The organism is Pseudomonas sp. P7758 (genome assembly GCF_013386485.1).
Lineage (GTDB): Bacteria > Pseudomonadota > Gammaproteobacteria > Pseudomonadales > Pseudomonadaceae > Aquipseudomonas.
This window is the reverse complement of the sequence record NZ_JACARS010000037.1, coordinates 1-56,401: the sequence shown is the minus strand read 5'-3', so window position 1 is coordinate 56,401 and position 56,401 is coordinate 1. Positions and strand designations below refer to the sequence as shown.

Here is a 56,401-nt window from a genome sequence, read left to right as displayed (position 1 = left end):
GCGCAGGATTTCCACGCGCTTGACGATTTCCGGGTCGACGTAGTTGCGGCGGGTCTTGGCGTAGGGGCCGTTGAAGAAGTTGTCCGGCACCTCGACGCCGTCCACCTGGGTCAGGATACGGTCGCCGTCGATCCCGCGAATGTTGTAGCCAGCATTGCCGGAGCGGGTGCCGGCACCGCCCACCGAAACACCTGGCTCATAACGCACCAGTTCACGGATGGTGTTGACGTTCTGGCGGTCCAGTTCTTCGCGGTCGTGCACGGTCACGGTGCTGGGCACGCTGTCCACGGCCTGTTCCTGGCGGGTGGCACTGATGGTCATCTGTTGCAGGGTGATGGCGCCGACGGCGACGCGTTTTTCCAGCACGATGTTGTTGTTGCCCAGTTTGCGATAACCCAGGTTGGTCCCCACCAACAGCCGGTCCAGGGCTTTATCCGCCGGCAATGAGCCGCGCACGCCAGGGGACGACACACCCTGGCCCAGTTCTGCCGGCAGGCCGACTTGCCAGCCGGTCACCGCGGTGAAGGCGTTCAGCGCCGAGACCAGGGATTGCTGCTCGATGCTGAAGCTGTAATTGCCCTGGCTGCGGCTGGCAGGCTCGGCGGCGGTGGCAGCCATGACGGGCGCACCGGCCAACAGGATTGCGGCCGTCAGCAGCGACAAGCCCTGGCGGCGAACGGGCGAAGAGGACCGGCGGTTGAAACGAGACGACATCGAGAGCGCTCCGGAAGGTACGAATCTTATAGTTGCGCACTGAATCAAATAGGAATCAGTTGCATTGGCTATAACGAGACGTATCGTCGCTGGCTATCGAGTAAAAATAATTCTCATTTAGTTCAGGATCACCAGCGCCGGGTATTCCGAGAGCTTGGCCGAGGTGATGTGGGCCAGGGAGCGCACCACGTCGAGCGGCTGGTCGAGCCGGTAATTGCCGGTGACGGCCACGCTGGCGAGCCTGTCGTTGTTGTTGACGATCCAGCCGGGGTAGTAGCGACGCAATTCGGCCAGCACTTCGCTCATCGGGCAGTTTTCGAAGATCAGCCGGCCGTCGACCCAGGCCAGGTCCTTGGTGGTGTCGAGCTTGGCCGGTTGGCCGAAGCCCTTGGGCCCGATGCGGATACTTTCACCGGCGCTCAGGCGCACCCGCGCGTCGTCAAACGTGTTGCTCAGGTCGACATCACCGCGCTGTACCTGAACCTGGGCTTCACCGTTCAAGTAGCGCACCGCGAAAGAGGTGTCCCTCACGCTGGCGCGCACCGGGCCGGCGTCGATTTCCAGGGGCAGGCCACGGCTGGGCAGCACTTCGAAAAACGCCTCGCCCTGATACAGGCGGGCGATGCGCTGGTGGTCCTTGATGCTGCTGGAGAAGGCTGAATTGGTGTTGAGCAACACTTTCGAGCCATCGTCCAACTGCAGGCGCTGGCGCTCGCCCACCACGGTCAGATGGTCGGCCTGCAGGCGCATAGGCAGGTTGCTGAAGCTGAACAGGCCCAGCAGCAACACGGCGGCAGTGGCCAGGGGCTTCCAGTGCGGTTTGATACGGCGCCAGGCGCTGGGTTTGCGTGGAGCATTCAGGGCGACGGCAGCGCTGTGAACCGGCGCGCCGCCCCAGGCAGTCTGGGCCTTGATGAAGGCTTCGGCGTTTAACGGGTCGTTGGCGAGCCAGGCTTCAAATTCCGCCTGCTGCCCGGTTTGCGGGCACTGCAACGCGATCAGCCAGTCGAGGGCTTGGTCCATGGCCGCGTCTTGCAACACCTCATGAGCCAGCTCATGGGGGTGCCGTTTATTCGGTTCCGTCACGGTGTTCCTCGGGTCTTCGCCACGTTTTAATCAATAGTCCTACAGACTGTGCCGACAAAGCTTAAGGGCGATCCAGTCTTTCGGCCACACCTATGCAGATGGCCATGATCAGTTTCAGTTCCTTCTGCACGGTGCTCAGGGACACGTCGAGCTTGTCGGCGATCTCCTGATAGCTGCAACCGTGCAGGCGGCTGAGGATGAATATCTGCTGCTGGCGGGCGCTCAACTGGCCGAGGCTGACACTCAGGTGCTCGAGCAATTGCTCGGCCTGTGTCGCGTCTTCGGGGGTGCTGACGGGGGAGGCGACGCTTTGCAGGACGTCCAGCGGGACATCTTCCTGCAGGGTGCGGGCCTGAATCCTGCGGGCGCGCAGGTGGTCCAGCGCCAGGTTGCGCGCCGTCTGGTAGACAAAGGGTTCGAGGTGGTCGATCGGCCGTTCGCTCAGGGCCCGGGTAACGCGCAGGTAGGTTTCCTGCAACAGGTCCTCGGCGGTGCTGTGGTTATTCACCATCCGCTGCAAGGTGCGCAGCAAAATCACCCGTTGGGTGAGGAAGACTTGGTTGAAACGAGATTGGCTCACAGTGATACCAGACCGATTTGCAGCGAATGATAATGCTTATCATCAACGCAAATGGCAAGTGGCACTTTGGATTACTGTAGGAGCGAGCTTGCTCGCGAAGGGCGTCAACGATATCGCTGGCATCCTGAATAAACGCGGTGGTTTTGCGTTTTTCGCGAGCAAGCTCGCTCCTACAGGCCGAGCATTACTCGGCGTTGCACAGCGCCAGGCAGTTATCCAGCATGCGGTTCGAGAAGCCCCACTCGTTGTCGTACCAGGCCAGCACTTTCAGCAGTTTGCCGCTGACTTTGGTGTGATTGGCGTCGAAGATCGACGACAGCGGGTTATGGTTGAAGTCACTGGAAACCAGCGGCAGGGTGTTGTAGCCGAGGATTTTCGAGTGCTGGCTGGCTTCTTTCAGCAGCGCGTTGACCTGCTCGGCACTGGCTTCTTTTTTCAGTTGCACGGTGAGGTCCACCAGCGACACGTTGATCACCGGTACACGCACGGCCATGCCGGTCAGCTTGCCTGCCAGTTCCGGCAGCACCAGGCCCACGGCTTCGGCAGCGCCGGTCTTGCTCGGGATCATGTTCTGGGTGGCCGAGCGCGCGCGGTACGGGTCGGTGTGGTAGACGTCGGTCAGGTTCTGGTCGTTGGTGTAGGCGTGGATGGTGGTCATCAGGCCGCTTTCGATGCCCAGCTCGCGGTGCAGCACCTGGGCCACGGGCGCCAGGCAGTTGGTGGTGCAGGAAGCGTTGGAGATGATCTGGTGGGATTGACGCAAAATGTCATGGTTTACCCCGTACACCACGGTGGCATCGGCGCCCTTGGCCGGGGCCGAGATGATTACCTTGCGCGCGCCGGCGGTAATATGGGCGGCGGCCTTGTCACGGTCGGTGAACAGACCGGTGCATTCGAACACCACGTCCACCTTGTGGGCAGCCCACGGCAGGTCGGCCGGGTTGCGAATGGCACTCACGGCAATCCGGTCACCATTCACGGTCAGGCTTTCCTGATCATGAGCGACCTCTGCGTCGAAAGTACCGTGGACGGTGTCGTATTTAAGCAGGTGGGCATTGATCGAGCTGTCGCCGAGATCGTTGATGGCGACGATCTGCAAATCCTGACGGTAGCCTTGGGTATAAAGTGCGCGCAGGACATTACGGCCAATACGGCCAAAACCATTGATAGCGATACGTAGAGTCATTGGAAGGTGCCTGTCGTCGATTTGTTGTAAGAATTACAAGATTATTCGCATAAAAATAGAAAACAAGCCTTTTTAGTGGCAATATTTTGTTCAATCTACAACGAGTGACCTGAATCAACTGGTCCGATTGGTCAAGCAACACCCTGCCAACCTCTTCGCGGCGGGCTTTTGACCAGCATAGACACTCAGGTCGCCACATCCGTTAGCCTGGAGTTCTATACATGCATCCCCGCGTACTTGAGGTCACCGAACGGCTTATCGCCCGCAGCCGTGCAACCCGTGAGGCATACCTTGCGCTCATTCGCGGCGCTGCCAGCGACGGCCCGATGCGCGGCAAGCTGCAATGCGCCAACTTTGCCCACGGCGTGGCCGGGTGTGGCACCGAAGACAAAAACAGCCTGCGCATGATGAACGCCGCCAACGTGGCAATTGTTTCGTCATATAACGACATGCTGTCGGCCCACCAGCCATACGAACATTTCCCCGAGCAAATCAAAAAGGCCCTGCGTGAAGTCGGTTCTGTTGGCCAGTTCGCCGGCGGTACCCCCGCCATGTGCGACGGCGTGACCCAGGGCGAACCAGGCATGGAGCTCAGCCTGCTGAGCCGCGAAGTGATCGCCATGTCCACGGCGGTAGCGCTGTCCCATAACATGTTCGACGCCGCGCTGATGCTGGGTATCTGCGACAAGATCGTCCCCGGCCTGATGATGGGCGCCCTGCGCTACGGCCACCTGCCGATGATCTTCGTACCGGGCGGCCCGATGCCGTCGGGGATCTCCAACAAACAGAAAGCCGACGTGCGCCAGCGCTACGCCGAAGGCAAGGCCACCCGCGAAGAGCTGCTGGAATCGGAGATGAAGTCCTACCACAGCCCGGGCACCTGCACCTTCTACGGCACCGCCAACACCAACCAGTTGCTGATGGAAGTCATGGGCCTGCACCTGCCGGGCGCCTCGTTCGTCAACCCGTACACGCCGCTGCGTGACGCCCTGACCCGCGAAGCCGCGCACCAGGTCACGCGCCTGACCAAGGCCAACGGCAGCTTCACGCCGATCGGCGAGATCGTCGACGAGAAATCCATCGTCAACTCCATCATCGCCCTCAACGCCACGGGTGGGTCCACCAACCACACCCTGCACATGCCGGCCATCGCCATGTCGGCGGGCATCATCCTGACCTGGGATGACATGGCCGACCTCTCCGAAGTGGTGCCGACCCTGTCCCACGTGTATCCAAACGGCAAGGCCGACATCAACCACTTCCAGGCGGCGGGAGGCATGTCGTTCCTGATCCGCGAACTGCTGGAAGCCGGCCTGCTGCACAACGACGTCAACACCGTGGCCGGTCATGGCCTGAGCCGCTACACCCAGGAACCGTTCCTGGTGGACGGCGAGCTGGTATGGCGTGAAGGCCCGATCGAAAGCCTCGACGAAACCATCCTGCGTCCCGTGGCCCGTGCGTTTTCTCCGGAAGGCGGCCTGCGGGTAATGGAAGGCAACCTCGGCCGGGGTGTGATGAAGGTTTCCGCCGTGGCCCTCGAACATCAAATCGTCGAAGCCCCGGCCGTGGTGTTCCAGGACCAGCAAGACCTGGCCGACGCGTTCAAGGCCGGTGAGTTGGAAAAAGACTTTGTTGCGGTGATGCGTTTCCAGGGCCCGCGCTCCAACGGCATGCCGGAATTGCACAAGATGACCCCGTTCCTCGGCGTGTTGCAGGATCGTGGCTTCAAAGTGGCGTTGGTAACAGACGGGCGCATGTCCGGCGCCTCGGGTAAGATTCCCGCCGCGATTCACGTCAACCCCGAAGCCCAGAGCGGCGGGCCACTGGCACGTGTGCGCGATGGCGATATCATTCGCGTGGATGGCGTCAAAGGCACCTTGGAGCTTAAGGTGGACGCCGAAGAATTTGCCGCGCGCGCGCCTGCCACGGGCCTTCTGGGCAATAACGTGGGGGCCGGTCGCGAGTTGTTTGCGTTTATGCGTTTGGCTGCAAGCTCCGCAGAGCAGGGCGCCAGCGCCTTTACCTCTGCCTTGGAGACACTTAAGTGAAGCTAGCGCTGGTCGGTGATATCGGTGGTACCAACGCCCGTTTTGCGTTGTGGCGGGATCAGGAGCTGCATTCGATCCGCGTCCATGCGACGGCGGATCATGCCAGCCCGGAAGAGGCGATCCAGGTCTATCTGAAGGAAGAAGGCCTGGCCATCGGCTCGATTGGCGCGGTGTGCCTGTCGGTCGCGGGGCCGGTGAGTGGAGATGAATTTAAATTCACCAACAATCACTGGCGCCTGAGCAAGACTGCGTTCTGCAAGACCTTGCAGGTGGACGAGCTGCTGCTGGTGAATGATTTCTCGGCCATGGCCCTGGGCATGACCCGCCTGAAGCCCGACGAATTCCGCGTGGTGTGCGAAGGCACGCCGGAGCCGTTGCGCCCTGCGGTGGTGATCGGCCCGGGCACCGGCCTGGGCGTGGGCACCTTGCTCGACCTCGGCCATGGCCGTTGGGCGGCATTGCCGGGGGAGGGCGGCCATGTCGACCTGCCCGTGAGCAGCCCGCGTGAAGCCCAGCTGTGGCAGCACATCTACAATGAGATCGGCCATGTCAGCGCTGAAACTGCCTTGAGCGGTGGCGGTTTGCCCAGGTTGTACCGGGCGATCTGCGCGGTGGACGGTCACGAGGCGGTTCTGGAAACTCCCGAAGCCATCACTGCCGCTGGCCTGGCGGGTGACCCGATAGCCCTGGAAGTGCTGGACCAGTTCAGTATCTGGCTGGGCCGGGTTGCCGGTAACAACGTGCTGACCACCGGCGGTCGTGGTGGCGTGTACATCGTGGGTGGGGTGATCCCGCGCTTTGCCGATTTCTTTATCAAGAGTGGTTTTGCCAGGAGTTTTGGCGACAAGGGCTGCATGAGCGACTACTTCAAAGGCATTCCGGTGTGGCTGGTGACGGCACCGTATTCAGGGTTGACAGGTGCTGGTGTGGCGCTTGAGCAGGCATTTGCGTAGGCAGTGATGGCCTCTTCGCGAGCAAGCCCGCTCCCACATTCAATCCCATTCCAACTGGATGAATGAGGTCGAATGTGGGAGCGGGCTTGCTCGCGAAGGCGGCCTCAAGGGCAACAAATGACTTAAGCTTGGCCATAACAACAAGGAGGACCCCGTGAGCGTAATCAGTAAATCCATTCTCCTGGTCGACGACGACCAGGAAATCCGCGAGTTGCTGCAAACCTACCTCAGCCGCGCCGGTTTCCAGGTGCGTGGCGTGCCGGATGGCGCGGGGTTCCGCCAGGCGATGAACGAAGCCCCGTGCGACCTGGTGATCCTTGATGTGATGCTGCCGGACGAAGACGGTTTCAGCCTTTGCCGCTGGATCCGCCAGCACCCGCGCCAGGCCCAGGTGCCGATCATCATGCTCACCGCCAGTTCCGACGAAGCCGACCGCGTCATCGGCCTGGAGCTGGGTGCCGACGATTACATCGGCAAACCCTTCAGCCCCCGTGAGCTGCAGGCCCGTATCAAGGCCCTGTTGCGGCGTTGCCAGTTTGGCCAGGAGCGCAGCGGGGGCGAGGTGCTGGTGTTTGGCGAGTGGCGCCTGGACATGGTCAGCCACCGGCTGTTCCACGTCGACGGCGAGGAAGTGATTCTTTCCGGCGCCGATTTTGCCCTGCTCAAACTGTTCCTCGACCACCCCCAGCAAATCCTCGACCGCGACACCATCGGCAACGCCACCCGTGGCCGCGACCTGATGCCCCTGGACCGGATTGTCGACATGGCCGTCAGCCGTCTGCGCCAACGCCTGCGCGACACCGAAAAACCACCCCGGCTGATCCGCACCGTGCGCGGCAGTGGCTATCAATTGGCAGCCAGCGTGGTTGCCGGCAATGCCCACTGAGCGCCTGCGTGAACTGCGCCGGCGCATCCCGGTACCGCGTTCGCTGCTGGGGCGGATGTTACTGCTGACCCTGTTGGCGGTGCTGTTTGCCCAGGCGTTGTCCAGCGTGATCTGGGTCTCGCAATTGCGCGCTACCCAGCTTGAAGGCCTGGTAACCGCCGCCCGCAGCCTGGCGCATTCGATGACCGCCAGCGTCAGTTATTTCCGCTCGTTGCCGGTGGCCTTCCGGCCGTTGGTACTGGACCAGTTGCGCAGCATGGGCGGTACCCGGTTTGTGGTGACGCTCAACGACAAGCCCCTGGACATGGCGGTATTGCCGGAAACCCCGCGCAAGCATGCAGTGCTCGGTGCTGTCGAAGAAGTGTTGCGCCAGACCCTGGGCAGCGACGTGCATGTTTCGGTGGAGTTCGTCAGCGCCGAAGACCTGCGCATCTTCAACGCCGGCTTGAAACTCGACGAACTGCCGCGCTCCTGGGCGCATTACGCGTTGACCCTGGAACCGGTGAATCCGCCGGTGTTGGTCACCCAGATCCAGCTGGCCCAGGGCGAATGGCTCTACATTGCCTCCTTGCTGCCCGAACCCTACACCAGCCTCGAAGAACAAGGCCTGCCATACCAGCAGGTGTGGTTTATCGTGCTCACCAGCGGCTTCCTGCTGCTGTTTATCGGCCTGCTGGTGCACTGGCAAAGCCGTCCACTCAAGCGCCTGGCGAGGGCGGCGCGGGACATGTCCCTGGGCGCCGACGTGGAGCCGGTGGCCGAAGGCGGCGGCAGCGAAGTGGTGGAAGTAGGCCGCGCGTTCAATGCCATGCGCGAACGCATCAGCCGTTACCTGACCGAACGCAGCCAGCTGTTCAGCGCCATTTCCCACGACCTGCGCACACCCATCACACGCCTGCGGTTGCGGGTGGAATTGCTGGAAGACGAGAACCTGCAAACCAAGTTCGGCCGCGACCTGGATGAACTTGAGTTGCTGGTCAAAGGCGCGCTGCAGTGTGTGAAAGACACCGACATTCACGAAAACATCGAACCGGTGGACCTCAACCACGTACTCGACTGCCTGGTGGAGCCGTACCTGGCGCCCAACGGCAATGGGCGCGTGACCCAACATGGTCGGGCACTTACGACGTACCCGGGCAAGCCGCTGGCGCTCAAGCGCTGTATCGGCAACCTGATCGACAACGCCCTGAAGTACGGGCAGAACGCCCATTTGCATATTGAAGACGATGGCGCGGAATTCATCCTTCACGTCGACGACGAAGGCCCGGGCGTGCCGGAACAGCGCCTGGAGCAGGTCTTCGAACCGCACTTCCGCCTGGCCGGGCAGCAACAGGGTTACGGCCTGGGCCTGGGTATCGCCCGCAACATTGCCCACAGCCATGGCGGTGAAGTGAGTTTGCAGAATCTGCGGGAGGGCGGTTTGCGGGTGACCTTGCAACTGCCTCGTGGCCTGGATTGAACGCCACCAATACCGCAGCTGATTGAGTACTTGTGGCGAGGGAGCTTGCTCCCGTTGGGGCGCGAAGCGGCCCCAAAAGATGGGACTGCTGCGCATCCCAACGGGAGCAAGCTCCCTCGCCACATTATTAGTATCCGGCGTTATAACCGTGGTTAGACGCTCTGGCGCAACCTGGCCAGATCCCGCAACGGCGGCGCACCAAACAGCCGGCTGTATTCGCGGCTGAACTGCGATGGGCTCTCATAGCCCACCCGATACCCCGCCGCCGAGGCTTCCAGGCCCTCGGCGATCATCAACCGCCGAGCCTCCTGCAAACGCAGTTGCTTCTGGTACTGCAACGGGCTCATGGCGGTCATCGCCTTGAAGCGGTGGTGCAAGGTCGAGACGCTGAGGTTCACTTCCTTGGCCAGGTCATCAATGCGCAGGGGCTGTTCGTAGTTGCCGTTCAACCAGGTGATCGCCTGGCTCACCCGATGGCTCTGACTGTTGGCGACGGCAATTTCATACAGCCGATAGCCCTGTGGACCACGCAACAGGCGATAGAGAATTTCCCGATTGATCAGCGGCGCGAGCATTGCGATGTCTTTCGGTGTGTCGAGCAATCGGGTCAGGCGCAGCACGGCGTCCAGTAACTGGTTGTCCAGGCGGTCGACATACATCCCTCGGGAGGTCGGGCGCGGGGGCACGCCCATCGGCCCGGCTTCGGCAATCAGTGCGGTAATCTGTGCCGGGTCGATATTCACCCGAATCGACAGGTTGGGGTCTTCCGGCGTGGCATCAAGGATGCGCCCGGCCACCGGCATCGCTACCGAAAACACCAGGTAATTGAGCGGGTCATAGGCGAATACTTCATCCGCCAAACGCACTTCCTTGCGCCCCTGGGCGAGGATGCACAGCGCGGGCTCAACCAGCACCGGCGTGAATTCACGCGGGGAGTTATGACGGTTGAGATACAGCGACGTGATCGCCGTGCCGTAGGAACCATCCTCCCAGGTATGCCGGCGAACGATGCCGGCGAGTTCTGCGCGCTGCTTTTCCATATCGGCGTCGAGGGGGGTGGAGCGAAGTTCGGGCGACGACATGGGACATCCTCTGGTGCTTTGACGATGGGCACAGCTTAAAGGCGGCTTTGCAAAAAGCGGTACTTCGATTCTGCACAATCCTTGCCTGATCCTGCGAAAAATCGTGAATCAGGCAAGCCTAGGACTGTCATCCCCCTGAAATACGGCAGTCATGCCGGGAATAAACTTCGCAGGCCGATTGCTATATCTACGCATCTCGCAGGATTGTGCAATAAGCCAGCAGGAATTGACTAACCGCATCCACCCCCGCGCCCGTATCTTTGATCCTATGGCAACACGCCCTCACAGTGCTTGCCGAGCATCACTTCTCAACGGGAGAGTCGAACATGTCCACCCCCATTCCCGCGAGCCATATGGCCTTTATCCGTGCCCGTACCGGGTACAGCACCGAACTGGGTGCACGCTTGAGCAGTTTGATCGAACCGGGCCGCCAGGCTCAGGGTTGCCTGCAATTCTCGTTGCAGCACTCCCTGGCCGACCCGGATGTGTGGTTGGTGTCGGGCTTCTGGAGCAGCGAGCAGGCGATGAGTGCCTACTTCAGCTCGCCGGCGCTGATGGTCTTCACCGAGTTGTTGAATGACATGGTGGTTCGCAGCATGGACTTCCAGACCTTCACCGACGCCTCGGCGGCCAATGCCTATGGCGAGTACCTGCAACTGGCGGGCTAGTGCTTTAGAATGGCCGCCTTTCCCATTGGCCAGGACCTGCAACATGGCACGTAAAGAGTTTGCCCACCACGAAGCCGTTTCCGCCTTGGTGCGTGAAGAAGAGGGTGGCTATCGCGCCGCCATCGCCGTCAAGGCGCTGGATGGCATGGGCGCACCGCGCTTTCACAAGATCCTCGATGGACAGACGTTCAAGACTGCCTCCGACGCCGACGATGCCGCAGCGCTGCAACTGGAGCGCTTGGTCGATGTAGATGAAGACGGTCAGCTCTCTTGGGCAACTTCCGCCAACTAAAAACACCGCTGATCCAAATCTGGGAGCGGGCTTGTGTGGGAGCGGGCTTGTGTGGGAGCGGGCTTGCTCGCGAATGCGGTGGATCAGTTGGCATATGCATTGACTGATACGCCCCCTTCGCGAGCAAGCCCGCTCCCACATTTTTATCTCGTTCCAATTAGCGTTTCGCGGCGCCTGGGCGGTACATTTTGAACAGCGCTTCCGGCCCCAACTGAAAATAATCCGCCGGGCCACCTCCACGCAGGATCGGCTGGGCGGCAGCTGTGTCGTACACCCCGTCTTTCAATAGCCACTTGGCAATATGCACCGCGACCACCTCGCCGAGCACCAACCAGCTTGGCACCAGCTGTTTGTCGGCGCGCTGCAGTTGAATGATCTGCGTCACCTTGCACTCGAACGACACCGGGCTTTCGGCCACGCGAGGCACGGCGATCACCTTTGAAGCCACCGGCGTCAGGCCCGACAATTCAAACTCGTTGACCTCGGGTGATACCGGCGCGCAACTCTGGTTCATCTGCTCGGCCAGCGGGCGGGTGGCCAGGTTCCACACGAACTCACCGGTCTGTTCGATGTTGTTCAGGCTGTCTTTGCGCCCGACGCTGGAAAATCCAATGATCGGCGGAATGTAGTTAAACGCATTGAAGAAACTGTAGGGCGCCAGGTTCAGGCGGCCCTGGCTGTCGTGTGACGAAATCCAGCCAATCGGGCGCGGGCCGACAATCGCATTGAACGGGTCATGGGGCAGGCCGTGGCCGTTGGCGGGTTCGTAGAAATGAATATCGTCGGACATGGGCCGGGGTTCCTGCTGGTGGTTCGGGGAAGGGCATCATAGTGCACTCAGGTGGAGTGTTCGCCAATGAAAAAGGGGCTGTGTCATACACTGACACAGCCCCTTTTTTATCCTGGCAGAACCCTTAGTCCGTAGTAATCCGCGAATGCTTGCGGGTGTCCTTCATGGTCACATACACCAACAGCGACACCGCAATACACGCGGTGACGTACCAGTAGTAACCGGTTTCCATACCAATGCTCTTGAACCACAGCGCGATGTATTCAGCGGTGCCGCCGAAGATCGACACGGTCAGCGCATAGGGCAAGCCAACGCCCAGGGCGCGGATTTCGGTGGGGAACAATTCGGCCTTCACCACGGCGTTGATCGAGGTGTAGCCGCTGACGATGATCAGCGCCGCCATGATCAGGAAGAACGCGCCCCACCAGGTCTGGATGGTGTGCAGGGTGGTGAGGATCGGCACGGTGAACAGGGTGCCGAGGACGCCGAAGGCGATCAGGATCGGCCGGCGGCCAACCTTGTCCGACAGCCCGCCGATGATGGGTTGCAGGCACATGAACAGGAACAGCGTGGCCGCCGAAATGGTGGTGGAGTCGGAGATGCTCATGCCGACGGTGTTCACCAGGTATTTCTGCATGTAGGTGGTGTAGGTGTAGAACGCCAGGGTGCCGCCCATGGTCAGGCCGACTACGGTCATCAGTTCCTTGGGGTGGCGCATCAAGGTGCGCATTGCGCTTTCCTTGGCCTTTTCTTTCTTGGTGAACGACTCGGTTTCTTCCATGCCACGACGCAGGTACAGCGCCACTACCGCGCACAGGGCGCCGATGGCGAACGGGATACGCCAGCCCCAGTCGTACAGTTGTTCGGTGGTCAGCAATTGTTGCAGCACGATCAATACCGCCAGGGCGATGAGCTGGCCGGAGATCAGGGTCACGTACTGGAAGCTGGAGTAGAAGCCCCGACGTTCCTTGGTCGCCATCTCGCTGAGGTAAGTGGCGGAGGTGCCGTATTCACCGCCGACCGACAGGCCCTGCAGCAAACGGGCGAATACCAGCAGGATCGGCGCACCGATACCAATGGCTTCATAGCCCGGGCTCAGGGCAATCAGCAGCGAGCCGAAGCACATCAGGTATACCGAGGCCATCAAGGCCTTTTTACGCCCGACCTTGTCGGCGTACAGGCCCATCAGCCAGCCACCAATCGGGCGCATCAGGAAGCCCACGGCGAAGATCGCGGCGGTGTTCAAGAGCTGGGCGGTGGTGTCGCCTTTCGGGAAAAAGGTCTTGGCGAAATACAGGGAGAAAGCCGCATAGACGTACCAGTCGTACCACTCGACCATGTTGCCGACCGATCCGCTGAAGATCGACCTGATACGGCTGGAGGTGGTGCGTCCTTTTGCCGGCGCAGTCGCCGACCCCAGAGGCAGGGAGTTGGAGTTATCCATTTAAGGATCCTTCATCTAATTGTTTTTGTGGAGCGCGCGGAAGCGCAGCCTGGCTGGGCTATAGCAGGAGCTGTGCCAAGCCGATGAAGGCCCGGTCTAGAAGGGTTTGCGGAAATTTTTGAGCGGAAAATTGCTGATGAATCAAGGGGGATGAGCGGAAAACCGCCGACGAAGATCGCTCCCACGCTCTGCGTGGGCGCGCATCCTGTGACGTTCCGCGTCACGATTTTAAGGGCGGACGCGGAGCGTCCAGAGCTGCATTCCCACGCGGAGCGTGGGAACGATCGGGTTAGAGGAACGTATCCCGCGCCAGGCCATGGCGCTGCATTTTTTCATTGAAGGTGCGCCGTGGCAGCTGCAGCTCGGCCAGCACCGCCTTGATATCGCCTTTGTGCCGGGTCAGCGCGGCTTTCAGGCAATGGGCTTCAAATGCTTCCTGCTGCGCCGCCAACGATTGCCCGGCTTCGATGCCTTCCGGCTCCGGTTCACCCAGCCCCAGCACCTGGCGTTCAGCGGCATTGGCCAGCTCCCGCACATTCCCCGGCCAGTCATGGCTGAGCAGGCGCCCCAGCGCGGGTCCGCTCAGGGGCGCGAAGTTGCGGCCCAGGCGCTCGGCGGCGCTTTGTGCAAAGTGCTCGAATAGCAGGGGAATGTCTTCCCGGCGTTCACGCAGCGGCGGCAGGCGCAGTTGTGCGACGGTCAGGCGATAGGCCAAGTCCTCGCGAAAACGCCCGGCGCGAGCTTCGTCCAGCAGGTCGGGTTTGGTGGCGGCGATGATCCGCAAGTCCACCTTGATGCTTTGATTGGAACCGAGCCGTTCGAGTTTTTGCTCCTGCAACACCCGCAGCAATTTCACCTGCTGGGCCAGCGGCATGCTTTCGATCTCATCGAGAAACAGCGTGCCGCCATTGGCGTATTCCAGCTTGCCGATGCGCTTGCCCTGGGCGCCGGTAAACGCGCCACTTTCATGGCCGAACAGCTCGGCTTCAAACAGCTGCTCGGGAATCGCCGCGCAGTTCAGCGCCACAAACGGCTTCTTTGCCCGGGGGCCGAAATCATGCAGGCAACGGGCGACCAGTTCCTTGCCGCTGCCGGTTTCGCCGCGAATCAACACATTGACCGGCAAGCCGGCCAGGTCCAGGACTTGCCGGCGCAGGTTCTGCAAACCCCGGGACACCCCCAGCAGGCTCGATTCCAGTTGGGCCCGGTGATCGGCCTGCTGATGCAACCGGCGGTTTTCCAGCACCAGCCCGCGCTTGTCCAGCGCCCGGCGCAGGCTGCTGAGCAGGGCCTCGGGGCTGAAGGGTTTTTCGAGGAAGTCGTAGGCGCCGTCGCGCATGGCCTCGACGGCCATCGGCACATCGCCGTGGCCGGTGAGCAGAATCACCGGCAGGTCGGCGTCACGCCGCTGCACTTCAGCCAGCAACTCCAGGCCGCTGAGGCCGGGCATGCGCACGTCGCTCAGGATCACCCCGGGAAAGTCCCGGGGCAATTTCGCCAGGCATTCTTCGGCGCGGCTGAACAACTGCACCTCAAAGCCCGACAGGCTCAGCCATTGCTCGACGGCCGTGCGAATGCTGGCTTCGTCGTCGACCACAATCACCGCATTCAACATAGGTCTGGTGTCTCCAGCGCGATGGGCAAGGTCAGGGTAAAGATCGCCCCGTCACCTTGATTGCCGGCGCTCAGGCGCCCGCCAAGTTCGTGGACGATAGCGTACGACACGGCGAGCCCCAAGCCGAGCCCGTCGCCTACCGGCTTGGTGGTGAAGAACGGGTCGAACACGCTGTTGAGGTTTTCCTCGGCGATTCCGCCGCCGCTGTCGCTGACGGTCAGGTGCCATAGCTGCTGATCGGCGTGCAGACGGATCTCCAGGCGCTTGCGTGGCTTGTCGGCCATGGCGTCGAGGGCGTTGCGCAGCAGGTTGATCAGCACCTGTTCGAGGCGGATCGCGTCGCCGCGTACCCAGGCCGGGCGGGTCAGGTCCAGTACGGTGCCGATGGCTTCGTCCCGCAGGCGCGCATCGAGCAAGTGCAGGGATTGGTCCACCACCGTCGCCAGGTCGAGGCGTTCGCGCAGGCCGCTGGGGCTCTTGCGGGCGAAGGTCTTGAGGTGGCCGGTGAGCGCGGCCATGCGTGTGAGCATGTCGTCCAGCGGGGTCAGGGCCTGGTAGGCGTCGTCCACCCGGCCATGGTCCAGCAGCAGCCGCAGAGTCGCCAACTGCATGCGCTGGGCGGTCAATGGCTGGTTGATTTCGTGAGCGAGGGCGGCAGACATCTGCCCCAGCGCTGCCAGTTTGGCGGATTGCACCAGGCCATCCTGGGCAGTACGCAGGGCGCGGGTGCGTTCTTCCACCAGTTGTTCAAGTTCTTCGCGGCTGCGCTGGCGCAAGCGGGCGAGGCGCCAGCGCTGGGTCAGGAACAGCACCAGGAACACCAGCGCCAGCCATGAGCCGGCGGCGGCGAGGCCGGCGTTGCGTTGGTCTTCAAAGGCAAATTGTGGCTTGCGCAGCAGGTGCAAGGTCCAGCCTTCGGCCTTCAGCGGCAGGGATTCCCAAATGTAATTGGCCTTGCCGTCGGGGCCGTCGACGCGCATCAGGTGGCTGTTTTCGTCAAAGCGCTGCAAGGCTTCGGTGTCCAGCGGCAGCAATTGTTTCTTGTCGTATTGGCGGGTGGCCTTGAGTTCGGCGTGGTCGCTGTCCGACAACGGACGCAGCGCGCGGTAGCGCCAGCCCGGCTGATTGGCGATAAACACAATGCCCCGGGCATCGCTGACCAGCAGCAAGTCATTGCCCTGGGCCCACTCGCGCTCCAGTTCCGGGAACTCCAGCTTGACCACCATGGCACCGAGGAACTGTTCGTTCTCGCCGACCACCGCGCTGGAGAGGAAATACCCCGGAATCCCGGTGGTCACCCCCACCGCATAAAACCGCCCGGTGCCCTGGCTCAGGGTCTGGCTGAAGTACGGGCGAAACGCGTAGTTGTGCCCCACATAACTGCTGGGCAGGTTCCAGTTGCTGGCGGCCACGGCCAGGCCGTTGCGGTCCATCAGTTCCAGGGTGGAAGACTGGGCGGCACCGTTGATGCGCTCCAGCTTGCGGTTGAGCAAATCCTGGGTGGCGGTGTCCAGCGGGCCCTTCAGGGCGCTGATCATTTCCGAGTCCAGGGCCAGCACGGCGGGCAGGGCGCGGTAACGTTCGATCAGGGTGTGCAAGGAGTTGCCATAAAGCATGAGCTGCTGATTGGCGCGGGCGGCGTCATCCACCAGGGCCAGGCGTTCGGCGTGGCGGGTAGCCAGGGCGGCAGCCAGCATCGCACCGGCGATGATCAGCAGGGAGTAGAAGGTCAAACGCAAAGGCCGGGGAATCGCGATCATTCGAGGATGAACAGTGCAATTGGGGGCGAGCACCATAGCATGAGGCGCATGGCTGTTGTGGCGAGGGAGCTTGCTCCCGCTGGGGCGCGTAGCGGCCCCAAAAAAATGGGAGCGCTGCGCACTGGAGCGGAGCAAGCTCCCTCGCCACAGTGAGAGGTGCATGAAACAAAAAAAGGCGACCGTAGTGGTCGCCTTTTATCCTTGCAGGGGAAATGCTTACTGCACTTCTACCGCCAGGCTTTCACTGATCTTTTTCTGCCAGATGGCAGGACCGGTGATGTGTACCGACTCGCCCTTGCTATCAACGGCAACGGTGACCGGCATGTCTTTCACGTCGAACTCGTAGATCGCTTCCATGCCCAGCTCGGCGAACGCCACGACGCGGGATTTCTTGATGGCCTGGGCCACCAGGTAAGCCGCGCCGCCCACTGCCATCAGGTAAACCGCCTTGTGGTCCTTGATCGCTTCGATAGCGGTCGGGCCGCGCTCGGATTTGCCGATCATGCCCAACAGGCCGGTTTGCTCGAGGATCTGGCGGGTGAACTTGTCCATCCGCGTGGCGGTGGTCGGACCGGCAGGCCCCACCACTTCTTCGCGCACCGGATCAACCGGGCCGACGTAGTAGATGAAGCGACCCTTGAGGTCCACCGGCAGGGTTTCGCCCTTGTTCAGCATCTCGACCATGCGCTTGTGCGCGGCGTCGCGACCGGTGAGCATCTTGCCGTTGAGCAACACGGTTTCGCCCGGCTTCCAGCTCTGCACGTCTTCCGGGGTCAGGGTGTCGAGGTTGACGCGACGGGCCGACGGGCCGGCTTCCCAGACGATTTCCGGGTAGGCGTCCAGCGGTGGCGCTTCGAGCGATGCAGGGCCCGAGCCGTCGAGCACGAAGTGCGCGTGACGGGTGGCGGCGCAGTTGGGGATCATGCACACCGGCAGCGAGGCCGCGTGGGTCGGGTAGTCCATGATTTTCACGTCGAGCACGGTGGTCAGGCCACCCAGGCCCTGGGCGCCGATGCCCAGTTGGTTGACCTTCTCGAACAGCTCCAGGCGCATCTCTTCGATACGGTTGGACGGGCCGCGCTTCTTCAGCTCGTGGATGTCGATGGATTCCATCAACACTTCCTTGGCCATTACCGCGGCTTTCTCGGCGGTGCCGCCGATGCCGATGCCAAGCATGCCCGGTGGGCACCAGCCGGCGCCCATGGTCGGAACGGTCTTGAGCACCCAGTCGACGATCGAGTCGGACGGGTTGAGCATGGCCATTTTCGACTTGTTCTCGGAACCACCGCCCTTGGCGGCCACGTCCACTTCCACGGTGTTACCCGGGACGATGGAGTAGTGGATCACGGCAGGGGTGTTGTCCTTGGTGTTTTTACGCGCACCGGCCGGGTCGGCGAGGATCGAAGCCCGCAGGACGTTTTCCGGCAGGTTGTAGGCCTGGCGCACGCCTTGGTTGATCATGTCGTCCAGGCTCATGGTGGCGCCATCCCAGCGCACGTCCATGCCTACACGTACAAATACGGTGACAATCCCGGTGTCCTGGCAGATCGGGCGGTGGCCGGTGGCACACATGCGCGAGTTGATCAGGATCTGAGCCATGGAGTCACGGGCCGCTGGCGATTCTTCGCGCAGGTAGGCCTCGTGCATCGCCTGGATGAAGTCAACGGGATGGTAGTAGGAAATGAATTGCAGGGCGTCGGCAACGCTCTGAATCAGGTCGTCTTGCTTGATCACGGTCATGAGTCGCGCTCCTCTATAAGGGAACATTCAATAAAGGTGGCGTCAGTGTTGCATCGGTCGGCTGAAGCCACCTTTCCAAGGCACGCCAAAGTGGTGCAGGCGCGACGCTAAAAAGGCGCGGCAGTATAACCCGCCACGGTGGCCGATACACCCGACTATGGTCAAACTCTACGGGGCGTGATTCCCTGTAGACGCCTTTTTGATCCGAGACCCTTGATGCCTGAACTTCACGTCGGTGAACGCCACTGGTCGGTAGCCGCCGGCAGCAACCTGCTGGATGCCCTGAACCAGGCGGGCGTGGCCGTGCCTTATAGTTGCCGCGCCGGCAGCTGCCATGCCTGCCTGGTGCGTTGCCAGGGTGATATCCAGGACAACCAGCCGGATGCCCTGAGCCCGGCGCAGCGCCAGGATGGCTGGCGCCTGGCGTGCCAGTGCCAGGTCGCAGGTGACTTGCAGGTCGAAGCCTTCGACCCGCTGCGTGACGGGTTGCCGGCGACGGTGCTGAGCGTCGATTGGTTGACCCCGAGTGTACTGCGCTTGCGGCTGCAACCCGAACGCGGCTTGCGCTACCGGGCGGGGCAGCATCTGGTGTTGTGGGCCGGCAGCGTTGCGCGGCCTTATTCATTGGCCAGCCTGCCCCAGGAAGATCCGTTTCTCGAATTTCACATTGATTGCCGCCTGCCCGGCGAATTCAGCGACGCCGCCCGCCAATTCAAGGCCGGTGACAGCCTGCGCCTGGGCGAATTGCGGGGCGGCGCCTTGCAGTACGACCCCGACTGGCAATCGCGGCCGCTCTGGCTGCTGGCCTCGGGCACCGGACTCGGCCCGCTATGGGGCGTGTTGCGCGAGGCCTTGCGCCAGGATCACCAGGGCGCCATCCGGGTCATTCACCTGGCCCATGACGCGGGCGGTCACTACCTCGCCGGGCCATTGGCCCAGCTGGCTGGTGCGCATCCGAACGTGACCGTTGAGCTATGGACAGCGGCTGAGGTGACGCAGGCGTTGGCGCAACTGCGGCTTGTTTCCCGGCAAACTCTGGCTTTACTCTGCGGGCACCCGGCCAGTGTCGAGGCCTTTTCCAAGCGCCTGTTCCTGGCCGGACTGCCGCGCAATCAACTGCTGGCCGATGTGTTCCTGCCCCGTGGTTGAGCGCTGAATTTCCCAGCCGCGAGATTTGTCATGACCGATGCCATCCTGCAGCAACGCGAACGCGGGTTGCTGATTTTGCAGCTCAATCGCCCGGACAAGAAAAATGCCCTGACCCGCGCCATGTACAGCCAATTGGCCGAAACACTGGAGCAGGCGGATGCCGATACCAGCGTGAATGCCGTGCTGATCCAGGGCAGCAGCGAGTGCTTCACCGCCGGTAACGATATTGGCGACTTCCTCGAACAACCGCCGGCGGATCTCGACAGCCCGGTCTTCAATTTCATGCGCAGCTTGCTCAACTGCCGCAAGCCGGTGATTGCGGCGGTGGCGGGCGTGGCGGTGGGAATTGGCACGACGCTGCTGCTGCATTGTGACCTGGTGTATGTCAGCCGGGATGCACGGTTGCGCATGCCGTTCGTCAACCTGGGGCTGTGTCCGGAGTTTGGGTCCAGCTTGATCCTCCCGCGATTGCTGGGGCACGCCAAGGCGGCGGAGTTGCTGCTGCTGGGTGAAGGGTTTACCGGCGAACAGGCTGCCGCCTGGGGCATTGCCACCGAGGCATTGGGCAGCGGTGAATCGGCCCTGGCCAAGGCACGGGAAATTGCTGGACGGTTTGAGACCCTGGCGCCGGGCGCGGTGCAAGTCAGCAAGCATCTGATGAAAAGCGTTGATCGCGAGCAGTTGCGCAAGGTGATCGAGGAGGAGGGGGCGTTGTTTACCCAGAGGTTGAAGTCGCCGGAGGCGATTGCGGCGTTGTCGGGGTTTATCACTCGGAGATGAATGAGCGTTGACTGGTCGGCCGTCTTCGTGAGCAAGCCCGCTCCCACATTCGACCGTGTTTCTTCAGGATGTACGCGATCAAATGTGGGAGCGGGCTTGCTCGCGAATAGGCCAGTAAAGCCAACACACAAGCCAATTTGCAATGCAAAAAGCCCCGCCATTCACATGGCAGGGCTTTTGTTTTTCAGCGAGCGGTCACTCAGACCATTGGGTCGCCAACGTGCAGGATCTTCATGCCGTTGGTGCCGCCGATGGTGTGGTAGCTGTCGCCCTTGGTCAGGATGACCCAGTCGCCTTTCTCCACGACGCCGCGCTTGAGCAACTCGTCGATCGCGGCCTGGCTGACTTGCTCAGGCGGCAGCGATGCCGGGTCGAACGGTACGGTGTAGACGCCGCGGAACATGGCCGCACGGGCCTGGGTTTCGCGGTGCGGGGAGAACGCGTAGATCGGGATCGAGGAACGGATGCGCGACATGATCAACGGCGTGTAGCCACTTTCGGTCAGGGCGATGATCGCTTTCACACCCGGGAAGTGGTTGGCGGTGTACATGGCCGCCAGGGCGATGCTCTGGTCGCAGCTTTCGAAGACCTTGCCGATACGGTGGCTGGAGGTCTTGCTGGTCGGGTGCTTTTCAGCGCCGACGCAGATGCGTGCCATGGCCTGCACGGCTTCCAGCGGGTACGGGCCAGCCGCACTTTCAGCTGAAAGCATCACGGCGTCGGTGTAGTCGAGCACGGCGTTGGCCACGTCGGACACTTCGGCACGGGTTGGCATCGGGTTCTGGATCATCGACTCCATCATCTGGGTCGCAACGATCACCGCCTTGTTGTGGCGACGTGCGTGCAGGATGATTTTTTTCTGGATACCGATCAGCTCGGCGTCACCGATTTCCACACCCAGGTCGCCACGGGCAACCATCACGGCGTCGGAAGCCTTGATCAGGCCGTCGAGGGTTTCGTCATCGGCCACGGCTTCGGCGCGTTCGATCTTCGCCACCAGCCAAGCAGTGCCGCCGGCTTCGTCGCGCAGTTTACGGGCGTATTCCATGTCGGCGGCGTCGCGCGGGAAGGATACCGCGAGGTAGTCCACTTCCATTTCGGCGGCGAGCTTGATGTCGGCCTTGTCTTTTTCAGTCAGGGCCGGGGCAGTCAGGCCACCGCCACGACGGTTGATGCCTTTGTGGTCCGACAGCGGGCCGCCGATGATCACGGTGCAATTCAGTTCGGTCGGGGTGGCGGTGTCGACGCGCATTACCACACGGCCGTCGTCCAGCAGCAGTTCGTCGCCCACGCCGCAGTCTTTCACCAGATCCGGGTAGTCGATACCCACGACTTGCTGGTTGCCTTCGGTCAGGGGATGGCTGGTGGAGAAGGTGAACTGGTCACCGATCTTCAGCTCGATCCGCTTGTTGGCGAATTTGGCGATACGGATTTTCGGGCCTTGCAGGTCACCCAGCAACGCCACGAAGCGGCCATGCTTGGCGGCCAGGTCACGCACCAGCTTGGCGCGAGCCTTGTGCTCGTCCGGGGTGCCGTGGGAGAAGTTCAGACGGGCAACGTCCAGGCCAGCCAGAATCAGCTGTTCGAGGACTTCCGGCGAGTTACTGGCCGGGCCAAGGGTGGCGACGATTTTGGTACGACGGACGGACATGCACGGACTCCTGAGTTCAAGCGCTGGGGAAGGCTACTATGCTCTTTGGTTGTAGTCATTGTTCGTTTGCACTACTTATCGATGATTCGCTTGTTTTCACTCTGCATGAACAGATGAACAACCTTGAAGATTTTCGATGAAGGGTCGATACACTGCACAAGACAGGAGAACCCCCATGCGAATCGTGATCATTGCTGCCCTGGCCGTCAGTGTTGTCGGCTGCACCCGTTGGTCGATGGACCATCATTTGAACAATGCGTACCGCGCCTACGGTGTGGGCGATTGCCAGCGGGTCACCCTTGAGTTGTCCCAGGTCGACCGTGAAAGCCGTTCCCGGCGCTACGTGCAACCGGAAGTCTCGATGTTGCGCGGGCAGTGCCTGGAGCGCGAGAAGCTGTTTGTCGATGCGGCGCAAACCTATCAGTTCATCATCAGCCAGTACCCGGCGAGCGAGTACGCATTCCGTGCCCGTGCCCGTTTGGATACCCTGCAGCAACTGGGGCATTACCCCGGCGCGAGCGTTGCCCAGCCGCGGCCGGCGTCGTTGTGATGATATTTGTCATGCCATAGCTGGCTCGTTGCCAGTCTTGGGCTAATCTTTGAATGTCAGTTTGTATAAGTTTCTATTCAAACGGATGGCGTTCCCGGATTTGGCAGCTGTAAAAGTGGCAACCCGTTTGCGGTTGTCGCACCGATATCCGGGGAGAGCGGGCCTTCAGGCTCGTTTCGAATCACTGGAGCGGCCACATATATGGCCATTGGATGGCGACCTCATCATGTTTACTCACCGACGGATCGAGCGGCATCAGTTACCTTGCTTCCTTCAAGTGTTCAACCGCCTGACGGACAAGCCAATCGGCTATCTGGGCAATGTTTCCGAGCAGGGCCTGATGTTGATCAGCCAGTTACCCATGATGGTCGATGTGGAGTTCGAGCTGCGCTTGAAGATCCCCGGGCCTGAGGGTGAGGTGCAGGCGGTAGACCTCACGGCCACCTGCCTGTGGTGTCATGAGGATATAAACCCCCAGCATTACGATTCCGGGTTCAGCATATCCCAGGCCCCTGCCGAATATGGGGAGGTGATCAGCGCGCTGCTGGATTACTTCAGCTTTGATCCGTTGCAGGCCTCTGCCTAGGTGCTGCATCCGGCGTTCATAGCGCGCCGGCTTTTTTCCAGCCCAGGTAGCGGGTCACCAGGGCGGCACCCAGGTCCGAAGGCAGTGTGTCCAGTACCGACAGCCCGTGGGCGTTCAAGCGGTCGTGGAGTTCGTCCCGGGTATTGAGATAGTTGATCGTGCCGCAGTAGGCCAGGGCTTCGGGCAGGGTTTGCACGGGAGCCTGGCGTAACTGGTCAAGGACCTCCTCCCGCAGGCTTGCGACCATTACCCGGTGCTGGCGGCTGATGCGCTTTACGGCGCTGAGTAACTCTTCATCTTCCTCATCCCGCAAATTGGTCACTACGATCACCAGCGAGCGACGTTTCTGCCGGGCCAGCAGTTGGCTGGCGGCCGCCTGGTAATCGGCCGTACGCCGGGACGTGTCCAGGTCATACACCGCATTCAGCAACAGGTTGAGCTGGCCACTGCCCTTGACCGGCGCCAGGTAGCGCGGCTGGTCGCAGGCAAATGTGCACAGCCCTACGGCATCGCCCTGGCGCAAGGCTACATAACTGAGCAGCAGGCAGGCGTTGAGCGCGTGGTCGAAGTGCGACAGTTCGGCGTCCTGGCTGCGCATACGGCGGCCACAATCGAGCATGAACATGATCTGCTGGTCGCGCTCGTCCTGGTACTCCCTGGCAATGGGCGTGCGTTGCCGGGCGGTGGCTTTCCAGTCGATCTGGCGCAGGCTGTCACCTTCGCGAAACTCACGCAGCTGGTGAAACTCCAGGCCCAGCCCACGCCGTTGCCGCTGGCGTACGCCCAGCTGGTTGAGCCAGTTGTCCACCGCCAGCAACTGCGCGCCATACAGGCGTGCGAAGTCCGGGTAGACCCGGGTGGCGTCGCTGACGTCGATCAGGCGCCGGGCCGACCATAGCCCCAGGGCGCTGGGCAGATGCACTTCACAGCGGGTAAAGCTGAAATGCCCGCGCCTTTGGGGCCTTAGCCGATAACCCAGTTCACTGTGCTCGCCGGGCCGCAGTTCGATGGATTGCGGCAGGTCCTCCACCGCCAGGCCGTCAGGCACATGATCGAATACCTGGACCGCCAACGGCTGGGGATAATCGTGCTCCAGGGTTACCCGCACTTCCCCCCAGCGCCCCAGTGCCAGGCTGCCGGGCATCTGCCGTCGCACGCGCGGGGACGGCCGGCGGCGCAGGCGGCTGGCATCCAGCAGGGCCAGCAGCAACAGGGCCAGCAGCAGGCCCCACGTCACTGAGTGCAGGGCGTCTGGCACCTTGACCTGTAGCGCCACCAGTGCGCCGAGCAGGATACTCAGGCCCAGCAGTACACCGAGCCAGGTCAACAGCAGGCGGGTTGGTCTCATGGGCGTCTCATTGGCGTGGCGCCGGGACTTGGTCCAGCAATTGCCGGAGCACCTGGTCGACTTCCAACCCGTCGATATCCAGCTCCGGGGCAATACGCACCCGATGGCGCAACACTGCCAGGGCGCAGCCCTTGATGTCGTCCGGGGTCACGAACTCGCCCCCGCGCAGCAAGGCCCGCGCCCGTGCACCGCGAACCAGGGCGATGGAGGCCCGGGGCCCGGCGCCGATGGTCAGGCCCGGCCAACTGCGCGTAGTGCGGGCCAGGCGCACGGCGTAGTCGAGCACCTGCTCATCCAGCGCCAACTCGCTGGCAATCTGTTGCAACAGCAGCACGTCTTCGGCTTGCAGCACCGTGCGCAGCGGCTGTACGTCGAGCATGTCGGCTCGGGACGAGCGGGTGACTTCGCGCACCATGTCCAGTTCCTGCTGTGCCTCGGGATAGTCCATGCGCACCTTGAGCATGAAACGGTCCAGTTCGGCTTCGGGCAACGGGTAAGTACCTTCCTGCTCGATGGGGTTCTGGGTGGCCAGTACCATGAACGGCTGGCCGATGGGCAGCGCCTCGCCTTCAAGGGTTACCTGGCGTTCCTGCATGGCTTCCAGCAACGCTGCCTGGGTTTTCGCCGGGGCACGGTTGATCTCGTCAGCCAACAGCAGGTTGGTGAACAACGGTCCCTTGCGCAGCTTGAACTGTTCGGTATGCAGGTCGTATACGGCATGGCCGGTCACGTCGCTGGGCATCAGGTCCGGGGTGAACTGGATGCGCGCGAACTCGCCTCCAAAACAGCGTGCCAGCGCGCGTACCAGCAAGGTCTTGCCCAGGCCGGGAACCCCTTCAAGCAACACATGGCCGCCCGCGATCAACGCCGTGAGCACGTCATCGATCACCGGGTCCTGACCGATAACCGCCTTGCGCAGTTCGACGCGCAAGGCCTGGGCCAGTTGGCTGGCGCGCTGAATCGGGTCAGTGGCGGGAAATTCGCTCATAGGGCATTCCTGAGGGTTTGCAGGCAGGCCACCTGGCGGCTGAAATCGGCGCTGGAGAGCCGTTTCGTCGCAGGTGGGCCAAGGGCCTGGCTGATAACAAGGGAGGGTTGGCGGGTCAGGCGTTCAAGCACCCGCAATTGTTCGGCTGTATCGAGGTGTTCGAACCCGGGATGACGGCGCCGAGCGGTGCGCTGGATGTCGCGCTGCAAAGCTTGCAGCAAGCTGTCTTGCCCGCTGCGGCGCAACAGGAAGTCGGCACTGGCGTTCAAGTGTTCCTGCAATTGCCGCCGTGCCTTGGGCGCCGGTTGCCGGATCGGACCCTGGCGCAGGCTGGCGTGCCAGAGGCCCAGGGCGATCAGTGCGGCAAGTGCCACCAGTGCCTGGGGGAAGTAGCGCAACAACAGGCTGAACAGGTCCTCGACATCCGTGTTGAACAGCAGTGTGACCTGGGTGCCCTGGCTCAGGTACCAGAGCAGCCACGCGTTATCGTGCAGGCCGATGCCCGGGTTTTTCCACAGGTCGCTGTCGGTGACCACGGTCACACGCCCTTGCCCGAGGTTGACCTGCATCAGGTGCGTCGACCGGGCGCTGTTGGCCGAGAATTGTGCCAGGTGCCTGGGGTCGGTGAGGTTGAAGTCGGTGTCGAAGCTGAAATAGGCCGGCGCTGTTTCGTTGTCCACATAGAGTTTGGTCAGGTCCGGCGTTTTCTTTTTACGCGCGGGTGCCGGAGCGTCGAATTCTTCACTGAAGGATTGGTGTATCTGCACACGATCCAGCAACAGGTCGCCACTTTCACCGGTGTCCTCATCCCACAGCGCTTCGGCTACCAGCAGCAGATGGCCGCCAGCCCGGGTCCACTGCAGCAATTGATCAACCTGGGGCGGGCTCATGTTGCTGCGCTCGCCCAGCAACAGCAGGCTGTTGCCCTTGGGCGAAAGGCTGGCCAGCCGTTCGAGGCTGTTGGCATGTTCCACCACCAGGCCCTGCTGGCGCAGAAAGTGTTCAGCTGCCAGGTAGGGGTTGGCCAGGGCTTCGGGTGAAGGGCCGCGATCGACCACTTCCTGATAAGGAATCGCCTTGTGCCAGGCATAAAAACCGCCGGCTGCCAGCAAGCCCGCGACCAGCAGCCCGACCCACAGCAACGGCCGGTTCATTGCGCCGCTCCCGAACCGAACAGGGTTCGCCAATCGCTGCATAGCTGTTGTTGCGCCAAGGCAGGCGGCAGGCGATGGCCATAGGCAAGGTTTTGCCAGTAACGGGTCAGCTCACCGCTGAATGCCAGCAGCTGCGGTTGTTGCAGTTGGCGGATACGTTCCAGGACTTCACCTTCCGTGTCGGCACTTTTCAGCGGCAGGTTGAAGTCGTGCAGCAAGCGGCTGAGCAACCCACGGTAGAGCAGGCCGAGGGCTTCCCGGGGCTGTGTTGCCCACAGCTGTTCGGCGGCGTCTGCGATGTCTTCGGGCAAGGTGTCAGCCCCCAGTTCAAGGCCGAACAGCTGCGAAGGCACGGGTTTGGCAGCCTTGGGTTTGCGCGGGCTGCGGCGGCTGACAAAGGCATGCAGCCAGTCGCGGTAGCGCCAGATCACCAGTGCCAGGCCACCTGCCAGCAATCCCCAGAGCAGTACTTCAAGGCCCTTGGCGATGTGCTTGAACGAATCACTGTTGAGGTTTTTCAGCAATGCTTCCAGCCAGGCTGGCAGCTTGGCATCACCTGCCGCTTTGTTTTTGTCGGCTGCTTTATCCTCGCCGAAGCGGTAGCGAGTGAGCGTTTCCGGGTTCTTGAACGGTGGCTGCTCCAACAGCGTCTTGATCGAGTGACTGGCCGATTGTGTAGTCAGCGGCGTTTGGGGAACCGGTTCATCAGCCCATGCCGATGGGATCGGCGGAATCAGCGTCAGCCCGGCCACCAGCAACAGCAGCGACGCCACACCGCTCAGGCGCTGGCGCATTCGGCGGAACACCAGTTCCAGGTCCCAGGCTTCCAGCACCGTGCGGCGGTTCAGGTAAAGGCTGAAGCCACAGGCGACATAGATCGGCTCCCAGAACACCAGGATCAAGGCGTAGAACATGTTGGTCAGGTGCTCCAGCCAACGCCAGTCGTGGCCGGCGGTGAGCACCAGTTGCTGCCAATCCCAGTCGCGTTCGACCTCTTGCGGCAGGAAGAAATAGAACACGGCCATCAACCCGAACCACAGGGCGATTTCCAGGTGCACCCCGATCAGGGTCAGCCAGCGCGCGGCGCCTGCGTTGCGCTGCTGCAACACCCCGAGACGTTGTTGGCGCGCCTGGCCTTGCAGCCCTTCGAGCTGGACCACCGGCATCTCGAAGCTACGGCTGAGGCTGAAGCGCCGCCAGGTCAGGCTGGCCAGCAGTTGGCCCTTGAGCAGCCGCGGCGATTGGCGCAGCGCTTGTTTCAGGCTGGGTGTTTCGCCGAACAGGGCCTTGGACAGGATATACAGTGGCAGGCGGTCGAATGCCGGTTTCAACCACCAGAACAGCAACAGCGCGGTGGTGGGGTGATTCCACAGGAGCACGCTGAACAGGGCGAAGACCGGCAAGGTCACGATGGCCCAACTGCTCATCAACAGCAGCCGGTGTTCCCGGGCCAGCAGGATGCCGAGGTCCATGGCCTCCCAGGAGGTACGCGGGCGGATCACGACGCTGGCATCACTCAGGCGCATGGCGATTCCGTCCGGCAAACAGCAGGTAGGCCGCCATCAGCAACCACAGGGCGGTGCCGACCAGGTACTTGACCCACGGCGCCACGGCATTGGTGGACGACCAGTACGCCTCGATAAACGCGGCGATCAGCAGGAACACCATCACACCACAAATCATTTGCACACTTTTGCGCGCGGCCAGGCGCAGGGATTCGCCTCTGGTGAGGGGCCCCGGTGCAATCAGCGCCCAGCCCAGTTGCAGGCCAGCCGCGCCAGCCAGGGCAATTGCGCTGAGCTCGAAGGCGCCATGGCCGATGACAAATGACCAGAACGTTTGCCCGTAGCCGATTTGCGTCAGGTGCCCGGCAACGGCGCCAATGATCAGGCCATTGAAGAACAGGAAAAATACGCTGCCCAGGCCAAACAGCAACCCGGCGGCAAAGGTCTGGAAGGCGATACCGATGTTGTGCATCACGTAGTAGCCGAACATCATCCAGTCTTCGCTGGAAGCGCGTTCGGCTGCCCGGCCCAGGCGGCTGGCATCGGGGTTGTACATGGCCTGCATCTCGGCCACCTGCCGAGGGCTGACGATGCTGTAGATCAAGTCCGGAAACAGGTACACCAGCAAGGCAATGCCGAGCAGGCTGCCAAAGAACAGCAGGCCGGCAGCCAGCACAAATGGCCATTGCGCGCGAACCAGCCTGGGGAAATCGGCCAGCAGGAAGCTCAGCACGTTTGCCCCCATCCGGCTGCGATGACGATACAACTGTTGATGGCCGCGCAAGGCAAGCTGCTGCAACGGGTCCACCAGGTAGCTGCTGTAGCCGCGCTCCTGGGCCAGGGCCAGGTGCTGGCACAACCGCCGGTATTGATGAGGGAAGTCGACGAAGTCGGTGCCTTTGGCTTTGCCTTTCTCCAACTGCGTCAATTGCTCGGCAAAGGCTTGCCATTGTGGCTGATGGCGGCTTTCGAAAAGACTCTGTTTCATGCTGGCCCCAACAATCCGCGGGCCACACCGTTGAGTTCTGCTACGGCGCGGGCAGGGGAGACCTGCAGGGGCGTGGCCAGGATAGCGGCCAGTTCGTTGACCCGTTCGGCCGACAGCTCGCCCTGGCGTTCGGCGAAGCTGAGAATCGCCCGTTGTTCGTTCAGCTCAAGGGCGAACGGCAGGCGCAGCGCCGGGGCCTGGGGCACTTGCGGGCGGGAAAGCGGTTGTTCGCGGTAGATCACCAGGGTCCCGGCCGCCAGGTCGCCCAGGCGCTTGAAGTTGGGGTGTTGCAGGCAACTGATGGCGCCGAGGAAATAGCCGAAGGGCAGCATGTCGACAAAGCGCAGCAGGTTACGGATCAGCGAGGCGGACCAGCCGATGGGCGTGCCGTCGTCCTGTACCACCCGCAGGCCCATGACCTGTTTGCCGGGCGAGCAGCCCTGGTTGAGCACTTCGAAAAGCACCATGTACCACCAACTGACGAGGAACAGCAGTAGCGAACCCAGGCCAATGCCCAGGTTGCCGAGAAAGGCCAATGCGCTAAACAGGATGCCGAGAATCAGGCCGCGCAAACCCAGGTCGAAGGCAAAGGCCAGTGAGCGTACCAGCAGGCCGGCCGGGCGCAGGGGCAGGTCGATACCCTCCGGGGTCTCGATCTGGTAGCGGGTATCCAGTGGCGCAGGTGGCATCGCGGTCCTTGGCAGTGCGGCGCTGGCGCCTGGGCGGCAGCGGCGGGGTTGGAAAGACCGATGCTAGCAGTGTCGACGGTGGAAGCAACCACTCAACGATTTACTGAATATTTGTACAGGGAACACAGCGCTGGCCCCCGATGCCTGCAAGCGCCTAGACTTTGCCGGTCTTCAGCACAGGAATAGCCCGTGACCACCATTTTCTGGTACGACTATGAAACCACCGGCATCAATCCGCGTACCGACCGCCCGCTGCAGGTAGCCGGTATTCGCACCGACCTCGAGCTTAACGAGGTCGGGCCGCCGGTCAATCTCTACTGCCACCCCAGCGACGATATCCTGCCGCATCCGGCAGCGTGCGCGATCACTGGCATCACTCCCGGCGTGCTGGCGGAAAAAGGCCTGGCCGAAGCCGACTTCATGACCCGGGTGCACGCCGAGCTGGCCACCCCGGGCACTTGCGGGGCCGGCTACAACACCTTGCGTTTTGACGATGAGATGACGCGCTACAGCTTGTACCGCAATTTCTTCGATCCCTATGCCCGGGAATGGCAAGGCGGCAACAGCCGCTGGGACCTGATCGACGTGGTGCGCACTGCCTACGCCCTGCGCCCTGACGGGATCGTCTGGCCGGAACAGGACGGGCGCGTCACCCTCAAGCTTGAGCGGTTGACGGCCGCCAACGGCATCGACCACGGCCAGGCCCACGACGCCTTGTCCGATGTGCGCGCCACCATCGCCCTGGCCCGGTTGATCCGCGAGAAGCAACCCAAGCTCTATGACTGGCTGTTTCAACTGCGTAGCAAACAACGGGTCATGGACCAGGTGCGGTTGTTGCAGCCGATGGTGCATATTTCCGGTCGTTTTTCTGCCGAGCGTCATTACCTGGGGGTGGTGCTGCCGCTGGCGTGGCACCCGCGCAATCGCAATGCATTGATCGTCTGCGACCTGGGTCTCGATCCGCAAGGGCTGTTGGACGAGGACGCCGATACCTTGCGCCGGCGCTTATATACTCGCCGCGACGAGCTGGCCGAAGGTGAGTTGCCGGTACCGCTCAAGTTGCTGCACATCAATCGTTGCCCGGTGGTCGCACCGTTGAGCGTGCTTCGGCCGCAAGACCGCGAGCGTTTGCAGCTGGATATGGATGAGTGTGATGCGCGGGCCCTGCGGCTAAGCGACGCACAGGAACTATGGCGCGATAAACTGGCGGCGATTTACGCCGAGGAAGATTTTGCGCCAAGCGCCGATCCCGAGCAGCAGCTATACGATGGTTTTATCGGGGATCGTGATCGACGTTTATGTGAGCAAGTGAGAGTCGCCGAGCCGGCGCAACTAGCGCGCCAGCAATGGCCTTTCGATGATGAACGTTTGCCTGAATTATTATTTCGCTATCGTGCACGCAACTTTCCAGACACCTTGAATAGTGAAGAGCAACAACGCTGGAGAGTTTTCTGTCAGCAACGTTTGTCAGACCCTCAATGGGGCGCGCCAAACACCCTTGAGGGTTTTAAGCAGGCGTGTCTTGAGTTGGCTGTTAGTGCCACACCGTTTCAGCGCCAGGTGCTTGATGAATGGCAGGAGTATGTTGATGCCTTAGCGACTCGAATGAGTCTGTAATCAGCTTCCCGGTAAAATACGGACAATAAAAAACGCCAGCAAGCTGGCGTTTTTTATTGCGTTGCGTATCACGCAGCGTCCTGGCGAGGCTTAGCCCAGCAGGGTAGCCCAGCCTTCAACCACGTCGCCGCCCCACTTGGCTTTCCACTCTTTCAGAGTCTTGTGGTTGCCACCTTTGGTTTCAATCACTTCGCCGTTGTGCGGGTTTTTGTATTGTTTAACCTTGCGTGCACGCTTGGTGCCGGTAGCTTTTACGGCGCCACGTGGAGCCTTAACTTTCGAATCCGGATCCAGCAGCGCGATGATGTCACGCAGGGATTTGGAGTATTCGCCCATCAGGGTGCGCAATTTGCCTTCGAATTCCAGCTCGGTTTGCAGTTTGTCGTCTTGGGACAGGTTCTTCAAACGGGCTTGCAGCTCTTTGATAGCTTCTTCGGTGGCGCGATATTCGTTGATCAGGGACATGGGGACTACCTTATGCAGGGCGCTGGGTGAAAGGGGATAGTGGCTCAATAATAGTCAGACAGTTTGCCCAAGTAAACATTTAAGGCCGCATTTATGTAATTTACTTTGGTTGTTTGTGGCAAAAGCGTGGAATTGAGTTAATTAGTAAGGGGGATGGCCTAAAGATACTCTGGTTAAGTCTTGGCTTACTGCCGGAGTCCACGCGTTTGCACACATAGTGGGGAAAAACCTTACGCTATTAAGGGGCAGGGTTGACGCAGCCGATCAGAATAAGCGTTGAGGAATACTGCAGTTTTTCTGCGCAATCGCTAGAATGGCGGCCTTTGCGAAGTTCTGGAGTTTCCCCCTAATGCGCACTTTTCGGCTGGTGATTGCTTGCCCGGACCGGGTTGGCATCGTTGCCAAGGTCAGTAACTTTCTGGCTTCCCACAACGGTTGGATCACCGAAGCGAGCCATCACTCGGACAATCTCAGCGGCTGGTTTTTCATGCGTCACGAAATTCGTGCCGATACGCTGCCCTTTGGTCTAGAGGCATTTCGCGAGGCATTTGCGCCGATCGCTGAAGAGTTCTCGATGACCTGGCGCATCACCGACACGGAACAGAAAAAACGCGTGGTCCTGATGGCCAGTCGTGAGTCCCACTGCCTGGCAGACCTGCTGCACCGCTGGCACAGCGATGAACTGGACTGCGAGATCTCCTGCGTGATTTCCAACCATGACGACCTGCGCAGCATGGTCGAGTGGCATGGCATTCCGTACTACCACGTCCCGGTCAACCCGCAGGACAAGGAGCCGGCCTTTGCCGAGGTCTCGCGCCTGGTCAAGCAGCACGATGCGGACGTCGTGGTACTGGCGCGCTACATGCAGATTCTGCCGCCGGAGTTGTGCAGTGAATACGCTGGCAAGGTGATCAATATTCACCACAGTTTCCTGCCATCGTTTGTGGGTGCCAAGCCGTATCACCAGGCATCCCTGCGTGGCGTGAAGCTGATCGGTGCAACGTGCCACTACGTCACCGAAGAGTTGGACGCCGGTCCCATCATCGAGCAGGACGTGGTGCGTGTCAGCCATAGCGACAGCATCGAAGACATGGTCCGTTTTGGCCGTGACGTCGAGAAGATGGTGCTGGCTCGCGGCCTGCGCTATCACCTGGAAGACCGGGTACTGGTGCACGGCAACAAGACTGTCGTGTTCTGATTGAAGTGTTTTGATTGAAGAATGAAGGGCCTGGGCGTTAAATCGCTACAGGCCCTTTTTTTGAGCGCGGGTGAGGACTGGAGCATGAGCGATCCACTGGACAAGGCGACTTCCAAAGCCCCCGCGACGCTGGGAGAGGGTTGTTTGAGTCGATATGACCCGGATGACCTGAGCAGTGAGGACGGCACCGAGTTTCCAGGCGCCGCCGAGTTGTGGGAACAATTGCAGGACACATCCGAATTGCCTGAAGAAAAGGCGTCAGCGGCTGTGCAAGGCAGCCGCTGACCCGGCGGGATCAAATCCGGAAACTACCTACCAGTTGTTTCAAGCGCGCCGCTTGCTGTTCCAGGTCGGAACAGGCCCGCAAGGTTGATTGCAGGTTTTCCACACCTTCCTGATTGAGGGTGTTGATCTCGGTGATGTCCATGTTGATTGACTCCACCACCGAGGTCTGTTCCTCGGTAGCGGTGGCTACCGACTGGTTCATCCCGTCAATTTCGCCGATACGCTGGGTCACGCTGTTCAGACGCTCGCCCGCCAGGTTGGCGATTTCCACACTGTCCTGGCTGTGCCGCTGGCTTTCGCTCATGGTGCTGACCGAATCCCGGGCGCCGACTTGCAGCTCCTCGATCATCTTCTGCACCTGCTGCGCCGACTCCTGGGTGCGGTGCGCCAGGTTGCGCACTTCATCGGCCACCACCGCAAAGCCGCGCCCGGCTTCCCCGGCCCGTGCGGCTTCAATCGCCGCGTTGAGGGCCAGCAGGTTGGTTTGCTGGGAAATGCTGGTGATCACTTCCAGAATCTGCCCGATGTTCACTGTCTTGCTGTTAAGCGCTTCGATATTGGTGCTGGAGGCGCTGATCATCTGCGACAACTGGTTCATCGCCTTGATATTGCGTTCCACCACTTGCTGACCGTCTTCGGCCAAGTGCCGGGCATCGCTGGCCTGGTTGGAGGCCTGTGCGGCGTTGCGGGCGATTTCCTGGGCGGCGGCCCCCAGCTCGTTGATCGCGGCCGCGACGCTGTTGGTCCGGTTGGCCTGCTCGTCGGAATTGACCATTGAGGAATTGGAGGCGCTGACCACCCGCAGGGCCACTTCATTGACCTGCTCGGTGGCCGAGGAAACTTCGCGAATCGAGGTGTGAATCCGCTCCACGAAGCGATTGAAAGCGCTGCCAAGCACGCCGAATTCGTCGTGGTTCTGGATGGTCAGGCGGCGGGTCAGGTCGCCTTCACCGTCGGCGATGTCTTCCATGGCGCGGGTCATGACGTGCAGTGGCTGCAGGAGGATGCGAATCAGCATGCCCAGCAGGGCGATGATGATGACCACGGCGATGATCGTGGCGATGATCGCCGAGGTGCGGAATTCGCTGAGCATGGCGAAGGATTTATCTTTATCCACCGACAGGCCGAGGTACCAGTTCACCGAGGGCAGGCCCTTGATCGGGGTAAAGGTGACGATACGTGTCTTGCCGTTTACCTCGACTTCACTGAAGTCGCTGCTGATTCGGGGGGTGTTGTTCGGATACACGTCGGCCAGGGTTTTCATCACCAGGCTCTTGTCCGGGTGTACCAGCACTTTGCCGTCGGCACTGACCAGGAAGGCATAACCCATGCCGCCGAAGTTCAGGGCACCGATGTTGTCTACCAGGGTTTGCAGGCTCAGGTCGCCGCCCACCACGCCGACACTCTGGCCGGCCTTGCTGCTGGGGGTTGCGATGGAGATGATCAACTGGCCGGTGGCCGCGTCAATGTAGGGTTCGGTCAGGGTTGAGCCGTTGCTGCCCTGCGCGCCCTTGTACCAGGGGCGTACCCGTGGGTCGAAGCCGTCGGGCATCTTGGTATCGGGGCGGATGACGAAGCCGCCCTTGCTGTCGCCAAGGTATGTGGCCATGAACGAGGACGTCAGGGCCTTCTGTTCCAGAAGGCTGGCGACGCTGGTTGAATCCGGGTTGATGGCGATGTTCTGTGCGGCGCTTTCTATCAGCACTATGCGCCCGGTAAGCCAGGTCTGGATGTTGCTGGCAGTGACATCGCCCATTTCATGCAGGTAGTTGTTCAGGTCGTCGCGAATCGCATTACGCTGCAAGTAGTCGTTGTAGAGGGTAAACAACGCAAAGGCGGCAATGACGACAAGAGCGGCGGCAAGCAGGATTTTATGGCTGAAACGCAGATTTTTATTCATGGCTTGTGGGGTCCGCTATGGTCTTAATATCCGATGCACGTCCTTCTGGGACGCGCGGAATGGCTGCGTCAAAAAAAGTGTGATATTTCCATCTGCTCCTGCAGGAATTATCCGGCCTGTTTTTCCAAGACTTTTTGGGTCTCTCGCTTTATCTGTATCGACCATTCAGCGCCAAAGATTAACCATGGGTGACAAAATGCCTGACTCCTCGCAACTCATTATTGGTGCAGATCTTCAGGGCCAGCCGATTGCCCAGTCGATGCGCCTGGCCAACCGCCACGGCCTGATCGCAGGCGCCACCGGCACCGGCAAGACCGTGACCTTGCAGCGCCTGGCGGAAGCTTTCAGCGACGCCGGGGTCGCGGTATTTGCCGCCGATATCAAGGGTGACCTGTGTGGCCTGGGCGCTGCGGCCAACCCTCAGGGCAAGGTCGCCGAGCGCATAGCCGGCATGCCTTTCCTTAATTACACGCCCAAGGCGTATCCGGTGACGTTGTGGGATATCCACGGCCAGTCCGGTCATCCGTTGCGCACCACCATGAGTGAAATGGGCCCGCTGTTGCTCGGCAGCCTGTTGGAGCTCACCGACAGCCAGCAATCGGCCCTCTACGCAGCCTTCAAGGTGGCCGATCGTGAAGGCCTGTTGTTGCTGGACCTCAAGGACCTCAAGGCGCTGCTGAACCATTTGCGCTATCACCCGGAGTTGCTCGGGGAAGACGCGGCCTTGATGACCACCGGTTCCAGCCAGGCGCTGTTGCGGCGCCTGGCGGTGCTGGAGCAGCAGGGTGCCGAAGCGTTGTTCGGCGAGCCGGCGCTGCAACTCGAAGACATCCTGCAACCGGCCAGTGACGGCCGCGGGCGTATTCATCTATTGGACGCCAGCCGGCTGGTGCATGAGGCGCCGAAGGTCTACGCGACCTTCCTGCTTTGGCTGTTGGCCGAACTGTTCGAGCAACTGCCGGAACGTGGCGATGCCGACAAGCCGCTGCTGGCGCTGTTTTTCGATGAGGCGCATCTGTTGTTTGCCGACACCCCCAAGGCCCTGCAGGATCGCCTGGAGCAAGTGGTGCGGCTGATTCGCTCGAAAGGCGTCGGTGTGTATTTCGTCACCCAGTCTCCCGGGGACTTGCCGGACACCGTGCTGGCGCAACTCGGCTTGCGCATCCAGCACGGGCTGCGGGCGTTCACCACCAAGGAGCAGAAGTCCCTGCGGGCGGTGGCCGATGGTTTCCGGCCCAATCCGGCATTTGATGCGCTGGCGGTGCTGACCGAGTTGGGTACAGGTGAGGCATTGGTGGGAACCTTGCAGGAAAAGGGGACGCCTGAAGTAGTCCAACGCGTACTGGTAGCACCGCCGCAATCGCGGATCGGGCCACTGAGCGAAGCTGAGCGGGCAGCACTGATTGCCAGTTCGCCATTGCAGGGGCGTTATGACAAGCCGATTGACCGTGAGTCGGCGTACGAAGTGCTGATGGCGCGCAAGGACTTGGGCCCGCAAGAGGATTCGACGCCCGCCGCTGAAGAGCCAAGCTTTACCGACAAGGCCGGTGCGTTCCTCGGTACTACGGCAGGCAAGGCACTGAAATCGGCGATGCAACAGGCGGCCAATCAGATGGGCCGGCAGTTGGTGCGCGGGTTACTGGGGTCTTTGTTAGGCGGCAGCAAACGTAAATAACGATGGGATCAAATGTGGGAGCGGGCTTGCTCGCGAAAGCGGTGGATCAGTCAATATATCCAGTGACTGACACGCCACCTTCGCGAGCAAGCCCGCTCCCACACTTGGTTCTGCGCCGGGTCTCAGGTTTTGGGTTTGGCGTGAGCGGCCAGCCGCTCCAGCGCAGCGCGTAAGTTCGGATCGGTAATCCCGTCTGCCGTGGCCTGAATGGTTTCGGCGGCGATTTCCGACAAATCCATCGTATGCCCCACCGCGCCTTGCGGCACGGTCGGCGGTTGCACCTTGAACTGGATGCGCGTCAGGCTGGCGAATTCGTCGAAGGCCATCAATTGGCGCTGCAAACGTTTCTGCTGGTAGCGCAGGCGCGTCGCCCAATGGCCGTCAGTGACGATCAGCAGCAGATTGCCCTCGCGCCACGAGGCCACATGGCAGTGTTCGCGAGCGGCGGGCTGCAGTTGGCTTTCTACCAGGCGTTGCAGATGACCAAGGCGTTGCGCATGGCCGAAGATGGCTTTTAAAGGCTTGGCTTCGCGAAGCAACACGGCGGGAGCTCGGGCCGTAAGAGGGCGAAATGCCATGGCTAGACACCTTAAGTAACAGAGAGGCCATGGTAGCAGAAAGCGTCTGCGACACCGCCGCCATTGCATTACCGGCAGTTTATCCATTAAATCAACGAGTAACTTATTACCCGAATGGGTTGAAGTTCAGCAAAAAGCCCTTATTTTAAACAAGCCCTCCAAGAGCGCCGTGCCAGCATCGTGGAATAACGCCACTTTCCTCACCCACGTTTCCGGGTAGAATGCTCGTTCGCATGCGGCCGTGAGGGCTGCTCGGGCGACTCACGGGGCGCCCTCCATCCCTATGTGTGGAAGAACCTGCCGATATGTTTGCGCCTTTGTTAAAGAAACTTTTTGGAAGCAAGAATGAGCGCGAAGTCAAACGCATGCTCAAGACGGTGCAGCTGGTCAATGCCTTCGAAGAGCAGATGGTTGCCCTTTCGGACGAGCAATTGCGCGCCAAGACCGAAGAGTTCAAGGCCCGCATAGCCAAAGGTGAAACCCTCGACAAGCTGCTTCCCGAAGCCTTTGCGGTCGCCCGCGAAGCCGGTAAGCGTGTCATGGGCATGCGCCACTTCGACGTCCAGTTGATCGGCGGCATGACCTTGCATGAAGGCATGATTGCCGAAATGCGTACCGGTGAAGGCAAGACCCTGGTGGCAACTCTGGGCGTTTACCTCAACGCACTGTCCGGCAAGGGCGTGCACGTTGTGACGGTGAACGACTACCTGGCCCGCCGGGATGCCAACTGGATGCGTCCGCTGTACGAATTCCTCGGCCTGACCGTCGGCGTTGTCACGCCGTTCCAGCCGCCGGAAGAGAAGCGCGCCGCCTATGCTGCCGACATCACCTACGGTACCAACAACGAATTCGGTTTCGACTACCTGCGCGACAACATGGCGTTCAGCATGGAAGAAAAATTCCAGCGTGAACTCAACTTTGCCGTGATCGACGAAGTCGACTCCATCCTGATCGACGAAGCCCGTACCCCGCTGATCATTTCCGGCCAGGCCGAGGACAGCTCGCGCCTGTACACCGAGATCAACAAGCTGATCCCGCGCCTTGAGCAACACATCGAGGAAGTGGAAGGCGTGGTGACCAAAGAAGGTCACTTCACCATCGACGAGAAGACCCGCCAGGTCGAACTCAACGAAGCCGGTCACCAGTTCGTCGAAGACATGCTGACCCAGATCGGCCTGCTGGCCGAAGGCGAGAGCCTGTACTCGGCGCACAACCTGGGCCTGTTGACCCACGTATATGCGGGCCTGCGTGCTCACAAGCTGTTCCATCGCAACGTTGAATACATCGTGCAGGACGGCCAGGTCGTACTGGTCGACGAACACACCGGTCGTACCATGCCGGGTCGCCGTTTGTCGGAAGGCCTGCACCAGGCGATCGAAGCCAAGGAAGCCCTGAACATCCAGGCTGAAAGCCAGACCCTGGCCTCGACCACCTTCCAGAACTACTTCCGTCTGTACAACAAACTGTCCGGCATGACCGGTACAGCCGATACCGAAGCGTTCGAATTCCACCAGATCTACGGTCTGTCGGTGATGGTTATCCCGCCGAACAAGCCGCTGGCGCGTAAAGACTTCAACGACCTGGTGTTCCTGACCGCCGACGAGAAATACGCTGCAATCGTCGCCGACATCAAGGAATGCATGGCCCAGGGCCGTCCAGTGCTGGTGGGTACTGCCACCATCGAAACTTCCGAGCACATGTCCAGCTTGCTGGCCAAGGAAGGCATCGAGCACAAGGTCCTCAACGCCAAGTTCCACGAAAAAGAAGCCGAGATCATTGCCCAGGCCGGTCGCCCGGGCGCACTGACCATCGCCACCAACATGGCCGGTCGTGGTACCGACATCCTGTTGGGCGGTAACTGGGAAGTGGAAGTTGCGTCCCTGGACAACCCGACCCCTGAGCAGATCGCGCAGATCAAGGCCGACTGGCAGAAGCGCCACCAGCAAGTGCTGGAGTCCGGCGGCTTGCAGGTGATCGCGTCCGAGCGTCACGAATCGCGCCGTATCGACAACCAGTTGCGTGGTCGTGCCGGTCGTCAGGGTGACGCCGGTTCCAGCCGTTTCTACCTGTCCCTGGAAGACAGCCTGATGCGCATCTTCGCCTCGGATCGGGTGAAGAACTTCATGAAAGCCCTGGGCATGCAGTCCGGTGAGGCGATTGAACACCGCATGGTGACCAACGCCATCGAGAAGGCCCAGCGCAAGGTAGAAGGCCGTAACTTCGACATTCGTAAGCAACTGCTCGAGTTCGATGACGTCAACAACGAACAGCGTAAAGTGATTTATCACATGCGTAACAGTTTGTTGGCCGCCACCAACATCGGCGAGACCATTGCCGATTTCCGCCAGGACGTGCTCAACGCCACCGTCAGCGCCCATATCCCGCCACAGTCCCTGCCTGAGCAGTGGGATGTTGCCGGCCTGGAAGCTGCGTTGAAGAGCGACTTCGGTGTCGACTTGCCGGTCCAGCAATGGCTCGACGAAGACGACCACCTGTACGAAGAAACCCTGCGCGAGAAGCTCATGACCGAGCTGCTGGCCGCGTACAACGAGAAAGAAGAGCAGGCGAGTGCCGAAGCACTGCGCACCTTCGAGAAGCAAATCGTACTGCGTGTGCTGGACGACCTGTGGAAAGACCACCTGTCGACCATGGACCACCTGCGTCACGGCATCCACTTGCGTGGCTACGCCCAGAAGAACCCGAAGCAGGAGTACAAGCGCGAGTCGTTCACGCTGTTCTCCGAACTGCTGGATTCGATCAAGCGCGATTCGATTCGTGTGCTGTCCCACGTTCAGGTGCGTCGCGAAGACCCGATCGAGGAAGAAGCCCGCCTGCGTCAGGAAGCCGAGGCACTGGCTGCGCGTATGCAGTTCCAGCACGACGAAGCGCCTGGTCTTGAGGCTCCGGAAGTATTGGGCGAAGAGGTCGATGTGGCCCTGGCCCAGGCCCCGGTGCGCAACGAACAGAAGCTGGGCCGCAACGAACTGTGCTGGTGCGGTTCGGGCAAGAAGTTCAAACACTGCCACGGCGAAATCAACTAAGATTTTCGCCTGACGCTGCAACACCCCCGCGCCGCGACCGGCATCAGCCGTCGCGGCGTTTTGCCATTTCGTCACCGTCGATAGCGACGGGGTACACACCCAATATTTTTAGGAGCGCATTCATGGCTGTTGGTCTTGGTCCTTTGCCCACGTTGCACCCGGTTGCCGGTTTTGAACTCGGTATCGCTTCGGCGGGCATCAAGCGCCCGGGGCGCAAGGATGTGGTGGTGATGCGCTGTGCCGAAGGCTCGACCGTCGCGGGTGTGTTCACCCTGAACGCGTTTTGCGCCGCGCCCGTGATTCTGGCCAAGCAGCGTGTCGAAGGCCCGGTGCGTTACCTGTTGACCAACACCGGCAATGCCAACGCCGGGACCGGCGAGCCTGGCCTGGCCGCCGCTGCTCGCACCTGCGCCAAGCTGGCGGAGCTGACCGGCGTGGAGGCCAGCCAGGTGCTGCCGTACTCCACCGGCGTGATCGGTGAGCCGCTGCCGGTAGAGAAAATCGAAGGCGCGCTGCAAGCAGCGCTGGATGACCTGTCGGTGGATAACTGGGCGGCTGCGGCTACCGGGATCATGACCACCGACACCCTGCCAAAAGGCGCCAGCCGTCAGTTTGTGCACGAAGGCGTGACCGTTACCGTCACGGGCATCAGCAAAGGCGCCGGCATGATTCGCCCGAACATGGCGACCATGCTGGGCTATATCGCCACCGACGCCAAAGTCTCCCGTGACGTGCTGCAAAACCTGATGCTCGACGGCGCCAACAAGTCCTTCAACCGCATCACCATCGACGGCGACACCTCGACCAACGATTGCTGCATGTTGATCGCCACCGGCCAGGCTGACCTGCCGGAAATCACCTCGTCCAACGGCCCGTATTTCGCCGCGTTGAAGCAGGCGGTGTTCGAAGTGTGCATGGACGTGGCCCAGGCCATCGTGCGCGACGGCGAAGGCGCCACCAAGTTTGTGACGGTTGAAGTCAACGGCGGCGGTAACCACCAGGAATGCCTGGATGTCGGTTACACCGTGGCTCACTCGCCGCTGATCAAGACCGCACTGTTTGCCTCCGACCCGAACTGGGGCCGTATCCTGGCCGCTGTGGGCCGTGCCGGCGTGCCGAACCTGGACGTGAGCAAGATCGACGTGTTCCTCGGCGAAGTGTGCATCGCCAGCCGTGGCGCCCGGGCCGAGACGTACACCGAAGCCCAGGGTTCGGCGGTGATGCAGCAGGAAGAAATCACCATCCGTATCGAATTGGGTCGCGGTGAGTGCAGCGAAACCATCTGGACCACCGACCTGTCCCACGAGTACGTGAAGATCAACGCGGAATACCGCACCTGATACCAGGCAGGTCTTCAAACCGATTCAGAGGAAATAGTGCGGTGAAACGAGTTCATGTAGCAGCAGCGGTCATCCGGGGGGTCGACGGCAGGATTCTGCTGGCGCGCCGCGCCGATACCCAGCATCAGGGCGGCCTCTGGGAGTTTCCCGGTGGCAAGGTGGAGGCCGATGAGTCGGTCGCTACCGCGCTGTCCCGTGAATTGCAGGAGGAGCTGGGCATCCAGGTCACGGCGGCTCGCCCGTTGATCAAGGTGCAGCATGATTACCCGGACAAACAGGTGTTGCTGGATGTCTGGGAAGTCTCGGCCTTTACCGGCGAGCCCCACGGTGCCGAAGGCCAACCCCTTGAGTGGGTGGCCCAGCGGGACCTGCCGAACTATGAGTTTCCGGCAGCCAATGCGCCGATCGTTGCGGCGGCGCGTTTGCCGGCTGACTACTTGATCACTCCGGGCGAGCTGGAGACACCCGTCCTGCTGCGCGGTATTCAAAAAGCCATCGCTGGTGGCATCAAGCTGGTTCAGCTGCGTGCCCCCAACGGTTACGACCCCAAGTACCGTGACCTGGCGGTGGACGCCGTGGGCCTGTGTGCGGGCAAGGCGCAACTGATGCTCAAGGGGCCGTTTGAATGGCTGGGGGATTTTCCCGCGGCCGGCTGGCATATGACCTCGGCGCAACTGCGCAAGTACGCCAGCAAGGGACGTCCTTTGCCGAAGGATCGCTGGTTGGCGGCGTCTTGCCACAATGCTGAGGAATTAGCCTTGGCGGAGTTGATGGACGTGGATTTCGTCACCTTGTCGCCGGTGCAGCCGACCCAGACTCATCCTGATGCCGAGCCGTTGGGCTGGGAGCAGGCACAGCAGTTGATCAGTGGGTTCAGCAAGCCGGTGTTCTTGCTCGGTGGGGTGGGTCCTGCTGAGCGGGAAAAGGCCTGGGAGGCTGGTGCTCAAGGTGTGGCGGGGATTCGGGCGTTCTGGCCTGAGGTTTAGGCATAACCCTGGCGAGTGGCCAGGGGAGCTGTTGTGGCGAGGGAGCAAGCTCCCTCGCCACAGGTTGCAATCGGTCAGTAAGCGTCAGTGCGGCTTTGCCGCCGCCTGCCACAAGATCTCTGCAACGCCCTGGCGCTTGGCAATCACCCTGGCTGCCACAAAGAGCAAGTCCGACAGCCGGTTGATGTACGCCAACCCGACGCCTTCCAGCGGTTCCTGCGCATTCAGGTGCTGACACCGGCGCTCCGCACTGCGAGCCAGGCTTCGGCATACATGGGCCTGGGCAATCAACGCCGAACCACCCGGCAGAATGAAGTTCTCCAGCGGCCCGACCTCTTCATTCCAGCGATCGATCGCCGCCTCAAGGCGGTCGACTTCCGCCGCGTTCAGCGCCTTGTACACCGGCATCGCCAATTCGCCGCCCAGGTCAAACAGACGATGCTGGCAAGGTGTCAGCACCTCGATCACATCCTTCAACGCTGGATGCTGCCCGCTTTGTTCCTCCAATCCCGCCAGCAACAAACCCAACTGGCTGTTCAGCGCATCCACCTCGCCAATCGCCTCCACCCGTGGATGGTCCTTGGGCACGCGGCGGCCGTCGCCCAGGCCGGTTTCGCCCTTGTCGCCGGTACGGGTGTAAATTTTCGACAGGCGAAAGCCCATGGTTAGCGCTCCAGTTGAGTGAGTTCGTTGGGTGGCAATTGGCTGCCCGCCAGGGGCAGGCGCAAGGTGAAGCAGGTACCCTGGCCAAGGGTCGAATGCACTTCCATCTGCCCCTTGTGATTGTTGGTGATGATGAAATACGAAACCGACAACCCAAGCCCGGTGCCCTGGCCGATTTCCTTGGTGGTGAAGAACGGCTCAAACGTGCGTTTGCGCACGTTCTCGCTCATACCGATGCCGTTGTCTTCCACCTGGATTTCTGCCCACGGCGGGTTGAGCCGGGTGCGCAGGATGATCCGGCCGGGCTCGCTGCCGTCTTCGCGCTGATGAATCGCCTGGGCGGCGTTTTTCAGCAGGTTGAGCAGTACTTGCTCCAGTTCGTTGGCGGTGCCGGGTACCGGGCCCAGTTGCGGGTCGAACTGGCGGATGATCGCCTGGCCCTTGAAGTCGAAGCCGACGGTGAGGTCGAAGTCGTTGCCGGCAATTTCCACGGCCTGGTCGATCAAGGCCGGCAAGTCGCACGGCGCCATCTGCCGGTTGCTGCGGCGGCTGAAGCTGAGCATGTGGGTGACGATTTTCGCCGCCCGGGCGCCAGCCTGCTGGATGCCGTCGAGCAACTGTGGCACTTCGCGGCTTTGCAGGTAGCGGTTGACCGAGTCCAGGTCGATGCCCGCCTGTTCGGCGTGCTCGAGGTTTTTCGGCAGTTCGTTGGACAACCGGCGGCGAATGTTCTGCACGTTATGCAGGATCGCTCCCAGCGGGTTGTTGATTTCGTGCGCCATGCCGGCGGCCAGGCCACCGACCGAGAGCATTTTCTCTGACTGCACCATCATTTCTTCCAGAGACAGGCGCTGGGTGATGTCGTCGATCCGGATCACCACGCCGCGCCCGGCACCGCCCATCAACGGGTAGAAGGTCAGGGCGTAGTGCTTGGGTTCGTCATCCTTGACCCAGGTAACGCGCTCGATCCGCTCCACGGTGTGTTGCTCTACCGTGGCCTTGATCTGCGGCAGGAACGGCTTGAGCGGCTGGAAGGCGAGGAAGATCGGCTGGTTCAGTGCCTCGTCCAGGCGGGTCCCGGAAAGTGCGCTGGCTTCCTGGTTCCATTGGGTGACGTAGAGCTGTTCGTCGAGGGCGATCAGCGCCGAGGGCATCGAGTCGATGATGCTGTTGAGGTAGTTCTGGAAGCCGGTGAGCTTTTTCTCGATCTTGCTGCGCACCTGGACTTCCAGTTCCAGCTTGCGGTTGGTGTGGCGGGTTTCTTCCGCCAGGCCCTGGGCTTGATCGTAGGCGGCCTGGGAATCGTCCCGCGCGCGCTTGAGTTGCTGCTCACGGGCTTCAATGCGCGAGAGCATGGTGTTGAAAGCTTCGGCGAGGCTGCCGATTTCATCATGATTGCCGCGACCGGCGCGCAGGGCGTAGTTCTCTTCCCGAGTGACCTGGCGCGACAATTCTTCCAGTTCATGGATCGGCCGGGTAATCAGGCGCTTGATCTGCCGGGCGATCACCAGCCACAGCAACACGCTGAAGATCAGGATACCCAGGCTGGCGGTGAAGGTCCCGGTATAGAAAGCCACCGGCAGTTCGCTGCTGGCCACCAGCAGCAAGTGCCCGGACGGTTTGCCGGCACGGGGCAGGGTGATCACCTGGTTGCTGCGAAATTCGGTGGTACGCCAGGTTTCAATGTCCCGGAAATTATCTGGCAGGTGCAGGCGATTGGCATGTTGCAGCTGGGCCAGGCGCGTGCCGTCTCCGTCGTATAAGGCCGCGGCCCGCAATGGCGAGTAGCTGGTCAGTTCATCCAGCAGGGTTTGCGCCTTGAGCGGTGAGTCCAGGGACTCGGCGGCGAGCGAGGGGTTGGACACCAGCCGACCGATGGCCTGCAAGGCCTGGGGCGCCATGCTTTCCTGGGAGATCCAGTAGGCGGCGCTGATAAAGGTCAGGTTGGCCACCAGCAAGACGGTGGTCAACAAAACCAGCAGGGCCGCCAGCAGTTTTTGCCCAACCGGTAGATTTTCGAGACGCTGGCGCAGTGGCATCAAGGTTTTCGCTGCAAAGGAACAAGCAGGCAGGGTAGCGCGTGCTTCAGTCGCTGGGCAATCCGCGTGCAGACAGTTGCCGTACCAGGCGCGCCTGGAGTTGTTGCAGGTGCGGCAAGCTCAGTTGGTGGCGGGCGGCCGCCTGGCAGGCATAGCCTAGCAAATAGCTGATTTCGGTGCGTCGGGCACTGGCCACGTCCTGGTACATCGAGGAGTAATTGGCCGCCGTGGCCTGGATTACCCGTTCCACTTCGCTGTGCAAATCCTCTGCGGCAGCGGGTTGGCCGCAGCATTCCAGCAGGTCGGCGAGTTCGGCGCACAGGGTGGCCACTTCGCACTGATGGGCTTGCAGCTCGCCATTGCGACACTGGTAAAGCACGGTCAGCGGGTTGATGGCGCAGTTCAGGGCCAGTTTGCGCCACAGGCGGGTGAGGATGTCGGTGCTCCACTCATGGGGAATGCCGGCGGCTTGCAGGTCATCCAGCCACAGCGGCGGAGTAGGGTGCCGAGCATCCCCCAGCCAGGTGTAGCCATGGCCGGCAAACACTACTCGCCAGTCACTCTCGCGAAACGCGCCTTCGGTGCTGGAGGCGAAGATGCAGCGTGCCTGGGGCAGTTGGGCGGCGACTGCGTCCTGGCTGCCCAGCCCGTTTTGCAACAGGATCAGTTCGGCGTCCGGCACCAGTCGATGTTCCAGCTGTGCGACGGCCTCCTGGGCGTCGTAGGCCTTGCATGCCACCAGCAGGCGATGAATTGGCCCAGGGCTGTCGGAGGTTTCGCCGACGACCGGGTAGGTGTGAGCCACGCCTTGCTCGACCAGGGTCAGGCCATTGGCCGTCTGATAGCTCGCCAACCGCCCGGGATCCCGCAGGATCAGGCGCACGGGCAGCCCGGCGCGGGCCAGGCGGGCGGCCCACAGTGTTCCGAGGCTGCCGGCGCCGAGGACGTGCCAGGTGGTCGACATCAGTTTTTACTCCGTAAGGCTGCCCGCAGTGAACGAGGCGAAAGAACCGCTATAATGCCCGGGCATTTTAGCCTGGGCGTGCTCCATCTCTACTGAGCCGCGCCCCTTTTTATTGGAGAAATTACATGCCGTCGTTCGACGTGGTATCCGAACTGGACAAACACGAAGTCACTAACGCCGTCGAGAACGCCGTCAAGGAGCTGGATCGCCGCTATGACTTGAAGGGCAAGGGCAGCTTCGAGTTCAAGGAAAAGGAGCTGACCGTCAACCTGACCGCAGAAGCCGACTTCCAGCTGGAAGCGATGATTGAGATCCTCAAGCTGTCTCTGGTCAAGCGCAAGATCGACGCGCAATGCCTCGAAATCAAGGATGCCTATGCGTCCGGCAAGCTGATGAAGCAGGAAGCCGTGCTCAAGGAAGGCATCGACAAGGAGTTGGCGAAGAAAATCGTCGCCCACGTCAAGGACGCCAAGCTCAAGGTCCAGGCCTCCATCCAGGGCGAGCAGGTACGTATCACCGGTAAGAAGCGTGACGACTTGCAAGAGGCCATTGCTGCCCTGCGCGCCAAGACCTTCGACATGCCGCTGCAGTTCAATAACTTCCGCGACTGATAGCACTTTGGGGAACCTGTGGGCGTTTTTGACGTCCCACGCCCCAGAACCTGCGCCCACCATTGAGCCCTACGGGGCTCAATTGTATTTAGGGCCAACCAATAGGCCGAGCATCCGGTAAACAGGAGAATGTAGATGGACTTGAACGCTGAAGTGGATCACCTGATCAAGAGCTCGGAGTCATGGTTACCGATGATCATGGAATACGGCAGCCGATTTTTGCTGGCGGTGGTCACCCTGGCCATCGGTTGGTGGCTGATCAACGTCTTGACCCACCGAGTGGGGCGTTTGCTGGCACTGCGTAATGCGGACCTGGCGCTGCAACACTTCATTACCAACCTGGCGAACATTGCGCTCAAGGTCATGCTGGTGGTCAACGTGGCCTCGATGATCGGCGTCGCAACCACCTCGTTCGTTGCCGCGATCGGCGCCGCCACCCTGGCCATCGGCCTGGCATTGCAAGGCAGCCTGGCGAACTTTGCCGGCGGCGTGCTGATTCTGTTGTTCCGCCCGTTCCGCATTGGTGACTGGATCGAAGCCCAGGGCACTTCCGGTACCGTCGACAGCATCCAGATCTTCCACACCGTGTTGCGCACCGGCGACAACAAGACGGTGATCATCCCCAATGGCAGCCTGTCCAACGGCCTCATCACCAACACCAATCGTCAGCCGACCCGCAAGGTGGTGTTTGACGTGGGTGTCGACTATGAAGCCGACCTGCAGAAAGCACGTGAAGTGCTGCTGGAACTGGCCAAGGATCCACGTGTATTGGCTGATCCTGCGCCGGCAGCGGTAGTTTCGACCTTGGGCGACAGTTCGATCACGGTATCCCTGCGAGTCTGGACCAAGACTTCGGATTACTGGGATGTGATGTTCATGTTCAATGAACTGGCACGTGACCGTTTGAAAGCGGCGGGTATTGATATTCCGTTTCCACAACGGGTTATTCGCGTCATGCAGGAAAGTGCTGGGAAGTAATAGTGTGACTGGATGATTAAACCTGGCCGATGTGTCAGGTTTGTTACGCAGGATTAAACTAGATAGTTAGCTTGCTAGTTATCCGGTTGTTGAGATTAAGTTGCAATAAAAAAGCCGCTCACTTGCGAACAAGTGAGCGGCTTTTTAGTTAGGGCCGAAACCCTAAGTCATCGTTGTAATCAAACTGCCAATTACAAGATGTTCAGCGGGTATTGCGCGATCAGACGCAGTTCGTCGATGGACGCCGAACCGTAGTACACACCATCGCTGGAGCGATAAGTGGCTTGACGCACGCGCAGGCTCAGGTCTTTTGCCGGGCCGCTCTGGATCACGTACTTGGCTTCGATGTCACGTTCCCACTCTTTGCCGTTCGAGGTGTCGGCGGTGTTGGCGCCGGTACCTTTGACGTAGCGAGTCATGAAGCTCAGGCCTGGTACGCCGAAAGTCGCCATGTTCAGGTCGTAGCGAGCCTGGAACGACTTCTCGTCTTCAGCGTTGAAGTCGGAACGAGCGATGGAGTTGGCAAGGAAGATCGTGCCGCCGCCGTCTACGCCGTAGCCGTAGTCACCGTCACCGCTGACCTTCTGGTAGGCCAGGGTAAAGGTGTGAGCCTGGATGGTGTACGCGCCTTGCAAGCTGTAGGCACGGTTGTCCAGTTTGGTGGTGCCGTCTTTCTCAGCCCGTTGCAGGCCAGCGCCATCACTTTTGGTGCTGTAGATGTTGAAGTCGACCGCCAGGGACTGCTCATTGCTGAGCGCATGGGTCCAGTTCAGGTTGGCGTAGGTTTTTTTCCAGTAGTCTTCGGTCTTCGCGTAGTAGAGGCTGGCGCTGACTTCTGGAGTCAGGGCGTAGACACCACCGATGAAGTCGGTTTTTGTCAGGCCCAGGCTGTCGCGGTAGGTCTGGGCTTGTGCCACGCTCGAAGTGAAGTGACCGCCTTCAAGTTTCAGGCCTTTGATCTCGTTGCTGGTCAGCGAGATACCCTGTGGCAATTCAGGCAGCAGACGGCTGTCATCGGAAGCGAATACAGGCGCGGTGGTGTACTGGTCGCCGATTTTCAGGACCGTATCGGAGATACGGAACTTAACTGCGCCGCCGCCCTTGGAGTAATCATCCTGAGCGCGACCGTCGGAGCCCGTTGGAAACAGGCCAGTGCCGGAACGACCCTTGCCGCTGTCCAGTTTGACGCCCAACAGACCGATGACGTCGACACCCACACCGATGGTGCCTTGGGTGAAGCCCGACTGGTACAGGCCGTTGAAGCCCAGACCGGTTTCGTCGACGCGGCTCTTGCCGGTGTCATTGTTACGGAAGTCGCGGCTAAAGTTCAGGAGGCGAGTGTTGATGCTGAAAGTGCTGTCTTCAACAAAGCCCTTGGAATCGTCCTGGGAGGACGCCATTGCGAACTGCGAGGTGCCTGCTGAAACAGCCAGGGCGATCATGCTCCACTTCATCACGCGCATCGTGATTTGCTCCTTTGGTTTTAGGAAGAGTACTGCCGTCCCACCTATATTTTTGTCTGGGCGGCTCTTTCTTTTTTGTGTCGGCGCAAAGTTATATCACGCAGACATTATTGACGATACTTGCACATCTATCCTTTCAGCTTCTTTACGGGCCTGTCGTAAATTGCTAGCTCCATGTCGCAAATTCACAGTCCACTTGTAACCGGACTGACAACTTCAATGCTGTTTTAAAACCTTGGAAGCGGGGTGGAAAAGTCACCCCTGAAAGTTTCAACTCATCCCTGTCAGGCATTGAACCGCTGTTATTTTCCGTCGCGAAACACCTGCTTCCCGCCGGTGCCGTTGTCGACGATATGGGTGTGAATGCAACAAGCGTGCACAAACCCGTAACCGAATGTGATTTTTTCGTGAAAAGTGTCAACGGCCTGTAAAAACCGCATAAGCACGGGCTTTTTACGCCGTTTGGTTTGGCCTTGACGCGCCTGCCGCACTCCGGTTTGGTGGCGCATAAAACCTGTACCAGAGCAAAACGTTACCGGTTCACCCCGTTCGGTGGGTAGTTGGCGGATCCCTTTGAAGCACAAATGGGTCATTTTGGTGCAGTGCTTCACTGACTGCGTTTCTGCTCCCGTTCACCCTTGGCCTTTTGAAAGCCGTCTGGCTCAAGGTCTTGAAGCATGTTCTGCGTCCCGACTTTGACCAGAATTGGATACATTGGTCATTTAGCGTAGCTGAAATATTGGCCTGTCTCGAAATGGTGCGCTTTTTTTCGTGGCGTCCTGTTTGGGCGCGTATTCGGCCACGCGCATTCGCCGTGAAGCGACCGGCATTCGCAGGTATGCTGGGCGCCTGAAACCTGACCCGCCGAACGGGAGTGACTGCTGTGTTCGCCTTAGATCCACGCCTTCAACAAGACACCTTGCCTATCGGGGATTTCCCCCTGTGTCGGCTGCTGCTTTCCAATGACTCGAATTACCCCTGGTTCATCCTGGTGCCGCGCATCGACGGTATCAGCGAAGTGTTTCAACTGGATGTCGCCGACCAGCAGCGGGTGTGGCAGGAAAGCACGGCACTGGCACAGTGGCTGAACGAAGGGTTCGGCGCCGACAAAATGAATATCGGTGCCTTGGGTAATGTGGTCAGCCAACTGCACGTGCATGTGATCGTACGCAAGCGCGACGACGCGGCCTGGCCTGCGCCGGTCTGGGGCAAGCACCCGGCGAAGCCCTACAGTGACGAGCAAGTGGTGGCAATTCGTGCGCGCCTGCGCGAGATCCTGCCGGCCGACTTCACGTTCCTGGAGGCTTGAGCCATGGATCTTCAAGCCCGCGTGACCGACCTGGAAAGCCGCCTGGCCTTTCAGGACGACACCATCGAGACCCTGAATGACATCCTGGTCACCCAGCAGCGTGCCGTGGAACGCCTGCAGTTGCAGATGACTGCGTTGCTCAAGCGCCAGGAAGAAATGGGCGGCCAGTTCGAGTCGTCCGAGGAAGAGGCGCCGCCGCCTCATTATTAATAAGGCAGGGGTTGACCCCCCAGGCATAAAAAACCGCGATGCAGCCAGGCTGCATCGCGGTTTCTTTTTTTCGGGGTGCTGGAATCAGCGACGCGGCAATGCGGCGATCACATCTTCAGCTTGCAGGCCCTTGTCACGGTTCATGACGGAGAACTCCACGCGCTGGCCTTCCACCAGTACGCGATGGCCTTCGCCGCGAATCGCCCGGAAGTGGACGAAGATATCGTCGCCCGAATCCCGGGAAATAAAGCCGAAGCCCTTGGAGGTGTTGAACCACTTGACGGTCCCGGTATCCCGGTTGGTCATGTCGTAGCTTTGCGACGCAGCGGCCGGGGAGGAGCGGTAAAAACTGATGGCCAGATGAAGAACGATGGCGACCAGTGCTATTGCCAGGCTGAGCAGGACGGCCGGGTGGCCACCCACTTCAGGCATAGGCGCCAGCAGGGTGAGGGTTTGCACGACAACAGCCAGGACCAGCAGGGCGCTGACCAGGTTTTGCAGTTGATGACGCGGGCCTTTGTTCCAGTATGGAATGACTGGAGCCAGTGTCAGGTTAAGAAGACCAAAGAAGGTCAGGTAGAGAGCGTCAGGTTGCTGCAGGTAAGGCAGGGTCTCTGATCGCAGGCTGGGGATAAAGGACAGCAGCAAAGCTGCAGCGCCCGTTAGCAGGTGGACGATTTTCAACATTTTGATTAACTCACGTTAAGACGGATCACAAGGAAGAGCTGACGGGCACGGTTCGCTTCTGAACAATGGGAGGCGTTGGGCACGTGCACGGGTATCAGCCTATGCCGCTTGCCGCGAAAAATATCGGCGGCGACACGCTGCCTATTTAACAGCAAAGCCTGTGCCTACTCAAATCAAGCATTTCAGGCTGTTACAAGGGGCACGGCATTTCTGCGTCAAACACTTGTCCTAGACAGGTGCAGGCTTTTTCGTAGGTGCTGGGTAATTTTTCCGGTAGCTGTTGAAGCCTTGCCTGTCGGGCAAGCCCGCTCTGCAAGGGGCGATTTGCCGCACCTCGAAAGGGTCAGCCAGGCTGCGCACGGCCGGCACTCTTGCTAGAGTGGTCCTGCACCTGATCAATGAATTTTTATCAATTGAAGGGGAAACACATGGCAATCGATATTGGTATCAGTGAAGAAGACCGTAAATCAATCGTTGATGGACTTTCGCGACTGCTTTCCGATACCTATGTACTTTACCTGAAGACCCACAACTTCCATTGGAACGTAACGGGGCCCATGTTTCGTACACTGCACTTGATGTTTGAAGAGCAGTACAACGAACTGGCGCTGGCGGTGGATTCAATCGCAGAGCGTATTCGTGCCCTGGGCTTTCCCGCACCGGGTGCCTACTCGGTGTATGCGCGACTTTCTTCGATCAAGGAAGAAGAGGGTGTGCCGAGCGCTGAAGACATGATCAAGCAACTGGTCGAAGGCCAGGAAGCGGTGACTCGCACAGCCCGGGGGATCTTCCCGTTGTTGGATAAAGTCAGTGATGAACCGACGGCGGACTTGCTGACCCAGCGTATGCAAGTGCATGAAAAGACCGCATGGATGTTGCGTTCCCTGCTCGAAAACAAATAACACCGGTGGCGGGAGGGCGTCGAGCTGACGCCCCTCGCATGCCTGCTTTCCGGCGATTTCCGCGATTCCGCGAGCTTCCTGATACGCGCGTTGGCTTGTCCTACGGTGATCGGCTCCCTGTCTTCTGGCTGCACTTGTCGTCTTGATGTTTTATAGCTCAACGGCCAACGAGAACATGAGTGGCCGTCAGGCAATGGAGTGTCAAGTGTATGTCACGCGGAGCAGGTAATGGAGTTATGGAAACGTGCGGATTGCACAAGATAAAGGTAGATCCCTTTGCCAAGGGGTTCGATATGAACTTGGCCAGGCCATTGTCCCGATCGGTTCGGCTTAATGGTTTTTCGACGTGTTTGCGGCTCGAAGAGGTGTATTGGAATATCCTCGCGGAGATCGCCAGGATCAATACGTGTTCGGTCAGTGCGCTGCTGTCTTACGTGGACCGGGAAGTGCACTTGCGTTATGGCGGTGTAAAGAACTTCAGCGGTCTGGTCAGGGTGGTTTGCGTGGTGCATGTATTGAAAGGGCGGCTTGTCGCGCCCAGTGTCCAGCCGGACCCTGCATGAACCTTGTGCCGGGCGCCCGTCCCGGGATTGCCCCGGGTCGGGCGCCCGGCAGAAGCCTGCTGCAGTCATCTATATAAAGAGCAGCGCGCCGCTACGGCTGCACAGCCTCGATTTACCAGATATAATCCCGGGCTTTGCTGCGCATGCCGGGACTTTCCCACAGGATAGAGCCAGGGCAGGGCGTGGCGCAGTAATGATCTGATCGCCGAGACATCTCCATGCCCATGTACGACTATCAATGCGCTTCCTGTGGTCATCAGTTGGAAGCCATTCAAAAGATCAGCGCAGCGCCGCTGGTCGATTGCCCTGCCTGCCAGGCACCGGAGCTCAAGAAGATGTTGTCCATGCCGGGCTTTCGCCTGAGTGGCAACGGTTGGTACGAGACCGACTTCAAGACCGGTTCGAAGAAGAATCTGGCCGGCGGCGACAAAGCAGACTGAGTTGAACTCTACGCGCAGGCTCCTGCATTATCCGTCACCTGACTTAGCTGTACGGTGATGAGGCGGGCCTCCACCGAATTTCGAATTACGAGAAGCGAAACCACTATCATGATGCGCAGCCACTATTGCGGCCAACTGAACGAGACCCTGGAAGGTCAGGAAATCACCCTTTGCGGATGGGTTCACCGTCGCCGCGACCACGGCGGGGTGATCTTCCTCGATATCCGTGATCGTGATGGTCTGGCCCAGGTGGTGTTCGATCCGGACCGCGCCGAGAGCTTCGCCGCCGCCGATCGCGTGCGCAGCGAGTACGTCGTGAAGATCACCGGCAAGGTTCGCCTGCGTCCGGCCGGTGCCACCAACGCCAACATGGCGTCGGGCATGATCGAAGTGCTGGGTTACGAACTGGAAGTGCTGAACGAGTCGGAAACTCCGCCGTTCCCGCTGAACGAGTTCTCTGACGTTGGCGAAGAAACCCGCCTGCGTTATCGCTTCCTGGACCTGCGTCGCCCGGAAATGGCCGAGAAGCTGCGCCTGCGTTCGCGCATGACCACCAGCATCCGTCGCTTCCTCGACGAGAACGGCTTCCTCGACGTCGAGACGCCGATCCTGACCCGTGCTACCCCGGAAGGCGCCCGCGACTACCTGGTGCCGAGCCGTACCCACGCCGGTTCCTTCTTCGCCTTGCCACAATCGCCACAGCTGTTCAAGCAACTGCTGATGGTCGCCGGCTTCGACCGTTACTACCAGATCGCCAAGTGCTTCCGTGACGAAGACCTGCGGGCCGACCGCCAGCCGGAATTCACCCAGATCGACATCGAGACCAGTTTCCTTGATGAAAAAGAGATCATGGGCATCACCGAGCAGATGATCCGCAACCTGTTCAAGGAAGTGCTGAACCTGGAGTTCGGCGAATTCCCGCACATGACCTTCGAAGAAGCCATGCGCCGTTACGGTTCCGACAAGCCAGACCTGCGTAACCCGCTGGAACTGGTTGACGTTGAAGACCAACTGAAAGATGTCGACTTCAAGGTGTTCAGCGGCCCGGCCAACGACCCGAAATGCCGTATCGCCGCACTGCGCGTGCCTGGCGCTGCGAGCATGCCGCGCAAGCAGATCGACGACTACACCAAGTTCGTTGGCATCTACGGTGCCAAGGGCCTGGCGTACATCAAGGTCAACGAGCGCGCCAAGGGCGTTGAAGGCCTGCAGTCGCCAATCGTCAAGAACATCCCTGAAGCCAACCTCAATGTGATCCTGGATCGTGTTGGCGCAGTTGACGGCGACATCGTGTTCTTCGGTGCCGACAAGTCGAAGATCGTCAGCGAAGCGCTGGGTGCACTGCGGATCAAGGTCGGCAACGACCTGAACCTGCTGACCTGCCAGTGGGCGCCGATGTGGGTTGTCGACTTCCCGATGTTCGAAGAAAACGACGACGGCAGCTTCAGCGCACTGCACCACCCGTTCACCGCGCCGAAGTGCACGCCGCAAGAGCTGGAAGCCAACCCGGCTGGCGCTCTGTCCCGTGCCTACGACATGGTGCTCAACGGCACCGAGCTGGGTGGCGGTTCGATCCGTATCCACCGCAAGGAAATGCAGCAATCGGTCTTCCGCCTGCTGGGCATCAACGAAGATGAGCAGCAAGAGAAGTTCGGCTTCCTGCTTGACGCCCTGAAATACGGCGCGCCACCCCATGGCGGCCTGGCCTTCGGCCTGGACCGTCTGGTGATGCTGATGACCGGTGCCCAGTCGATCCGTGAAGTGATTGCCTTCCCGAAAACCCAAAGTGCTGCCGACGTCATGACGCAAGCACCGGGTGTGGTGGATGCCAAGGCACTGCGCGAGCTGCATATCCGTCTGCGCGAGACACCAAAGGCTGAGTAAGGCCGCAGCGTGAAAGCGCGATAAGGTTTTACATTGTCAGCTAAGGGCGCATCTTCGGATGCGCCTTTGCGTTACAAGGGCTGCACGTTAAAGAGGGAAGTCCCGCCTGGACGGGATCGACAGGTTTCTACAGAATTTCGGAGTTGTGTTATGGCTGGCCATTCCAAGTGGGCGAACATCAAGCACCGCAAAGAGCGTCAGGATGCCAAGAAAGGCAAGATCTTCACCAAGTGGATTCGCGAGCTGACCGTTGCCGCGCGCCAGGGTGGCGGTGACCCGGGTTCCAACCCGCGCCTGCGCCTGGCCCTGGACAAAGCCCTCGGCGCCAACATGAGCCGCGACATCATCGACCGCGCCGTGGCCCGTGGTGCCGGTGCGGCCGATACCGACGACATGGTCGAGTTGAGCTACGAAGGCTACGGCCCGGGTGGCGTGGCGGTGATGGTCGAGTGCATGACCGACAACCGCAACCGTACCGCGGCTGCCGTGCGCCATGCGTTCAGCAAATGTGGCGGCAACCTCGGCACTGACGGTTCGGTAGCCTACCTGTTTGAGCGCAAGGGGCAGATTTCCTTCGCGCCGGGCGTGGATGAAGATGCGCTGATTGAGGCGGCAATGGAGGCCGATGCCGACGACGTGGTGACCAACGAAGACGGCTCCATCGACGTGTTCACCTCGTTCGCGGGCTTCTATTCGGTGCGTAACGCCCTGGAATCGGCTGGTTTCAAAGGCACCGACGCGGAAATCGTGATGCTGCCGACCACCAGCGCCGAGCTGGACCTGGACGGGGCGCAGAAGGTACTCAAGATGCTCGACATGCTTGAAGACCTGGATGACGTGCAGAACGTCTATTCCAATGCCGATATTCCGGAATCGGTGGCCGAACAGCTAGGCTGAAGGATGATGCAGATC

Annotated in this window: 51 protein-coding genes and 2 pseudogenes (1 of these 53 cut by a window edge); 27 read left to right on the top strand and 26 right to left on the bottom strand. The window is 60.7% G+C overall.

The window, feature by feature from the left end:
- From HX873_RS09500 to gap, 4 genes are all read right to left on the bottom strand, one after another.
- A protein-coding gene (locus tag HX873_RS09500; protein WP_177122607.1) for a TonB-dependent receptor crosses the window boundary here: on the bottom strand, window positions 1-714 show its beginning. The gene continues 1,866 nt to the left of window position 1, outside the view; only the first 714 of its 2,580 coding nucleotides appear in the window; the start codon lies at window positions 712-714; its stop codon lies beyond the left edge, outside the window.
- 117 nt (window positions 715-831) lie between these two features.
- Window positions 832-1,800: a FecR domain-containing protein gene (locus HX873_RS09495; protein ID WP_177122606.1), complete on the bottom strand. Its 969-nt coding sequence runs from the start codon at window positions 1,798-1,800 to the stop codon at window positions 832-834.
- A 61-nt stretch (window positions 1,801-1,861) separates the two neighbouring features.
- Window positions 1,862-2,380 (bottom strand): RNA polymerase sigma factor, encoded by a 519-nt coding sequence (locus tag HX873_RS09490; protein ID WP_003214115.1) that lies wholly within the window; start codon window positions 2,378-2,380, stop codon window positions 1,862-1,864.
- Between the two features lie 184 nt (window positions 2,381-2,564).
- Window positions 2,565-3,566 (bottom strand): type I glyceraldehyde-3-phosphate dehydrogenase, encoded by a 1,002-nt coding sequence (gap, locus tag HX873_RS09485; RefSeq protein ID WP_003214117.1) that lies wholly within the window; start codon window positions 3,564-3,566, stop codon window positions 2,565-2,567.
- Window positions 3,567-3,787: 221 nt separating this feature from the next.
- Between gap and edd the strand changes: the two genes are divergently transcribed.
- The 5 genes and pseudogenes from edd to HX873_RS32060 form a co-directional block, all read left to right on the top strand.
- Complete coding sequence (edd, locus tag HX873_RS09480) at window positions 3,788-5,614, top strand: phosphogluconate dehydratase (RefSeq protein WP_003214119.1); 1,827 nt, start codon at window positions 3,788-3,790, stop codon at window positions 5,612-5,614.
- A complete protein-coding gene (locus HX873_RS09475) occupies window positions 5,611-6,567 on the top strand; it encodes a glucokinase (RefSeq protein ID WP_003214122.1) in 957 nt (318 codons plus the stop codon). Before edd ends, HX873_RS09475 begins: the two co-directional genes overlap by 4 nt.
- A 154-nt stretch (window positions 6,568-6,721) precedes the next feature.
- Complete coding sequence (locus HX873_RS09470) at window positions 6,722-7,453, top strand: response regulator (protein WP_003214124.1); 732 nt, start codon at window positions 6,722-6,724, stop codon at window positions 7,451-7,453.
- A complete protein-coding gene (locus HX873_RS09465) occupies window positions 7,443-8,912 on the top strand; it encodes an ATP-binding protein (protein ID WP_087694634.1) in 1,470 nt (489 codons plus the stop codon). The genes HX873_RS09470 and HX873_RS09465 overlap by 11 nt, the downstream gene beginning before the upstream one ends.
- A 21-nt stretch (window positions 8,913-8,933) precedes the next feature.
- Window positions 8,934-9,035, top strand: a pseudogene (locus HX873_RS32060) (N-acetyltransferase); the annotation flags it as partial.
- 29 nt (window positions 9,036-9,064) lie between these two features.
- Here HX873_RS32060 and HX873_RS09460 read toward each other — a convergent pair.
- Window positions 9,065-9,994: an AraC family transcriptional regulator gene (locus tag HX873_RS09460; protein WP_177122605.1), complete on the bottom strand. Its 930-nt coding sequence runs from the start codon at window positions 9,992-9,994 to the stop codon at window positions 9,065-9,067.
- A gap of 326 nt (window positions 9,995-10,320) precedes the next feature.
- Between HX873_RS09460 and HX873_RS09455 the strand changes: the two genes are divergently transcribed.
- Complete coding sequence (locus HX873_RS09455) at window positions 10,321-10,662, top strand: antibiotic biosynthesis monooxygenase family protein (RefSeq protein WP_003214130.1); 342 nt, start codon at window positions 10,321-10,323, stop codon at window positions 10,660-10,662.
- A 43-nt stretch (window positions 10,663-10,705) separates the two neighbouring features.
- Window positions 10,706-10,954 carry a hypothetical protein gene (locus HX873_RS09450; protein ID WP_177122604.1) on the top strand — a complete coding sequence of 83 codons (249 nt, stop codon included), beginning with the start codon at window positions 10,706-10,708 and terminating at the stop codon, window positions 10,952-10,954.
- A 157-nt stretch (window positions 10,955-11,111) separates the two neighbouring features.
- On the opposite strand, the gene HX873_RS09445 is transcribed toward HX873_RS09450, so the two are convergent.
- From HX873_RS09445 to HX873_RS09425, 5 genes are all read right to left on the bottom strand, one after another.
- On the bottom strand, window positions 11,112-11,744 hold the full coding sequence (locus HX873_RS09445; protein WP_177122603.1) for a flavin reductase family protein: 633 nt from the start codon (window positions 11,742-11,744) through the stop codon (window positions 11,112-11,114).
- 124 nt (window positions 11,745-11,868) lie between these two features.
- Window positions 11,869-13,188 carry an MFS transporter gene (locus tag HX873_RS09440; protein WP_003214136.1) on the bottom strand — a complete coding sequence of 440 codons (1,320 nt, stop codon included), beginning with the start codon at window positions 13,186-13,188 and terminating at the stop codon, window positions 11,869-11,871.
- A 289-nt stretch (window positions 13,189-13,477) separates the two neighbouring features.
- Window positions 13,478-14,803: a sigma-54 dependent transcriptional regulator gene (locus tag HX873_RS09435; protein ID WP_102369796.1), complete on the bottom strand. Its 1,326-nt coding sequence runs from the start codon at window positions 14,801-14,803 to the stop codon at window positions 13,478-13,480.
- On the bottom strand, window positions 14,797-16,563 hold the full coding sequence (locus HX873_RS09430) for an ATP-binding protein (protein WP_003214141.1): 1,767 nt from the start codon (window positions 16,561-16,563) through the stop codon (window positions 14,797-14,799). The genes HX873_RS09435 and HX873_RS09430 overlap by 7 nt, the downstream gene beginning before the upstream one ends.
- Before the next feature lie 216 nt (window positions 16,564-16,779).
- Complete coding sequence (locus tag HX873_RS09425) at window positions 16,780-18,303, bottom strand: fumarate hydratase (protein ID WP_003214142.1); 1,524 nt, start codon at window positions 18,301-18,303, stop codon at window positions 16,780-16,782.
- Window positions 18,304-18,519: 216 nt separating this feature from the next.
- On the opposite strand from HX873_RS09425, the gene HX873_RS09420 reads away from it, so the two are divergent.
- A complete protein-coding gene (locus HX873_RS09420; RefSeq protein ID WP_102605688.1) occupies window positions 18,520-19,452 on the top strand; it encodes an iron-sulfur-binding ferredoxin reductase in 933 nt (310 codons plus the stop codon).
- 30 nt (window positions 19,453-19,482) lie between these two features.
- Window positions 19,483-20,232, top strand: a complete 750-nt coding sequence (locus HX873_RS09415) for an enoyl-CoA hydratase-related protein (protein WP_177122602.1) — start codon at window positions 19,483-19,485, stop codon at window positions 20,230-20,232.
- A gap of 199 nt (window positions 20,233-20,431) precedes the next feature.
- Here HX873_RS09415 and pyk read toward each other — a convergent pair whose 3' ends face one another.
- A complete protein-coding gene (pyk, locus tag HX873_RS09410; protein ID WP_003214149.1) occupies window positions 20,432-21,883 on the bottom strand; it encodes a pyruvate kinase in 1,452 nt (483 codons plus the stop codon).
- A gap of 175 nt (window positions 21,884-22,058) precedes the next feature.
- Between pyk and HX873_RS09405 the strand changes: the two genes are divergently transcribed.
- Together HX873_RS09405 and HX873_RS09400 are read left to right on the top strand one after the other, a co-directional pair.
- A complete protein-coding gene (locus tag HX873_RS09405; RefSeq protein ID WP_003214151.1) occupies window positions 22,059-22,433 on the top strand; it encodes a tol-pal system YbgF family protein in 375 nt (124 codons plus the stop codon).
- Window positions 22,434-22,659: 226 nt separating this feature from the next.
- Window positions 22,660-23,019, top strand: coding sequence for a PilZ domain-containing protein (locus HX873_RS09400; protein ID WP_008432342.1), 360 nt, complete (start codon window positions 22,660-22,662; stop codon window positions 23,017-23,019).
- Between the two features lie 16 nt (window positions 23,020-23,035).
- Here the strand turns inward: HX873_RS09400 and HX873_RS09395 are convergent, their stop codons facing one another.
- The 6 genes from HX873_RS09395 to HX873_RS09370 are packed head-to-tail and all read right to left on the bottom strand — an operon-like array spanning window position 23,036 to window position 29,691.
- Window positions 23,036-24,367 (bottom strand): DUF58 domain-containing protein, encoded by a 1,332-nt coding sequence (locus tag HX873_RS09395; protein WP_177045884.1) that lies wholly within the window; start codon window positions 24,365-24,367, stop codon window positions 23,036-23,038.
- Window positions 24,368-24,374: 7 nt separating this feature from the next.
- The gene (locus tag HX873_RS09390; protein ID WP_008432346.1) at window positions 24,375-25,355 is read right to left on the bottom strand and encodes a MoxR family ATPase; all 981 of its coding nucleotides are present in this window, start codon (window positions 25,353-25,355) and stop codon (window positions 24,375-24,377) included.
- Window positions 25,352-26,509, bottom strand: coding sequence for a DUF4350 domain-containing protein (locus HX873_RS09385; protein WP_102369791.1), 1,158 nt, complete (start codon window positions 26,507-26,509; stop codon window positions 25,352-25,354). Before HX873_RS09385 ends, HX873_RS09390 begins: the two co-directional genes overlap by 4 nt.
- Entirely contained in the window at window positions 26,506-28,035 is a 1,530-nt protein-coding gene (locus HX873_RS09380) for a DUF4129 domain-containing protein (protein ID WP_177081662.1), read from the bottom strand. The genes HX873_RS09385 and HX873_RS09380 overlap by 4 nt, the downstream gene beginning before the upstream one ends.
- Window positions 28,022-29,002, bottom strand: coding sequence for a stage II sporulation protein M (locus HX873_RS09375; protein ID WP_177122601.1), 981 nt, complete (start codon window positions 29,000-29,002; stop codon window positions 28,022-28,024). Before HX873_RS09375 ends, HX873_RS09380 begins: the two co-directional genes overlap by 14 nt.
- Window positions 28,999-29,691 (bottom strand): RDD family protein, encoded by a 693-nt coding sequence (locus HX873_RS09370; RefSeq protein ID WP_134327235.1) that lies wholly within the window; start codon window positions 29,689-29,691, stop codon window positions 28,999-29,001. The genes HX873_RS09375 and HX873_RS09370 overlap by 4 nt, the downstream gene beginning before the upstream one ends.
- A 189-nt stretch (window positions 29,692-29,880) precedes the next feature.
- On the opposite strand from HX873_RS09370, the gene sbcB reads away from it, so the two are divergent.
- Complete coding sequence (gene sbcB / locus HX873_RS09365) at window positions 29,881-31,308, top strand: exodeoxyribonuclease I (RefSeq protein ID WP_003214166.1); 1,428 nt, start codon at window positions 29,881-29,883, stop codon at window positions 31,306-31,308.
- 90 nt (window positions 31,309-31,398) lie between these two features.
- Here the strand turns inward: sbcB and mvaT are convergent, their stop codons facing one another.
- Window positions 31,399-31,773, bottom strand: a complete 375-nt coding sequence (gene mvaT, locus HX873_RS09360; RefSeq protein WP_003209760.1) for a histone-like nucleoid-structuring protein MvaT — start codon at window positions 31,771-31,773, stop codon at window positions 31,399-31,401.
- A 349-nt stretch (window positions 31,774-32,122) separates the two neighbouring features.
- Between mvaT and purU the strand changes: the two genes are divergently transcribed.
- Window positions 32,123-32,971, top strand: a complete 849-nt coding sequence (gene purU / locus HX873_RS09355) for a formyltetrahydrofolate deformylase (protein WP_003209762.1) — start codon at window positions 32,123-32,125, stop codon at window positions 32,969-32,971.
- Window positions 32,972-33,055: 84 nt separating this feature from the next.
- Window positions 33,056-33,256, top strand: coding sequence for a hypothetical protein (locus tag HX873_RS09350; RefSeq protein ID WP_023659227.1), 201 nt, complete (start codon window positions 33,056-33,058; stop codon window positions 33,254-33,256).
- 10 nt (window positions 33,257-33,266) lie between these two features.
- Here the strand turns inward: HX873_RS09350 and HX873_RS32055 are convergent, their stop codons facing one another.
- Window positions 33,267-34,031, bottom strand: coding sequence for a methyl-accepting chemotaxis protein (locus HX873_RS32055; RefSeq protein ID WP_371132408.1), 765 nt, complete (start codon window positions 34,029-34,031; stop codon window positions 33,267-33,269).
- Window positions 34,032-34,124: 93 nt separating this feature from the next.
- Window positions 34,125-35,156 (bottom strand): annotated as a pseudogene (locus HX873_RS32050) (cache domain-containing protein); the annotation flags it as partial.
- Between the two features lie 196 nt (window positions 35,157-35,352).
- Here HX873_RS32050 and HX873_RS09340 point away from each other — a divergent pair.
- Window positions 35,353-36,831, top strand: coding sequence for a helicase HerA-like domain-containing protein (locus HX873_RS09340; protein WP_008432355.1), 1,479 nt, complete (start codon window positions 35,353-35,355; stop codon window positions 36,829-36,831).
- A 122-nt stretch (window positions 36,832-36,953) separates the two neighbouring features.
- On the opposite strand, the gene HX873_RS09335 is transcribed toward HX873_RS09340, so the two are convergent.
- Window positions 36,954-37,409 (bottom strand): DUF721 domain-containing protein, encoded by a 456-nt coding sequence (locus HX873_RS09335; RefSeq protein WP_008432358.1) that lies wholly within the window; start codon window positions 37,407-37,409, stop codon window positions 36,954-36,956.
- A 305-nt stretch (window positions 37,410-37,714) separates the two neighbouring features.
- Here HX873_RS09335 and secA point away from each other — a divergent pair, with 305 nt between their 5' ends.
- The 3 genes from secA to HX873_RS09320 all read left to right on the top strand — a co-directional run bounded on the left by secA (window position 37,715) and on the right by HX873_RS09320 (window position 42,776).
- Complete coding sequence (gene secA / locus HX873_RS09330; protein ID WP_003209775.1) at window positions 37,715-40,450, top strand: preprotein translocase subunit SecA; 2,736 nt, start codon at window positions 37,715-37,717, stop codon at window positions 40,448-40,450.
- A 122-nt stretch (window positions 40,451-40,572) separates the two neighbouring features.
- Window positions 40,573-41,790, top strand: a complete 1,218-nt coding sequence (gene argJ, locus HX873_RS09325) for a bifunctional glutamate N-acetyltransferase/amino-acid acetyltransferase ArgJ (RefSeq protein ID WP_177122600.1) — start codon at window positions 40,573-40,575, stop codon at window positions 41,788-41,790.
- Between the two features lie 41 nt (window positions 41,791-41,831).
- The gene (locus tag HX873_RS09320; protein WP_102369787.1) at window positions 41,832-42,776 is read left to right on the top strand and encodes a Nudix family hydrolase; all 945 of its coding nucleotides are present in this window, start codon (window positions 41,832-41,834) and stop codon (window positions 42,774-42,776) included.
- An 84-nt stretch (window positions 42,777-42,860) separates the two neighbouring features.
- On the opposite strand, the gene HX873_RS09315 is transcribed toward HX873_RS09320, so the two are convergent.
- Genes HX873_RS09315 through HX873_RS09305 form a run of 3 tightly spaced genes read right to left on the bottom strand, consistent with a single transcriptional unit; the run spans window position 42,861 to window position 46,442 of the window.
- Window positions 42,861-43,439, bottom strand: a complete 579-nt coding sequence (locus HX873_RS09315) for a cob(I)yrinic acid a,c-diamide adenosyltransferase (protein ID WP_003209781.1) — start codon at window positions 43,437-43,439, stop codon at window positions 42,861-42,863.
- Window positions 43,440-43,441: 2 nt separating this feature from the next.
- Window positions 43,442-45,478, bottom strand: coding sequence for an ATP-binding protein (locus HX873_RS09310; protein ID WP_003209782.1), 2,037 nt, complete (start codon window positions 45,476-45,478; stop codon window positions 43,442-43,444).
- A gap of 46 nt (window positions 45,479-45,524) precedes the next feature.
- Entirely contained in the window at window positions 45,525-46,442 is a 918-nt protein-coding gene (locus HX873_RS09305; protein ID WP_177028601.1) for a putative 2-dehydropantoate 2-reductase, read from the bottom strand.
- Window positions 46,443-46,567: 125 nt separating this feature from the next.
- On the opposite strand from HX873_RS09305, the gene HX873_RS09300 reads away from it, so the two are divergent.
- Window positions 46,568-47,053 carry a YajQ family cyclic di-GMP-binding protein gene (locus tag HX873_RS09300; protein ID WP_017475669.1) on the top strand — a complete coding sequence of 162 codons (486 nt, stop codon included), beginning with the start codon at window positions 46,568-46,570 and terminating at the stop codon, window positions 47,051-47,053.
- Between the two features lie 135 nt (window positions 47,054-47,188).
- The gene (locus HX873_RS09295) at window positions 47,189-48,031 is read left to right on the top strand and encodes a mechanosensitive ion channel family protein (RefSeq protein WP_177122599.1); all 843 of its coding nucleotides are present in this window, start codon (window positions 47,189-47,191) and stop codon (window positions 48,029-48,031) included.
- A 191-nt stretch (window positions 48,032-48,222) separates the two neighbouring features.
- On the opposite strand, the gene HX873_RS09290 is transcribed toward HX873_RS09295, so the two are convergent.
- Window positions 48,223-49,494, bottom strand: coding sequence for an OprD family porin (locus tag HX873_RS09290; protein WP_003209790.1), 1,272 nt, complete (start codon window positions 49,492-49,494; stop codon window positions 48,223-48,225).
- Between the two features lie 883 nt (window positions 49,495-50,377).
- Here HX873_RS09290 and HX873_RS09285 point away from each other — a divergent pair.
- Together HX873_RS09285 and HX873_RS09280 are read left to right on the top strand one after the other, a co-directional pair.
- Complete coding sequence (locus HX873_RS09285; RefSeq protein WP_003209794.1) at window positions 50,378-50,803, top strand: HIT domain-containing protein; 426 nt, start codon at window positions 50,378-50,380, stop codon at window positions 50,801-50,803.
- A gap of 3 nt (window positions 50,804-50,806) precedes the next feature.
- Window positions 50,807-51,013 (top strand): SlyX family protein, encoded by a 207-nt coding sequence (locus HX873_RS09280; RefSeq protein WP_003209796.1) that lies wholly within the window; start codon window positions 50,807-50,809, stop codon window positions 51,011-51,013.
- 84 nt (window positions 51,014-51,097) lie between these two features.
- Here HX873_RS09280 and HX873_RS31960 read toward each other — a convergent pair whose 3' ends face one another.
- On the bottom strand, window positions 51,098-51,700 hold the full coding sequence (locus HX873_RS31960) for a cold-shock protein (protein WP_003209798.1): 603 nt from the start codon (window positions 51,698-51,700) through the stop codon (window positions 51,098-51,100).
- A gap of 428 nt (window positions 51,701-52,128) precedes the next feature.
- On the opposite strand from HX873_RS31960, the gene HX873_RS09270 reads away from it, so the two are divergent.
- The 5 genes from HX873_RS09270 to HX873_RS09250 all read left to right on the top strand — a co-directional run bounded on the left by HX873_RS09270 (window position 52,129) and on the right by HX873_RS09250 (window position 56,386).
- The gene (locus HX873_RS09270) at window positions 52,129-52,602 is read left to right on the top strand and encodes a Dps family protein (protein WP_003209800.1); all 474 of its coding nucleotides are present in this window, start codon (window positions 52,129-52,131) and stop codon (window positions 52,600-52,602) included.
- A gap of 209 nt (window positions 52,603-52,811) precedes the next feature.
- Window positions 52,812-53,165, top strand: coding sequence for a ribbon-helix-helix domain-containing protein (locus HX873_RS09265; RefSeq protein ID WP_043225921.1), 354 nt, complete (start codon window positions 52,812-52,814; stop codon window positions 53,163-53,165).
- Between the two features lie 218 nt (window positions 53,166-53,383).
- Window positions 53,384-53,605, top strand: a complete 222-nt coding sequence (locus HX873_RS09260; RefSeq protein WP_003209804.1) for an FmdB family zinc ribbon protein — start codon at window positions 53,384-53,386, stop codon at window positions 53,603-53,605.
- Window positions 53,606-53,713: 108 nt separating this feature from the next.
- Complete coding sequence (gene aspS, locus HX873_RS09255) at window positions 53,714-55,489, top strand: aspartate--tRNA ligase (RefSeq protein ID WP_003209808.1); 1,776 nt, start codon at window positions 53,714-53,716, stop codon at window positions 55,487-55,489.
- Between the two features lie 150 nt (window positions 55,490-55,639).
- Entirely contained in the window at window positions 55,640-56,386 is a 747-nt protein-coding gene (locus HX873_RS09250; RefSeq protein WP_177122598.1) for a YebC/PmpR family DNA-binding transcriptional regulator, read from the top strand.
- Window positions 56,387-56,401 lie beyond the last annotated feature (15 nt).

Excerpts from the sequence above, each read along its gene's own strand:
- gap (WP_003214117.1), bottom strand. The coding sequence starts at position 3,566 with ATGACTCTACGTATCGCTATCAATGGTTTTGGCCGTATTGGCCGTAAT.
- edd (WP_003214119.1), top strand. The coding sequence starts at position 3,788 with ATGCATCCCCGCGTACTTGAGGTCACCGAACGGCTTATCGCCCGCAGC.
- HX873_RS09465 (WP_087694634.1), top strand. The coding sequence starts at position 7,443 with ATGCCCACTGAGCGCCTGCGTGAACTGCGCCGGCGCATCCCGGTACCG.
- HX873_RS09460 (WP_177122605.1), bottom strand. The coding sequence starts at position 9,994 with ATGTCGTCGCCCGAACTTCGCTCCACCCCCCTCGACGCCGATATGGAA.
- HX873_RS09455 (WP_003214130.1), top strand. The coding sequence starts at position 10,321 with ATGTCCACCCCCATTCCCGCGAGCCATATGGCCTTTATCCGTGCCCGT.
- HX873_RS09450 (WP_177122604.1), top strand. The coding sequence starts at position 10,706 with ATGGCACGTAAAGAGTTTGCCCACCACGAAGCCGTTTCCGCCTTGGTG.
- HX873_RS09445 (WP_177122603.1), bottom strand. The coding sequence starts at position 11,744 with ATGTCCGACGATATTCATTTCTACGAACCCGCCAACGGCCACGGCCTG.
- HX873_RS09440 (WP_003214136.1), bottom strand. The coding sequence starts at position 13,188 with ATGGATAACTCCAACTCCCTGCCTCTGGGGTCGGCGACTGCGCCGGCA.
- HX873_RS09435 (WP_102369796.1), bottom strand. The coding sequence starts at position 14,803 with ATGTTGAATGCGGTGATTGTGGTCGACGACGAAGCCAGCATTCGCACG.
- HX873_RS09430 (WP_003214141.1), bottom strand. The coding sequence starts at position 16,563 with ATGATCGCGATTCCCCGGCCTTTGCGTTTGACCTTCTACTCCCTGCTG.
- HX873_RS09425 (WP_003214142.1), bottom strand. The coding sequence starts at position 18,303 with ATGACCGTGATCAAGCAAGACGACCTGATTCAGAGCGTTGCCGACGCC.
- HX873_RS09420 (WP_102605688.1), top strand. The coding sequence starts at position 18,520 with ATGCCTGAACTTCACGTCGGTGAACGCCACTGGTCGGTAGCCGCCGGC.
- HX873_RS09415 (WP_177122602.1), top strand. The coding sequence starts at position 19,483 with ATGACCGATGCCATCCTGCAGCAACGCGAACGCGGGTTGCTGATTTTG.
- pyk (WP_003214149.1), bottom strand. The coding sequence starts at position 21,883 with ATGTCCGTCCGTCGTACCAAAATCGTCGCCACCCTTGGCCCGGCCAGT.
- HX873_RS09405 (WP_003214151.1), top strand. The coding sequence starts at position 22,059 with ATGCGAATCGTGATCATTGCTGCCCTGGCCGTCAGTGTTGTCGGCTGC.
- HX873_RS09400 (WP_008432342.1), top strand. The coding sequence starts at position 22,660 with ATGTTTACTCACCGACGGATCGAGCGGCATCAGTTACCTTGCTTCCTT.
- HX873_RS09395 (WP_177045884.1), bottom strand. The coding sequence starts at position 24,367 with ATGAGACCAACCCGCCTGCTGTTGACCTGGCTCGGTGTACTGCTGGGC.
- HX873_RS09390 (WP_008432346.1), bottom strand. The coding sequence starts at position 25,355 with ATGAGCGAATTTCCCGCCACTGACCCGATTCAGCGCGCCAGCCAACTG.
- HX873_RS09385 (WP_102369791.1), bottom strand. The coding sequence starts at position 26,509 with ATGAACCGGCCGTTGCTGTGGGTCGGGCTGCTGGTCGCGGGCTTGCTG.
- HX873_RS09380 (WP_177081662.1), bottom strand. The coding sequence starts at position 28,035 with ATGCGCCTGAGTGATGCCAGCGTCGTGATCCGCCCGCGTACCTCCTGG.
- HX873_RS09375 (WP_177122601.1), bottom strand. The coding sequence starts at position 29,002 with ATGAAACAGAGTCTTTTCGAAAGCCGCCATCAGCCACAATGGCAAGCC.
- HX873_RS09370 (WP_134327235.1), bottom strand. The coding sequence starts at position 29,691 with ATGCCACCTGCGCCACTGGATACCCGCTACCAGATCGAGACCCCGGAG.
- mvaT (WP_003209760.1), bottom strand. The coding sequence starts at position 31,773 with ATGTCCCTGATCAACGAATATCGCGCCACCGAAGAAGCTATCAAAGAG.
- purU (WP_003209762.1), top strand. The coding sequence starts at position 32,123 with ATGCGCACTTTTCGGCTGGTGATTGCTTGCCCGGACCGGGTTGGCATC.
- HX873_RS09350 (WP_023659227.1), top strand. The coding sequence starts at position 33,056 with ATGAGCGATCCACTGGACAAGGCGACTTCCAAAGCCCCCGCGACGCTG.
- HX873_RS32055 (WP_371132408.1), bottom strand. The coding sequence starts at position 34,031 with ATGGTCAATTCCGACGAGCAGGCCAACCGGACCAACAGCGTCGCGGCC.
- HX873_RS09340 (WP_008432355.1), top strand. The coding sequence starts at position 35,353 with ATGCCTGACTCCTCGCAACTCATTATTGGTGCAGATCTTCAGGGCCAG.
- HX873_RS09335 (WP_008432358.1), bottom strand. The coding sequence starts at position 37,409 with ATGGCATTTCGCCCTCTTACGGCCCGAGCTCCCGCCGTGTTGCTTCGC.
- secA (WP_003209775.1), top strand. The coding sequence starts at position 37,715 with ATGTTTGCGCCTTTGTTAAAGAAACTTTTTGGAAGCAAGAATGAGCGC.
- argJ (WP_177122600.1), top strand. The coding sequence starts at position 40,573 with ATGGCTGTTGGTCTTGGTCCTTTGCCCACGTTGCACCCGGTTGCCGGT.
- HX873_RS09315 (WP_003209781.1), bottom strand. The coding sequence starts at position 43,439 with ATGGGCTTTCGCCTGTCGAAAATTTACACCCGTACCGGCGACAAGGGC.
- HX873_RS09310 (WP_003209782.1), bottom strand. The coding sequence starts at position 45,478 with ATGCCACTGCGCCAGCGTCTCGAAAATCTACCGGTTGGGCAAAAACTG.
- HX873_RS09305 (WP_177028601.1), bottom strand. The coding sequence starts at position 46,442 with ATGTCGACCACCTGGCACGTCCTCGGCGCCGGCAGCCTCGGAACACTG.
- HX873_RS09300 (WP_017475669.1), top strand. The coding sequence starts at position 46,568 with ATGCCGTCGTTCGACGTGGTATCCGAACTGGACAAACACGAAGTCACT.
- HX873_RS09295 (WP_177122599.1), top strand. The coding sequence starts at position 47,189 with ATGGACTTGAACGCTGAAGTGGATCACCTGATCAAGAGCTCGGAGTCA.
- HX873_RS09290 (WP_003209790.1), bottom strand. The coding sequence starts at position 49,494 with ATGCGCGTGATGAAGTGGAGCATGATCGCCCTGGCTGTTTCAGCAGGC.
- HX873_RS09280 (WP_003209796.1), top strand. The coding sequence starts at position 50,807 with ATGGATCTTCAAGCCCGCGTGACCGACCTGGAAAGCCGCCTGGCCTTT.
- HX873_RS31960 (WP_003209798.1), bottom strand. The coding sequence starts at position 51,700 with ATGTTGAAAATCGTCCACCTGCTAACGGGCGCTGCAGCTTTGCTGCTG.
- HX873_RS09270 (WP_003209800.1), top strand. The coding sequence starts at position 52,129 with ATGGCAATCGATATTGGTATCAGTGAAGAAGACCGTAAATCAATCGTT.
- HX873_RS09265 (WP_043225921.1), top strand. The coding sequence starts at position 52,812 with ATGTCACGCGGAGCAGGTAATGGAGTTATGGAAACGTGCGGATTGCAC.
- HX873_RS09260 (WP_003209804.1), top strand. The coding sequence starts at position 53,384 with ATGCCCATGTACGACTATCAATGCGCTTCCTGTGGTCATCAGTTGGAA.
- aspS (WP_003209808.1), top strand. The coding sequence starts at position 53,714 with ATGATGCGCAGCCACTATTGCGGCCAACTGAACGAGACCCTGGAAGGT.
- HX873_RS09250 (WP_177122598.1), top strand. The coding sequence starts at position 55,640 with ATGGCTGGCCATTCCAAGTGGGCGAACATCAAGCACCGCAAAGAGCGT.